The following is a 57,671-nucleotide window of genomic DNA, read 5'->3' as shown; positions in this document are numbered from 1 at the left end:
AGGATGTTTTGTGGTGAAATATCCCGATGCACGATGCCAAGGGCTTGTTGCGTGATTTCGTCAATTTTCGTGTGTGCGTAATGCAGTCCGCGGGCTGATTCAGCTATGATGTAGCAGGCCATTGGCACGGCAAGGCGACGACCACCTTGTTCGATGTTATGGAGGAGCGTACGCACGTCGGCGCCATCGACGAACTCCATGATGATGGCCGAGGCTCCTTCGATTTCTTCGAAGCCCTCGACGCGGACTATGTTTGCGTGCTGCAGACGCTTGCAGATGTGCGCCTCATCGCGAAACATCTGTGTGAACTCTTGGTCGCTGGCGTAGTGTTGGAGGATTCTTTTGATCGCGACTAGACGCTGGAACCCATCTTCGCCGACTTGTTTGCCGAGATAAATCTCGGCCATACCGCCGCGGGCGATTTTGTTAGCTAGGATGTAGCGAGATGTGCCGCTCATGCCATTCCGATTAAGAGTCTCGTTAGGATTCTCTAGATTCCGACTCAGGGTTACAGACCCTCGTCGGGCCTATCGGCAAATCTGACCCAAATCTGAGGACGTCTCGCGCCGGGTAGACCTGGTCGTGGCCTGTCGCTTCGGATCTAAATGCCTGACAATACTGGACATGTGATGTATCTTAGGGAGTTAACTTGACCGAGCTGGGATCGGCTGTTAGATTTCTGTGTTTTGTATAAAAAATTTAGGTGGTTAAGCTTTAATGGCAGAAGTAGCAGGCGGCTTGTTTATCGCGGTAGAAGGGGGCGAAGGTGTTGGCAAATCATCTTTCGTTAAGACTCTTGCCGTACGCTTGCGGGCTCAGGGCCACGATTTGGTGACGAGTCGGGAGCCTGGGGGCACGCCGGTTGCGGACGCACTTCGTGCTTTGTTCGCGCATCCGCCCCAAGGTGAGCGCCTCAGCATCGTCACAGAGGCTTTGATGGTCTCAGCAGGACGCTCGCAGCATTGTGATCAAGTGATCAGACCTGCACTCGCTGCTGGTCAATGGGTGCTTTGTGACCGCTATGCTGACTCCACGCGCGTGTATCAGGGAGAGATGGGCGGGCTTTCTCCGGCTGTGACCGAGGAGCTCATTGCTATCTCAACGCGAGGGCTGCGTCCCCATGTGACCTTTGTACTCGATTGCCCAGTGGATGTTTCGTTGCAGCGCCTCCAGGGGCGTTCGGGTAGCGGCCATGTAGACGCGGTGGGGCGTTACGACGCTGTTGCTGCAGTCGATCATGAGCGGCGGCGTGCGGCTTATCTTGCCATTCTCAAGGCCAACCCTGGGTCCCACGTCCTGATTGATGCATCTGCTTCGACCGAGGCCATGGTGACGGCAGCGTTGCACCACTTGGAGGTGCGCGTTGGCCAGACCTAAACAAGCGAGCGCAAGACGTCGCGCGCAGGACGATGACCTGGAGGCAGTAGCCGCGTCCGAAAATGGTGCAGAGACGATACCAGATTGGCGTCTCTTAGTTGGCTACGACGGTGAGCTGGACAAGTGGCGCGCTTTGATGGCGCGGGATGCGTTCCCATCGCCAATACTCTTGGTTGGACGGGAGGGTATAGGCAAACGCTCGTTGCTACTAGCTTTAGCGGCGATGCACCTCTGTGCTACGGGTACGGGTTGCGGGACCTGCAAATCCTGTCAGATGGTGTTGCAAGGAAGTCACCCCGAGGTGCTGTGGCTCGATGCGGCGGCGCATGGAGCGTTCCTGCTCGAGGATGCGCGCGCTCTGCAAGATCATTTAGAGCTAAGTCCGGGGCTTGGTTATAAATATCGCATCGTTTGTATTGTCGATGCTGATAGGCTCTCCGAGGCTGCGGCCAATCGTCTTTTGAAGATTATGGAAGAGCCGCCACCCCAGGCGCGCCTTTTTTTCAGCACTGGGCGCGTGGGCGCCATGTTGGCGACGGTGTTGTCGCGGCTAGTGAGGTGGCATGTACCACCTCCGGCACAGGCGCAGTCTCTCAGTTGGTTGCGTGAGCGCGGTCGGAGCCTAGATATGGTGTTGCCCGATGATGAGGCGCTCCTTGAGTTACTGCGCCATGCCGGTCTAGCGCCTGGTCTGGCCTGGCGGCGGTTGCAGGACGGCGCCAGTGGCGGTGCGGCTAACCTTGGCGCAATCCCCACGCATCTTAGCGCCGGTGAGCTGGTGGGATGGGCGGAGGCGGTGACGCGCCGTGCCGGGCGGTCTGCCGCCGCTTTAGTTGAGGAATGGGATCTCGCGATCAATGCCCAATATCACGATATGATTAGGAAGGGTGATTATCCGATCGGCGGTCTTCGGGAACGTTACGAGTGTCGTGAGATGCTGCGCCGTGCGCGCCGCCTAGCGCGAGGAGCTCGGGTACCGCTTAATGCACAACTTCTAGCTGAAGCGTTGCTTTTAACGCAGCGTTCTTGAGAGTGAGCGATCATGGACGGTATTAATATTGTAGGTGTTCAGTTTAGACGAGCCGGGCGGATTTACGAATTTGCTGCGGGCGAGACCGATCTACGCATTGGCGATGATGTGGTGGTGGAAACGGATCGTGGGCCGAGTCTAGCCAAAGTGGCTACTGTGCGGTTTGCTTACAACGCTGACAGCGGACGTGATCTCAAAACCATCACGCGTTTAGCAACGCGACGTGATCTTGATGAAACGCGTAAACTCACGGCCGACGACGCAGTCAAATTTGCTCGCAGTCGCGCTGAAACTCTGGGCCTGAAAATGACGGTGCTGCAGAGTGAGGTGCAGTTTGGCGGTAATAAGGTCATCATCTACTTTGCCGCCCCAGGGCGCGTTGATTTTCGTGAGTTAGTCAAAGAACTAGCCTCAGGTCTCAAGGCCCGCGTGGAACTAAAACAAGTAGGCTCACGCGACGAGGCTAAGTTGGTGGGCGGCATCGGGATCTGCGGTCGTGAATTTTGCTGCTCGAGCTTTCTGCGTGAGTTTGTCCCAGTTTCGATCAAGATGGCGAAGAACCAAAATCTGGCCCTCAACCCCAATAAGGTATCCGGTGGCTGTGGTCGCCTCCTTTGTTGTCTGGCCTACGAGAACGAGCTGTACAGTGAGCTGCGGCGTAAGTTGCCACCGCGCGGGACGCGTGTCCGCTCACTTGAGGACGGTCAGGTGGGCCAGGTGTTGAAGGGTGACGTCCTAAACCAAATTATTGTGATCGAAACAAGCGAGGGACGCCTCATCACTGTCCCTGTGGCCCAGACTGAGATGCTTGAGGCCGGTGCGGCTGATCAGAGTGAAGACGGATCCGAGGCCGAGGCTTGGGGTGAGGATATAGACTTTGCCGCCTTGGCTGCTCTTACTGATGACGGGGAAGCTGGCGCGGGTGGCGGCCGACCGCAGCGAAAACCGCGCGACGGTGGCGATCGGCAACGCCATGATCAGAGGCAGCAACGACCTGGCGGCGGCGGCGGAGGCCGACGGAACAAATGAGAGGACGGGAGCACATGGCGCGGCAGTTACCGCGTGCCAGATGTCTGGTCTTGGCCTGGGTCCTCCTCATGAGTTCTGGGGCGGGGGCGGCGCAATTGTGTCCGACGCTCAACCAAGTAGGCCTAGCTAAACTGGCGCGTGAGCGTGGTCCCCTAAAATTAGTTTTCTTCGCCTCATGGTGTGGCGAGTGTCTGACGCATCTGCGGCAAGCTCAGGATAAGAATACCCTCTTGATCGCGGCCTTTGATGAGAAGAAGGCGGCCGAGCGCGTCATCGCCAAGCTAGCGCCGCGTAGTGAGTGCTATTTTGATGACGGACTGGCAGCCGCGTTCAAAATTGACGGTGTCCCGGCCACTGTTGATTATCGCGGCTGAAGTTGGCTCATCCTGTCTATCGTTCGCTAGCGAACTAGCGCACCGGGACATCATAGTAGTTTTTAGGGTGAGGTTCGGCTTTCAAGCTAAAGTGCCACCATTCCTTGTCGTAGTTAACAAAACCCACACGCTCCAACGCCGCGCTTAATAAAGCGCGAGCGGCACGTTGCGACGGCGTCAAGCCTGCCGCTGCCGTGTGCGAAGACGGATCAAAAAAGTCGAATGGTGTTCCGGCATCTAAATCTACGATACCGATATCTACAGTGCTGCCGCGACTGTGACCGGATTTCGTAGCAATATAGCCATCGCCAAAAAGATGGTCCTTAGGAACTTTGGGATAATGCGTCTCTTTAGTCACGGTATCGGCAGAATCAGCGGCCCAGTTGACAAAAGCGGTGACGGCGCGCTGTGGTCGATAACAGTCGTAAACCTGGAGCTGAAGGTGGAACTTCGATAACCAGTCTTGAGCCTCTCTCAGCGCCCGTGCCGCTGGTCGCGTCAGCAAGCATTTATTGGCCTCGTAACCGGGGACTGGTCGTCCTGTGAAATTGTCAGATCCGGCGTACTTCATGTCGATTTTGACGGCGGGAGCAATGTCTGCCAGCGAGACAAAATCACTGGGCGCTGCTTCTCGCGCCGCCGGAGCGCTGTAGACATTGTGACTGCTGATGAACAGCGCGGTCAGAGACCAAACTAGGTAGCGGACTAACCGCGCGAGATTTAGTTTTTCAGAGAAAAGAGCGTTGCCCATTCAATAACCCGCATAGGAGGTATGATTTTGCAGTAAAAAGCGCCGGCAAATAGCTTGAATCTGATGTCATCAGCAGTGTGGAGTTCCGCCGTATCAAGCACCCAGCCCCCATCGTCGCTCGCTGTGAACGCAAACTTGCTACCGACCCATCCCTGTCCCGTCGCTTGACGATGACTGCGTATCAAGAACGGTCCGTATTTGACCTCGTCTGTATCGTCGCTACTAAGCGCCGTTAACTGCCACGTTGCCGGGTCACCAAACTTAGCGGCAACCCTTGAGCGTTGATCCAGGTCCGTGATTGATTGGAGCGCATTAGCAATAACGGCTTGGTTCAACTCCGCACAATTTTTGTCAGGAGCGCTGATGTTATTGGCAGTTTCACGAGCTAGCATCGAGCCTGTGCGCATCTTGCATAAGAGTGAGCGCGGTGCAATGGATTGATCCTTGGACAAATCGACTGGATTCATGCCGTCGTCGATCAATACTGGCAGATGGAGCTCGAAGCCCTGATTAATCTTTTTAACTTTAGATTTATCGAGGATGAACAAAGCGTCTGACCAGCCGTGGCGATAAATTTTTGATTCCATTTTGATCTCGTCCCAAGCCGTAGGATCGAGGTTCACCGCCTGTTTTTGCGTTTGGGCACATAGATTTTCAAGCTCTAACTCAGAACGGACGTAAGGATTGAGTAGTTCAGAAGTTGCTGCGACTGCTTGGTCTAGCGACTGACGCGCCGTCGCTCCGTCCACGTCCGACAACTTAGCCTGGTCAGCAATGAAATTGGTAATCAGAGCAGCAATTTTCTGGTGTGCATCGCTGAGACTTATACTGACGGGGAAAATGTCACCACTGTGTTCCTCACCATCGGCAAATTGCATATGATTCATGCCGCGCACGACGACGATCGGTTTTTGGCGCGCAATGGTTGCTTCTTTAGTTACCTGACTTGCGACACTGATGAAGTCACGCGCGATGTAATTCACTCCCGTCAGCCCGTCGAGCTCGGCACCGATCGTCAATATCGGTTTCGGGTAAGTAGCAATGCTGTCGCTGCTGCCCAAAGTTCGTGGCAAATAGCTCGCCAACATGATGAGGCCACCTAAGTTCATCGATACCGGAGCCTCCTGAACGGCGATACCTCCGTGGGAGTGTCCCGCGGCGAAGACGTGGCTCCTCGGGTCACTGACTCCGTGGGCGGTCAGAAGACTGATGGCCGCCTCGATCTTGGCGTGGGTAAACATCGGTGCCGCGATGTCACCGACAAAGTGCGGCACCAGGACGGCGATCTTGCCATGAGACGTAGAGGCGATGGTTTCGGCCAATTTGACGTACTGCTGCGGCTTGACGAAGGCGCCCCCAATCAGCACTAGGGCAGCTTCGGGCTGCGGGCCGCTAATCACGATCTGGTCACTCGAGTGAGTGGTCACGATGGCAGGACCAGTGGGATTTGTGGCAGCCAGGGAAGTAGCCGGTTGCAGCGAGGCTAGGTAGCAAAAGAAGGATAAAAGCGCAGATAATCGCATGGGGGCCCCCGCAGCACGCAAGTCGTACCTATAATTTTGCACACATTGTTTCTCTTACTGTTTTCGTGTTTTTTTAATTCTTATTCAAGCAAATAAAAAGTCTACGTAGATACTAATCCCCATCAACCTCTCAGATCTGATCCCCGATTGCCGATGATGAGGACGAGGGGGAAGTGGCATGCGCCGCTATCTGCAACTTATCTTAAAGGTCGTCTTCGGGACTGTGGTCCTGACGGCGTCAGCCGCGTTTGCAGATGATCAGACAGCCACCGCGGTGGTCATACCCCGCACAGGAGAGTTTGAACTTAATGTGTTTCCGGTTTTAGAGGAACTAAGGGAAACCGAAGGGTCCAAGCCAACGGTGCAGTCCGTCATCAATTCGCAATTTGCCGCCCAATTTCAGCCCGTCCAAGTGGACGGAGTTTTCATGAACGACGGTGATAAGTGGTTTCGTTTTCGCGTGCAAAATGAGCGCGATCAAGCGGTGCCCGCGGTGTGCAAAATGAGCGCGTTCAAGCGGTGCCCGCGGTGCTGATGACACGCTACTTCTTTGGCTCGATTAAAATCGTGCACGTTCACCCCACCCTTGGTCATCCGCTTTACAGAGAGGCTGGTTATTTAAGCAAAGCCCGGTCTCACAAATCGCAGCTGTTTCACGCTGAGCCCTTATCTTTTCCGCCAGGAGAGTCCGTCGTTTATTTGGCGCTGGATGCAGCCAAGCATCCTAGCAACCTGCATTTTCAATTGAGATCAGAGGCTAATTTTGACGAGTTCAATCATGGTTTCATCGCGCTGACAGCGGCTTTTTTCGCCCTGGCTCTCACGCTGGTGGTGATCAACGCCGCCCTGATGTTTAACATGCGCTCTGTAACCATGGTCTACTTTTTGGTGATGTCCCTCGGGCTTATGGTCCTGCAGATCTGTTTAAGCGGTGCGCTGAATTTTACCGGATTCCTGCCATTTGCTGCTAATGTACGGCTATGGTTTATAGCGGTCGCCATCACCGTTGTTGGGTCTGGGATGTTCGTTCTCAACTTTTTTGGTTTAGGGGCCCAGCGTTACCGACCACTGCTGTACCTGCATCTTTTGAATTCAGCAACGATTCTGTCTGCAGCCATATTCAGCTCATTCACTTGGCCACATTCGCTTACAGTCACGGGACTTAGTTTAGCGGTACTGCTCCTTGTAATGGTGCTTGCAGTCGGCATCGGTTTTACAGTGAATTTACGTCGCACCTTAATTTTTATGTTCTGCACACTGCCCATTACCGTCTTCGGTCTAGTAGAGTTTCTCAACTTTTTCATGCACGGAAGCGCGCCCGACTCGGTCAGCTATTTTTGGGGTAGCTCGCTGTCATCTCTGATCATTATGATGCTATTTGCCGCGGGCGAGCTCCTTGGAACGGAGCGTCGGACGCGCGCCCTAGCGGCCAGTCTGCAGTCAGTATTCCCACCGTTCCAGGTGCAGCGGATCGTTTCCGAGGGGCTTCAGCTCGACCAGGGTCCGCAGGAGCGGTACGTGACCGTGATGTTTATCGACATAGTCGGTTACAGTATCGCTGCCCGCACCCGTGCGCAGATGCAGACCTTCCATTTTCTGAAGGAAACGCTTGGTTTCATCAGTAAGATTGTTCACCGTCACGGTGGTATCATCGATAAGAGCCTCGGTGATGGGTCACTGTGTTTCTTTGGCTACAACTTTGCGGGCAAGGAGTCTTCCGGGCATGAACGCACTGCCGTACGTTGCGCCCTAGAGATTCAGCGCCGCATGGTAGAGCGGATAAACGCTCTACCTGCGGATAGTAACGATGTGTTCCCTCTGCGCATCGGCATCAATACTGCCCTCATTTGTATCGGCAATATGGGAGACGAGCAGCGTTTTGATTTCACCCTTCATGGCGACGGGGTCAACATGGCCCAGCGTTTTGAGTCAGCATGCGAACCGTTTAAGGTGACGATCGGCAAATCAACTTACGAAGCTCTAGACGAGAAAACGCGCACTTATGAACGGTTCTATCAGCGCTTTGTGCCGATTAAGAATGCGGCGGCATTAGTCGAAGCCTACGAGGTTAATCCATTTGAAAAGGATTCCCTGGCACTCGATCAGGCGCGTGGCCGTTATTGGAAATCGATAGGTGTCCAGCGTGTAGACCATCGTTACGTACCTAAGACGGCGACCATGCTTGTGAAGACCACCTACGGTGATATGATTCTGCAAAACTTCTCGCGCAATGGATTTTGTGTCAGATCACGCATATTCCTCGGTAAGGGGGCGGATCTGATTCTAGATATTACTGACCACATCAGCGACCCAACTCTGGCGTTTCTAGGAGTGATCACCGTACAAGTCCGCTGGGGGGTGCCGACCTCAGATGATCATTTTATCTTGGGCACTCTGGTTAACGGCTTGAGCGAGCAACATCGCGAGCTGGTGTTTGATCACTTAGTTCTTGCCGCAGAGAGGCAGCTCGCGGTGAATGCTTATGTGTAGGTATCTTAGTCCACCAGCTTAAACACATGAATGCGGTTGGCGTCATAGGCCGGAGCAAACAGGTGAGCGTGGCCGTCGCCGTCTCTGGCCCCTAGGGTCATTTGGCCGACCGTTGATCCGACGTCGAGCACGACGTGCGCTGTGTAACGCCAATCATCGCTGTCGTTGCTTACTGGACTTAGCCAATGCACTTTGCCGGAACCGTCACCGGCGACAAAAATGTCGGGCTTGCCGTTGGTGTGTTGCCACGTGATGGCAGAACCCGGAGAGGCAGCGCCCTGACCTTTAACGACCGTCTCGATACCCGTAAGCAGCGTATGCCGCTTCCATGCGCCGTTGCGCCAATCGCGTGGCAGCTCGTAGCCAAATACCGAGGCAGAGGCGTCACCTTGATGATTGGTAGCTAGCAAGTCGAGGACACCATCATTATTGAGATCGCTGAGAGATAAATCAAACGCGGCACCAATCGTATCATCGACAATTCGGTGCTCCCAACCAGTTCTGACGAGCCAATGCAGCGACAGACGCTTATTAAAAAATTCCGTGGCTATAATCGTCAGTGCACCCTGGTGCTCCGTCACGACGAAGTTGACGTCTGGACCTGAAGCGATCAGATGTTCGGTCCAGTAGGTGGTGTCATCGCCTTGTGGTTTTTCCAGCCAGATCAATTCGCCGTCGTGGCCGCCAAACCAACCTAGTTTGGCGCGCGCGGTGATGATGTCCATCTGCCCGTCTTGATTGACGTCATAGAATACGGTTTGGTGGTAGAAATACTCAGACTTAGGCTTGACGATGCGCGTAGCTAAGCCGGTTTTTTGATCGACGATAGATACGGTACCAGTCTTATAACCTGGTATGAGGAAGCCCGATCCGACGATCAGTTTACCCGGTCCGAACAGAGTGGCATCGGCCGTTTTCACATGGTTTGGCCATGATACTTTGGAGCTGGTTGGCGCCACTTCATGGCTGAGGATATCGAGCCATCCTGGTTCCTTTGGATTAAGTGGTAGCGCAAAAATTCTGCCGATTCCAAACGGCGCAAAACTTGATACGACCAGGCGCTCATCGCCGCTGTCTGTGGGGAGGACGCTTAGAAACGCCGGTTTATGGATGCCGAAACTACCCACAGGCTCAACCGTTGCAGCGTGAGTTGCCTGGGCAAACGGCAAACTAACTAAAAATCCCAATGGGAATACGATGCGGCGCTGCCGCTTGTTACCAAGCCACATAAATGCTCCACTATGACGATCAGATGATAGTTGGGCGCAGAGTAGCTCGATTATTTTTCGGTGTCACGACTTAAGTGAGGCGCCACCATGGAGGTAAGGCATCACCGAGCGTCGGTTCCAGAACTTGGCCGAGTTTAGGGGTGATCACTCTGACGTCGTACTGAGGGGCCAAAGCCACCAAGGTTTCAGCGGGTTCGTGCCATGCGTGCATAGCCAGGCTAAACGTACTCCAATGCACAGGTAGTAGTAGGCCGCCGCCGAGCATGGTCACGGCTTTTAAAGCGTTCTCCGGACCGAGGTGAATGTCGCCCCATAGTTCGTGAAAGGCGCCTATTTCGAGCATAATCAGGTCAAAGGGACCGAGCCTCGATCCAATGACGCGGTACTGCTCGGTCAGTCCGGTGTCGCCGCTAAAGAAGACGTTGTGACGGTCGGTACGCACAGCCCAACCGGCCCAGCTGGTGACATTGCGATCTCCAAGGCTCCGACCGGAAAAATGTTGGGCGGGGGTTGCGGTGAGAGTGAGGCGTCCACCAGCTACCGTGTGACTCTCCCACCAATCGAGCTCGGTGATGCGCCCCTGCGGAATACCCCAGGCTTCGAGCCGCGCCCCCACACCGAGAGCCGTGACAAAAGGCACCGCGGTTTTGGCTAGGGCCATTACACTGGCATAACACAGATGATCATAGTGATCGTGCGAGATGATGACCATATACACTTGCATAACACAGATGATCATAGTGATCGTGCGAGATGATCACCATATCGAGCGGAGGCAGGGATTCAAGCGTAACTGGTGGCGGATGAAATCGTTTGGGGCCCGCAAACTGCACCGGCGATGCGCGTTCACCAAACACAGGGTCAGTCAAGATGCGGAGGCCGTCGAGCTCGAGTAGTACCGTGCTGTGACCCAGCCAGGTGACACGCATGCTGGAATTTGGGCGATGGAGCCACTGGGGTAAGGGGTTTTCTACCGGGAGTGTTCGTTTGGGGATACGTTCGTTACCGCCGCGTACAAATTCTCCCAGTAATGGCAGGGGGCTCCCCTTAAGACGCGGGTACGCATGGCCTATGTTGCGAAAGCGTCCTTCGGCAAAACGTCCCGAGGCTAACGCTCGCTCGAGTCGAAGACCCGTGAGTAACTGTGACTTGTTGGCTTTGCTCATCCGGCTCTCGTGATCCTAGATTGCGTCTGAGGGTACACGAGAGGGATCGGCATGTTGGCACGATTACTTGATGCGGCAACTGTAGGTGGTTTTTGCTAAGGCAAAAAAACACCTCGCAAACCACCAATGATCGCTGAGTTGCCTCGGCGCTTACTTAGTCAGTAACAAGTTCCGCGGTGCGTCATCAGCGTTGCGTCCGTAGCTGGTCACCTTCAGTCTGGCGCCTTCCAAAAACGACTCGTCCGACTGCTCATAGGCGAGCGCATACTTGGCCAGTGCCTCGAGCACAATGGCGACCGTATAGGCGTCCGAGCGCCATTGCGCCAGCTTCCAATTGGAGGCCGAGAAGAAGACGCCAGAGTCCCACTTGCGCGCTTTGTCCCTGGGATTTGGGAAGAGGAAGCGGTCGTTGTCACGATTAAACGTGGTGCCAAATTTAATTTGCGCGCGCTGTTGATGAGCCGTCAAGTACGCAGCCGCTTTAGCGATCGCTCTTTGGTAATCACTGAGCACGCCAGCCTCAGTCGCAAGAGACTCACCGATATTCAAGAGGCTCGCGAGTGCCAGACCCGTGGCGAGGTCATAAGTCGGATCTGCGCCACCGGAGAAGGCGCCTGCATGTTTAGGATTCGTTGCAGCTAGGTCACGTTGCTCACGCAGGAGATCGAAGAGTAGGCGGCGCATGGCCTCCTTCATCGCTGGTGTGCGGACGCCACCGTCGCGGTAGGCTCGCGTGAGCGAGTAGGGGAAGATCATCCGCTGCGGGTAATAAAGGCCGCACTCGGGCCAGCTGTGTTGCTCGACAGCTCTGGCCATTAGCACGCTGACATCGTTGGCTGCGGCTGATGCCGCCAGTCCCTGGAGACCAAGAGCTAACAGGGCGTTGGCATTAACAACACAGTCGACATTGTTGACACCGAGCGGAATAACGCCCGTCTCAGGTGTCATAAAGCGCTCCTCGCGCGGAATATTTTCCTCTTTAAGCCAGGTGAGAAATCCTGCGGAATCCTTGCCCTTCCACGTGTCACGGCCGTCTTCCATGGCGCGGCCCAGGTCGCGCCACTTAAGTAGTTCTTCGGTCAGCGCTGCTGATGGCCGCGCATCACCGTCAAATGCCGCTGCTAATTCCAAAGTCGCTGCAGCCAGTGCCGTGTCGTCAGCGTCAGCCGGGATGTTGGCAAGTGCGTCCACGCCGTAAGGATTGATCGCCGGATTGAAGAGATCAGTCGACCAGGAGGCGTAGTTGTCACCGCTAGGTTTGCGGTGTGAAGGGAAAACGTTTTGTAGACTGCCAGCTTTCATCGGAATATTGAGCGGCCCGACGCGGTCCTTGTCGCTGCTTGATCCTGCTAAGTGCGGCCAGAAGGTAAAAGCATCGCCAGCTTGATAGGTGCGGATGCTAGCCACAGCTTGGCGGCGCACATCGGTGACCGTCCTCTGACCTTCGGGTAGTCCCGACTCGTCAAAGAGATAGAGCGGGTAGGTAATCGCCGTGGTCATAAACATGTTGGAGTCTTGAATCTGAATGATCGACTCGTTCTCGCCGTTATGCGGGCTTAAGACATCGGGGAAAATGTGGATGAAGTTAGCCCACTCGCCCTTGCGGTTGTTGGTAAACGGCAGGGGTAGGGGCAAGGCCTGTCCGGTCCCTGGAACAAGCGGTAAACAGCCATCACCCGAGCAGGCGTCAAAGCGCGGGTCGTGCAGGCCGCGACGCTGCCTGATCTGCGTGTCGTCTAGGAACAGGAGGGCGCCCATGATGGCCGTCTTGAGGGCGTCGTCGCCGAGGCGCGCCTCAGTGGTTGCCGGCAGATCTTGGGCCTCAACGGCTGCGCCCTGGGTCGGTAACAACGCGGTGGCGCTCAGGATCAGGGTTGCAAGCAACGGAAATCGCAGTTGATTAGTCTTACGGCCCACGGCAGTCCTCGCGCTTAGGATGTTTTCACAATGAGCTAAATAGCGCGAGCTGGGGCGATGGTCAAACAAAGAGGCAGAAAAAGCCGCTAAAATGGCACTCCGCCCGAGAACCTTGCGGCTCTGGGCGGAGAGTTATTCACAGTAAGGAGATGTCGTGCTTAGGTTTTAGGGCGGAAGTCACCCTCGAGCTTAGCTTTAGGCTTAGTCGGGGGTTGTACGGTATTTTGCGCCGTGGGGATGACTTCGTAGCCTTTAGGATCGGTCGTCGTGATCTCGTAGACACCGGAAGTTGCGTTTTGTTTGAAACACTGCTTCGTGATGGCGGGGCCTTGGTTATCGTTACCATTCGTGTAACGGCTGTCCTTGTCAGTGGAGGTGTTGTCATTGCGGAACGGGTGGTACCACTTGACCGGCTTCAGCTCGTTAGCAGCGACAGGATCCTTTAAGTATTTGCGTATACTGATGTCGCCCGTGGCTCCAGACACACCGCATCCGCTGAGCGATCCATCCGTACCAGCGGTGATGTTAAAGAGGAAACCGCGCGCGGCCTCGTTGAAATTGCCACCTGGATTTTGCCAATATGATAGATTGCCGGCATTTGTATCAGGGTCAATGTCAAAGGCTAGGTAGCGCACAGCGCCGAGCTCCCCATTTTGAGCGTTGTCAGCGACTGCAGTCAGGTTGACGAGTCCATTAGCGTCAAAGGGCGTGACCGTCTTAACGATGGCAGCACGGCGTACTTCAAAGCGCATCCGCTTTTTGCCGGCGTCATCTTGCTCGCGACTGTAGTTGATACTGAGTAGGGCATTCTTGTTGCTGTCACCGTTGGCGCCGCCGCCTTGACCGGCATCTTTCGCGCCCATTCCCGAGTCGCCCGGACGGAGAATGGACAGGGTGCCGCTACTAGAGTCGTTGGCGCCTGGAGAGTGGACCAAATGTACTTCAAACGATTTGCCGTCCGGAGCTGTGGTGGTGATATCGCTGCGATAGACGGGGTTGCCGCCGACATCGGCCAAGCGGGTGATCTTAGCGGTGCTGCCAGTGAGTCCTGCGCCGCCCTTATCGAACGATGCGGTAAGATCCAGTGACTCGCCTACTGCTGGCATCTGGGTGTCTTTGCCGTCTTTTTTAGCCTGGCAGATCATGCCGCTCACCATGGCGAGAGCTCTATCGACTTGCTGCACGGAGTCTTCGACTTCCGAGCGTGCAAAGGCGACCATACAAGCCTCGGCGTTGGTGGCGCTTACTTTACCAGTAGTGGTGCCAAAGTTCTCAGGTGGGTTCGCTCTTTGGAATGGGTTCATGTCATTGTCGAACTGGTAACACGTAATCCTGGCCCCAGGTTTCGCAGGTTTAAATTGCGCCGGGTTGAAACAGTCTCCTTCGCCCTTCATGCGCTTGCCCTGATCGACCACTTTGTCTTTAAAGTTCTTCTTGGCATTGGGATCGTCCACTTCTTCTGCCAAGTTCAAGGCCGCCGCTGTGGTGGTCTGAGGGAAAATAGAGAGGGCTAAGGTAGAAGGATAGGCTGCCGCCAGCGGACTTACACCAGCCTCGGTCGTAGTGCCACCGGTGGAATCGGTACCGCTGCTGTCGTCGTTGCTGCTCGACTTTTTGCCGCAGCCAGCGACGAGTGCGGTGACCGCTGCTGCAGCCGCCGCGTGTTTCACTACCTTACGAGTTTTCATGAGACCTCCAGTACGCGTGGATAAATGGGGGACGAATGACTTGCGTCACGCGACCTATCGGAGGTCTGGAATGGAGCTTTACTTTGGCCATGCGGTCAGTGCCACGGGTGGCGATTTTGCTCCTTAAATTCGGGTGGTTAAGATTTTACCAACCAGGCTGCGGCGCAGGTCTGCCAGATGGCCCGCATGGCCACGCTACCGAGTATGAGCTCGTGACGCTTCATGCTAATGTCCTCCTAGTTTGCGTTGCGAGCATTTTATAACGATGTGGCCCTGGGGACCCATCCCACTTAAGTCTAGTTGCGAGCTTTATGGTTACTAAACATAGTCCTGCTAAAGAACCCATTTGGATCAGTCACCGTGGCTTAAAAACAAGAGCCGTTGAGAACACGCTGCAGGCCTTTCGTGACGCTGTAGCTGCGGGCTTCACGCACGTGGAGACCGATCTCCGCAGCACTGCTGACGGTCAGATCGTGCTGGCTCATGATGCTGATCTCGCCCGGCTAACGGGCAGCGCAACCAACATCGAGAGTTCTCCTGCAGCGCTGCTAAAAAAGATACGACTGACCGATGGTCAGGGACTGCTGTTTTTCGACGCATTTATGGCGGCATTTGGGCATCTTAGTATCACTTTCGACATTAAGCCCGAGCAAGGGGAACGGACCTTAGCCCTGCTTGCTCGCTGGCTTGCTGATCGCCCCGACGCAGGCGAGCTGCTCAGGCGCTGCCGCTTTCTTTTTTGGCGCGACGAACAGCAAGCCTTTTGGCTGGCTAAGTTTCCGCGTGCGGTCGCCCTTGCTGGTCAGTCAGCATGTCTTAAAGCCGGACTTGCCATGGCCTTTCGACTCCCGATCCCGCACGCGGTGACGTCCGGTGTTACCTATGCCCTGCTCCACAGCTTTAAAGGACTGCGGACGATGCGCGCGCCTGTGGTGGCGAGGTATCATCGCCGTGGGGCGCGCGTCCTGGCATACCTACCGAAGAATCGCGACGAGGTAGCCGCCGCCCTTGCTGCGGGCGTGGATGAAATCCTGACCGATGACGGTATTTTGGCTCCGTGACGGGCCTAATCGGCGCGCAAGTCACTACAGTGAATCTCGTCCGATCCGAGTGGGATCGCGCGGAGCATCATGGAGACCGTCGATTTTGCTATGATCTCGGTAAAGTCAGAGTTGCGCACGACGTAGCGCACATCCTGAAAACCCGGCCACGGATGATCTAGGTTGCCGGTCAAAATCTGCAGTCCCATCCGCGTCATCCCTAGGTGCGCGAGCGACGGCACCGAGGCAAAACTCTGGAAACTGTGTAGCTCGGGCGATGTGATGAGTTCGCCGACAGTGATGGTACTGCCAGTCACCTCGGCCTTAGGCTCAGACCAGTGACTGACCCTATAGGCCGCACCGCTCACGATGACGCGCTTGACGTTACCGTCCCCGTCTCGATCTAGCGATACAGTGCAGGGTAAGCCGTAGGCGTTGGTGTAAACATTAGTACCGGACCATGACTCACCGCGTGCAGGCAGCGACCTGGCTAAGGTCGCCAGGACTAGCGATGAAAAAAATCCATAAATGAAAGCCTTGCAAAACGAGTGTGTGAACATAAGCAACCTCCTACCTCTAATCGAAGCCAAGCAAGCTTCGTGCCAGATAGTGGAGGTCAAAGTTGGTGCCCAGGCTCAGAGGCCGAGACTTGCTCGGTCGAAAACAACGGGGACGCTAGCAGCACCCTGGTTGCTCCGCTGACAGGCCCAAACATGGGCGTCATCAAGGCTGAATCGTCCGACGATTCTTCTGTCGCTGCCTAGTTTAGTCATGAGCCGTGATCCTTTAGCGAGCGGGACGGCGGCGCTGAGTGGTGTCCTCAGTCGCCACACGGGATGCCCACCAAAGCTGACGAGTAACGTGTCGTCATGCCAAGCGACCGCGGTGGCACCAGGATCGAGGCCACCAAATCTGCCGCTGATTTGTCCCTCGGTGCTATCAAGTTGCAAGAGGCCACGGAATTGCAGATTCGGGCGTACCGGATTAATTTGATAATTGTCGACGAGGGCAAATACCTGGTCGCCACTGACCACGAGGTCCTGTGCCATATTTTTCACTTTTTCCCCGGCATTGATAGCGATCATCGACCTCAACTCGAGTGTTGCAGGATCGAGGATGGTGACACCCAGGGTGCCGTGAGCCACGAGCAGCGCGTCGCCGTGACGTGCAAGAGCTCGCGGCATCTCGTGGGCCAGGAGTTCGCGCGACGGCTTTACCGCCTGGGTAGCGACACGGTTGGTGACGGCGCCAGTGGCTAGATCCACACGGACGATGTCCGCATCGACCAGCGCAACGATGTGGTCGTCAACGCGCACAGCGTCCCGCACCGCGTGGTCAATTTTAAGTACGGAACTGTGTCCGCTAGGATCGATGACGGAGAGGCCGTCGTCACGTCCCACCAGGAGCGTGGTGTCTGAGAGGCGCACAAAGTGACGGCAGGCGTCGAGCTGCAAGAAGGTTTCTGTTTGGGTTGTAGCCAAACCTTTGAGCGGAAGTGTCAGAGCTGCAACCGCAGCGCACAGAGTTAAAAGGGGGCGGTTCATAACCAAGAGGTCTCCAAGTCTAGTCTAGAGTGGTATGGCGGCATCGGAGAGTGATTTTAAAAAGTCCTCGAGTGCCGTTAATTCGTTGCTGTCGAGCGCTAGCTTGCTGGCTGCATTATATTCCTGCAACAGTCCGGCAAGGGTCGCTCGTGAACCATCATGCAGGTATGGCGCCGTTTCGGCAACATTACGTAGCGATGGGACCCGAAATAGGTTCCAGTCGTCTGGTTGCAAGGTAAACTCGGCTAAACCCAGAGGCTGATCAGATCTGCGTTGTTGATTATTCAGCCCATTGCGGCGGAAAATATTGGATCCCCACGCCTTGCTCTTGGCATCAAAAGTTTGACCATTGAATAAAGGCCCGCTGTGACAGCCCACGCATCCAGCCTTGCCTTCAAAGAGCTGTAGTCCCGTCTTTTGCCGGTCACTCAGCGCATGTCCCTCGCCGGCAAGATAGCGGTCGTACGGACTTGCGAAGGGAGCTAAACTGCTGACGTAGGTAGCGAGCGCTTTCAGGACGACGGTCCTAGTGCCGGCTTCCGATCCAAGGGCTGACGCAGCAGCGGCGCGCAGTCGCGCTCGTTCTTCACTGGCAAAGACGGCTCGCCAGATAGCCTCCTCGCGCGGGCCGATGTGCAGTTCCGGCGGATTTTCGCCAAATAGCGGGACCAGTAACTGCTGCTCTAAGGAGTCGAGGACGGGGTTGACCCAGGTCAACTTGGTAAACTTGCCGGTGTAGAGTATGGACGGACTGTTGCGTGGTAGCGTGATACCTGTGACACCAAAGGGCAGGCTACGACGATCGGTATAGGCATAGTGCGGTTCGTGACAACTTTGGCATGACATACTCCCATCAAGCGACAGCCGAGGGTCAGAAAAGAGCTGGCGCCCCAGCTCGCGTAGCTCGGGAGGCTCTTGGCTCCTCTGACTCTGACCATCTTTGTGCTGGTGATATCCGCATGCGGTGAGCGTCAGAAGAGTTACGAGTTTGTAGGTTAATCCTAGCCAACGAAGGGTCATCTCACCAACTCTCACCACTTGTTATTCAAGTTCCAGGCTTAACGATTAGTTTTGCCGATCCAGCATGGCAAATATTACAGGCAAAGGAAATCTTCGGTGATCCCATGTCCTGTAGCTTCCGGTCGTCTAGATCAAAGATCGACACGAATAGTCCTGCTGCTGGCACCGTGACCTTATCGGTGGAGTAGAAGTTACCGAGGGCGTCTGCACTGACCGAGGTGACGAGCTGGGTTCTCGCCTTGTCGCTAAACAGTTTAATCGTCGCCCCGTCCACCCAGGGCGTGCTGGCATTTTTGTTGAGACTGCCAGCAATGACAAAGAGTCCTTTGCCGGGACCTTTATCTTGGTGGCAACTCATGCAGTTTTGGCCATGATTGTGGCTTTTGCTGCCACCTGAGACGCTGATGTTGGGGACATTGAGCGTCGCGGTGTCGCGAGCGTAGCAACTGTCGCCTATGTTACACGCTGCAACATCCTTACTACTGGCTTGCTCCTTGCCGCAGGACCAAAGGACTGTCCCGATCAATAATGTACCTAGCCATCCACAGTATGACTTCATCTAGAATACCTCCATCATAGATTGACTACAGTGAATGCCGTGGCGGCAGGACCCGCATCTTTAGATGAAAATACTAAGCCTAATTTTTCGAAAATCGGCGGGCATTCCTGGTCGCCCGGGAAGGCCATGCAGCCTTTGACGAAATCACCCGCCTGTGTGTTGGGTGCGGCGTCGAGATCGCTTCCTGTGAGTAGCGTTTTCACGTCAAGTTTGATGGCTTGCGTGGCAGAATCAAATGCGGCAAAGCTCATGATGGGTTCATAGTCGTAGGCGCAGGTGAATCCTGCCTCAACGGTCCCCGTGCAGTTGGTCGCTCCCATGTGGATATAGAAGTTGTCTTGGCCGGATGTTTTAAAATCAAATCGGGAATATTTGTAGCCGCCCTTCCAAGTCCACCACATGCCAGTCTCGTTAAAGGGGGCGGTCTCCGTGGCAGCATTGAGATGGTTGAGTTTAGGAGGTAGGCCAAACTGGAAACTAAGTCCCGTATAGGTGCCGATCGGGACGGTGCCACCTATAGCTGTATTAGTAGATGTGCCGCTGCTATCGCAAAGTCCCGTGCCGTTAGTGAAATCCAGTAATGCCACGTTGTCACGTTGCCATTTGCCATCTTGAGTCAAGGTCAGAGCGACTTTGGTGCCGTCGGCTTTTAGGAGCTGCGGGTTATAAACATAAAAGCGAAAGTCACGAACCTCAATGGTCGATCCTGTGGTGCCAACACCGGCGTAGCTCTGACCGCAGTTAAGTGGGGCGTCGCCGACGGTTGCCTTAAAATTGATGGTGACAGGTTGCGTCGCAGCAACCGTGGCATCGGTGGCTTTGGTGTCTTTTTTGCCGCAGCTGAGTAGGGCTATGGCTCCAGATAGCGCGCACAGAAACGGCGTAGTTCCAAACAGTTGGCGCGGCATGCAAATCTCTCCTTTTACAATGGAATAGGGATGATTAGCTTTTTAGGGCATGCATATAGGCGACGGTGAACGTATTGCTACGGGCGGTGTTTTTGTTTACGCCAAAAGCAGCCTGCTGCGACAGCGTGAAACGAACAAGTTGAGACGTGCTGGGATAATAATCTTGAGTCACAAAAATCGAATGATTAATTTGGCCTGAGTTGGATACCGTGGTGTCGCCGACGCGTAGCTCGCGCGTTTGTTCGCGATTAGCCCCTACTAAAGTTTTCACCATCGATGTCCACTGATAGCCTGTGGTCAATGTCGTGCGGGCGATGAGTCCAGGGTGATACTCGATGCCATCGTAGCTGCGTGACAGGGGTTGAGCGACAGTTTGCGCTAAACCGAATTTTGTTGCGTATTGACCGAACCATAAATCGACGCCGGCTCTGGCATCGGAAAAGCCAGTACCGAAGACGTCGAGCAGATCCCTTGTGTTCTGTGCATCATGCACCGACCTGGCGTGGGACTGTTTGAATCCAGCGATGAGTTGCACCTGGGGGACCAAGGGTTCAGTCAAGTCCGGCATGACGAGGGTGTAGCGCGTGACAACTAGGGGGTCGCCCACGCCCGATACCGCATCGTGCTCACCCACATTGCGGAAGGTGGGCACCGTGACCGTGGCAAAGGACCTTATAGAGAAGCTGTGGCCATAGGCGACCGTCAGATTCTCGCGCTCCAGGGGGCCACCAGCGGTGGCCAGACCGCCATTGGCGTTGATGTTGCGAAATCCCGCCGTCCGGCCTAGAGCTAGGAACGTTTTATCGCGTTCGTTAGGGTAGAGGATCAGTGGATCATCGCCACCACTGCCGCACGACGCGCAGCCGAATGCCGCCTCACTAAGGACGGGGGCGAGCCACATGAGGGTTGACGCCATCAGCACCGTAGCTCCCTGTCTACCCATCGGGAGCATCAGGGCACGCTCACGGCGATAGTGGCGCTGTCGCTTTGTCCGTCGACTGTAGCAGCGAGTTGAATCTCCCAGTCACCGCCCATGCTAAAGAAGATGCCAGTCACTAAAAACTCGTGAGAGGTTCCCGCCACAGCGGTGATCCGCTGATCGGCCGTCGACGTCCCATGACCCATGGACGGCATCCATGGCGTGAACTTGATACCGCTGACGGACTGGGCCGGTGCTCCGGCGCTACCTAGGAACGTGAGCCGGGCGCTCACGGCGGTCCGGGCGGCTAGGGGAGACTGCCAATCTAGCTTGGCTGTGTAGTGCTGCAGTGTCGACGAGCCGTTAGCCGCGCTGGCCGTTGCGGTCTGGGACTGCGGTCCGCAGTGTACGGTTTGTAAGCCAAAAAATGTAATTAAAACCAGGCTTTTAAGGTTCATGTCTAGGGTCCCGTGACGATTATTTTGGGTGACGGTGCGCATGCCTTGCAGACAGCACTTGCATAGTCTACTTAGGCAAGTCTAGGATTTAGGACGCTGCAGCGCTATGCAGCATATTGTTGCACCGTCGTGGTCGAGCATGCCTATTCGTCCCAAGTTTACATCAATAATCCTGGCATTAGCGGGAGATAGCAGCATCGAGGATGGTACCAAGGCGCGCTGGTTGCTGCGCCTCAGGTGGGCAGCGGTGGCCGCGATGATCGCCGGTCTTGCCGGTTTCCGCCACTACGGTCTCATTGCTGGGGAGGACATCGCGAGCTACGTGGCAGCGGTGACATTGCTCATTGCGGCCAATGTGTTCCTGTCGCTGGGTGGCCTCTACCAGCGTTTGCCGTTACTCCTGCAGATGCTGCTCGATCTGGCGGTGCTCGGGTTTACTCTAGGCATGACGCAGGGGTGTGCCAATCCTATGAGTGCCCTGATCTATATGCATGCCGTGCTTGGTCCGCTCCTGCTCCGCGGGCGCCAAGGCCTCATCTATCTCATGGCCATCGGCCTCGCAGTTAGCTACTACTGTCTAAACTCGCAGCCCGTATTCCATGGACTGCACGGGCGGCCCCTGCCGCATGCCGTGAGCCTGGTGGCTCAACTTTTAGTTGTGATCGTCATCTGGTCGCTCACCCTATCGCTATCGACTCGTCTGCGTACTTTGAGATCCAGCCTGGAGCTCGCGCGCGCGCAGTGCCAGCGAGCAGATCACCTCCGCGCCCTAGGTGCTATGGCAGCAAGTTTTACGCACGAATTTGCCACCCCACTCAATACGGCAAAGATGCGGCTGGAGCGGCAGAAGCGGCGCGCAGGCTCAACTGCTGACGCGAGCCCTCACTCATCCGGATCCGGAGATGTCGATGCCGCCTTGGCCGCCATAGAGCAGTGTGAGGCCGTCATGCGCAGTATGTTTGGGGCCGAGTTGCAAGCGGGTCACGTGCGGTTTGAAGAACTCAAGGTTGCTGACTTCGTCCTTAAAGTTTGTGACTCCTGGTCCCAGCAACATCCAGACGTCGTGGTGAGGACTCATGTCGACACTGCGGCCGCAGCTGTCACCTGCAGCTTGCCATCGCTAGCTTTGGCCCGGTCGCTGATGGATTTGCTAGACAACGCGCGCGAGGCTTCAGGTGACCAGAATGTAGCAATCGAAATGACAGTCACGTCTCGTGACGGCATGGTGACGATTGCCGTGAGTGACCGCGGCGCCGGTGTGCCGCACTTGCTGCGTGAGCGGCTGGGGGAAGCGTTTGTTTCCTCCCGACCTGATGGCACTGGTCTTGGCTTATACACGGCACGGTCACTGGCCGAAGCCCTGGGTGGATCGCTCGATGTGGCCGATCGCGCTCGAGGTGGGACGGTCGTGAGTTTGCATCTGCAACTTGACCGCGGGAGTATGGCGTGATGACTCTGCAGCCGCGACTACTGATTGCCGAAGACGATCGCAATTTTGCCGAAACGTTGATGCTAGAGTTTAGTGACCGTGGCTATGACGTGGATATCGTTCATTCGATGGCTGCCTTTAACGCGCATAAGTGGGCGCATCTAGACTACGCTATTGTCGATATGCGCCTGGGCACTGATCACGGCATCGATCTCGTTGAGGTGCTTCATCAACGGTATCCCATGTGTCAAATCGTGATGCTCACTGGCTACGGTAGTATCGCTACGGCTATCAAAGCCGTGAAGCTGGGCGCCACCAACTATCTGACCAAGCCTGCAAGCGTCGCACAAATCGAAGCGGCTCTGCGCGGTGGCGACTTCGTGCAGTCTGCTCAACCACCGGAACCTCAAGCGCCGTCCCTGGCGCGGCACGAGCGTGAATATATTGAGTCTGTGCTCAGTGAATGCAACGGCAATATTTCGCAAGCTGCTCGTGTTTTGGGCCTACATCGCCAGAGCTTGCAACGTAAACTGCGTAAGTTTAGTCCGCCTTAATGCGATCTAACCACGACCTCAGCGGATATCCCGATATGCTGCAAGATAGGCCTCAGGCAAGCGTCCAGCCAGCTCCGGACTGCCGTCGATGATCGTGCTGATGTCCTGCCGCATCATGTCCATGACTTCGGGCAGGGCTTTGTAAAAGCCCGTGATGGCACCTGGACTAAAGTCTTTGACAAAGGGTGGATGCATATACCAGGCCATGGCGTCGTAGGCCTTTTGCGGTAAAAACCGGTCAACCCTCACAGCGTCAGTTAAACTTAGGGATGCTTCGTCAGGGTAGGGCACTAGGTCTAAGGCGGGGAATTTGCCCTCGGGCAGTACGCCGCTATCGTAGGCGGCAAAAAACTCATCCAGCGAAATCTCTACCGCCTCGGTGACTAGTTGTACGGCGCGACTGTCACCGGCATTTTTGTAAAATAGTTGCGCATCGCAGCGTGCAAACCACTCGTCACCACGAGCATTGCGCACGGCCAGGCCGTGCTCGCCGGACTCACGGATTTCGCCGTCACGATCGTGGAGAATTTTACTAAATGCGGCAGCGGTGCGCCTTGAGTATCCGTGACTCTCGGCCCAAGCTAAAGTTTGCCGCCGTGGGTTGCGGATGTGGCCAGAGGCAAAGCCATCGGTCAGGAAATGATCGGCAAAAGCGGCTTGAAATAGAGCCTCGCGCAATGCTGCGTCGGCAGCACCATCACCCTGTTGGCGCAGATCATGAGCGTGCTTGGCAAGGGCCAAGGCTTGATCGTGTTCAGCTACGTAACGCTTGATGTTGTAGAAGCCGAAATGATCTTCGTTGTGTTCGGCAAGATTGATGTAATTGCGGTAGTTGAGGGCGAAGCCTTTGGAAAAGTCGGGGTACTCAGTATCGTTGTGACCATCCATTAGGTTTTGGGCAGCTTGGACTTCTTGCTGGAAGAGCTTGCGAGTGGCGTCAATGTTGTTGCGGAACAATTGATACCAGGGCTCGCGCGTTTCACGGAAAATTTCGGAGGCAGTCTCGTAAAAATCTGCGCTAAAAGCGATCAACTCGCCGTAGCTATAGCGCTCGATGCCATCGGCCCGGGCAAAGCTGGGTTGGCAGTCACGACGCTTGCCGCAGGCGCTCAAGTAGCCGCGATCCCCTATGATAACGTGTTCGCCGGCGCCAAATTTAAGCGCGGATGTTGCACGTTGGCCTTCGCCGCAGCCCCATAGAGCGGCCAAAGAAGCGACAAGCACAGCACTACGAATCATCATGTTCCCTCAGTCTTACATTTATGACTGGGAATATGATGCGTAGTTGGATTTCTCTTGTCTAGCGTTCAACTATTAATAGTTTGTGTACTAACGGCACTCTTATTAAGCCTGTGTAAAGCTGCGATTAAGGACGTCTTGGCGCTTAGGTGATGCCCCCAATGTCTCGAGATTTTTAGCAGCAAGTTGGCCACACGCCGCAGAAACTTCGAGTCCCTTACTGTAGCGAACGGGTGCCGGGATGGAACGCTCTGCCAAGTATACTTGAAAGGCTCTGATGTCCTCATCGCTTGGCCGCTGGTAGGGGAGGCCAGGATGTGCATTAAATGGAATAAGGTTTACCTTAGCGCGCATGCCGTGCAGGAATTTAACGAGTTCTTTGGCTTCGCGTGTGCCGCAATTTTTGTCTTTAATCAGGATGTATTCGATGGTGATCTTGTCACCGGTCATGCGCTGATAATCGAGCAGAGCAGCTTTGAGTTCGGCTAGAGGATAGCGCCTGTTGATGGGCATCAATTCGGTGCGTAGCTCGTCACGCGCACCGTGCAGGGAGATCGCCAGCGCCGCTTGCACATCGCGCGCTAGCGTGCGGATCTGTGGTGCCAGTCCTGAAGTGGACACGGTCACGTTACGCACGCTGAGACCAAAGGCGTCTTTGCCCGTCAGCCTATTAACCGCGGCAACGACGTTGTCGTAGTTGTCGAGTGGTTCGCCCATACCCATAAAGACAACGTGCGAAATGCGTCGCCCCTCAAGCTGGACAATTTGCTCGGCAATAGCGAACTGAGCCAGTATCTCGGCTGTACTGAGGTGGCGCACGAAGCCAAGTCTACCGGTTTGGCAGAAACTACAAGCTAGGCGGCAACCCACTTGGCTCGACACACATAGGCTGGTACGCCCCTCGTAGCGAAGAATTACGGCCTCGATGAGTCCGCGCTCGCTCTTAAGCAGCAGCTTGCTGGCACCGTCTGCACTATCGAGACGGCTAACGATTTCGGGTAGTTCCCATACGAGTTCGGACTCGAGTTGGGAGCGTAGCGCCTGCGGCAGATTCGTCATGCTACTGAGGGCAAAGGTCCTTTTGCCATATAGCCACTGGGTCAGTTGCTGGGCACGGAATTTAGGCTGCCCCCAACCAGTCAGCAAGTCTTGCAGGGCCGATGGTGATAAACTAAGGGCATGTAAGGGCCCTGTACTAGCAGGTTTAGGGTCTGGGCTGACGTTTTCCATAAAATCCGCTGCTTAATATCATTATAAGGCGCCCTTTATAATGAAATGTACTATCGATGTCAAATTAGGCGTCAACTGTGGGGAGTCGATCTGATGTCCGAGCGTAACGCTTCCGCCACGACTGGTCAGACTGGTACCCAGACGTCGATCTTTGATGTGGCTGCCCGTGATATTGCAAGGTTACGGGCTGTGATCAGCGTTGTCTCGCGGCATGGTTTTGGCGAGGTGATTCAGCGTTCCCCGCTCAGCAAGTTTGTCATCGGCAAAATTCAAGATAGCGAGGGTGGTGGGGCCTCCAGAACTGCACCGCCTGCGGTGAGGCTGCGCCGCCTGTTCGAAGACTTGGGTCCCACGTACATAAAATTCGGGCAAATCCTCTCCATGCGGCCTGACCTTTTGCCAAGGGCCTACGTTGAAGCACTCGAAGAGCTGCAGGATCAAGCTCCCGTGGTGCCGACCGCGGACATCAAGGCAACAATTGCCCGCGGTCTTGGACGTCCGGTGGAGGAGCTTTACGCCAGCTTTGACGATGTGCCCCTAGCCACCGCGTCGATCGGTCAGACGCATCGTGCCCGCACTCATGACGGAAAAGATGTGGTCGTCAAAGTCCAGCGGCCAGGCATCGAACAAGTGATGCGTGGGGATTTGGATCTCCTGTACATGCTGGCAAAGCTTTTGGAAGTAGGGATCGAGGAGCTGCAACTGATCCGTCCGGCCGACACGGTGGCGCAATTTGAAAAGGCGCTCATCCACGAGCTCGACTTTACCGAGGAGCTTCGGCATCTCCAGACGGCGCGTAGCTATTTACTGCCAGACCGAGCTATCACCGTGCCTGAGCCTTTTCCCGAGCTGTCGTGCCGTACTGTGCTGACGATGGAATTTTTTGCCGGACAGTCACTGCGCAAATTATCAGCCAATTCTGAATTAGCTAAGCACGCCGTTACGGAGCTCCTGCACGCAGCGCTGCATCAGGTCTTGATTGACGGATTTTTTCACGGCGATCCGCATATGGGTAACATCTTGATCAATGACCAGAAGCAGCTTTGTCTCATTGATTACGGTCTGGTAGGGCGTTTAAGTCCTGAGCAACAGCGAGAGATAGTGTCCCTGCTGATCGCTCTCTCGACTAAAGACGCCTCCGCCATTGCCTATATCTTGCTCCGCATGGGCGCGCCGCAAGAACGCGTCAATATCGCAGCTTTTAAAGCTGAGATCAAAGTCGTCATGGACCGTGTGCTCGTGGCGAATTCTCTGGCTGCGATTGAGACGGACGAGTTAGCGGCGAGCATCCTGGAGGCCGCGCAGCGTTTCAAGATCGGACTGGCACCCGAGTACGCTATTTTGGTCAAAGCTGCGACCACGGTCGAGGGCGTGGTGCGGACGCTCTACCCAGATATCGCTATCATGGAGATTGCTACCCCAATTCTAAAGCGCCTCGTTTCGCAGCGCTTTACCCCTGAGCAGCTCATGTCTGACTCGTTTAGTGGTCTCATGGGGCTATCGTCCATGTTCCGCCAACTGCCTAGTCAGTTTGAGCAGATCATGCACGATGCCGAGACGGGCAATATCCGCGTGCGCGCTATTTCCCCCGGTTTGGATCTCATCGCACCCATGCTGCATCAGCTTGCGGGGCGTCTCACTCTCACGGTATTCGCAGCTACCATGACGATTGCCAGCGTGATGCTAATCGCATTTGCTGATCCTCAGCGGGTCAGCGGCTTTGTTGCGGGTCTATTCATCGCGGCGACAGTCTTTAGCTGGGGGTGGTTATCCCTTTGGCATATGTTCGGAAGTGGCAAGCGCCTGCGGCTCTCGAAGATCATGCAGTTCGTGCGGCGTTAAAACTGCTGCTCTAAAAAGCAGGCGACGATCTTTAGAAAATTGACACGAGTCTGGATCCCAGCGCCATGGGATTCGCTTACTCTTATTTAGATGGCTGCGCCGAAAAACACTGAGGAAAATCAGGACTAAAGCAGAAAAACACTAAAGTTTTTCGCTCGATTTGCCGATAAACGGTAAAACCGGAGTAGAGGACCAATTAAAATGAGTACATGCGTATCTCATGCACCGCTATATTTTCTATTAACCGCCTTTTTTGCGGCTGGTGCTGTCGCCTGCGGCACAAGTAAGGCGCCAAAGAAGTCGACGTCAGAGGCGACCGAAGATGAGGAAGTGGGCGACGAGGATCCGAAAAAAGAGACAAAAACGCAACCGAAGACGGAAATAGCGGCCAAGCCCGCCCTTAACGTCGCGAACGATCCCTGTAAGCCGGCCACGGCCACGGCAAATGATTCGGGGACAACAGCCACGACCACCATAAAACTAGTCGACGATCAGGATGCTCTGGCACTTGCCGATCCTTGGCAACCGACTGTCGGTACCACCAACGGTGCGGGCAGTACGACAACGACAACTACGACAGCGTCCGCTGGAGTGACCAACCCATCGGCAACGACGACCGTGGCTCCTGTGCCGGGCTGTCCCGGTCAGACCACAGCGGTTAACCCCACAAGCATCGGTGGCGGTATCACGACTAGCACCGGGGCGACGGCCCAGACGGGATTACCGACAACATCGACTCAGCCAACTAACGGCACCAACAGACGTGGTGGGCTGCCGGCCGGGCTGTGTACGCTTCCGATCTTGCCGGACTTTCTTAAGTCGTCGTTATGTAGCAAGTAAACTCTTGGTGCGCATCTGCTGGCTTAGTAAGCCCAGTACATGCCCGACCCCAGCGGTGACTTTTTACCCTCAAAACCAATAGCTACGGTCCGACCGAAGAAAAATGGCAGACCCCAGTCGATGACGTTGGCAAGACCATCGGTACCGCGGGCGCCAAGGGTGGCGAAGACCATGTTGTCGGAGTTTAAGAGTGAGGCCGCATTAGCGATCTGAAATTTTACTTCGCCTGTAGGCTTGCCGCCTGAGCCCATCGTGGTCGCGTAAAAGTTCTGGGCGCTCGCGGGGCAAACGAAAGCTTGTTTTTCATCGCAAAGCGGCAGGACGTCGATTTTAGGTAAAACCAAATGGTTCGTGCCGCTATCGATAAAGCTACTGACTGGTCGGCTGCTATACGGCGTAAACATGGCAGCATAGAGCCCCGGATAACGCACGGGGTAAGCCGTGAGCCCCCCCGGCGCATTATTTTCCTGCGTGCCGATGCCGAGAATCATCACGCCGCTTGCTGAAGTTGCACCGCCCTCACCGATGGCCGGTAGTTTAATCAAAACACCGTTATTGTCTTGCGGCAACGAAGCAACGGGATTCTTGAGGCCTTGATCGTAGACGATCTGCGTGCATTTACCGTCTTTGCAGGCGTAAAACGGGCTATCGACCACGGAATTGACTGCCGGATAGTCTTGCTTGAATAAACCGACGCCAAAGATGCCGTTGAATCCCGTTTGGGCTGGTGACACATCGGGCACGCTCTGCTCAATGCTGCATGGACCCGGCATTTGCGCATAGGCTGAGTTGATCAGCTGCATGGGCAATTTGATCGTGGGTTCTTCAGCAAGTTTGATGTCGGCTTCGACTATAGGCCCCCACTGGCTTGATTGATCGGCAAAACCGATACATTCCGCAATCTCGCCTTGCTCCACCCTAATCGGTGGCAATTTTAGAGTGACGACCGATGCGAACAACCGAATGCCGACGCTCCCGGTATCTAGGAGCAAATTTTTGATCGTCTGGCAGTTGCTAGTTCCTGGCTCGCATATAGTAACGCTGACGCAGGCTTGATTGGGAGCCTGTTTAGGGCCGCAAAGTTCGCCGTTGACCGTTATGGGTATGATGTTTTTCCCGGTGGGTGTCTCGCCAGCTACGGCGGGGGCGACGGGATATACGTCATTGCTACCGCGAAGGCGCGGTTGACCGCGCTTGCCTAATCGTCCCTGGTAACCGCCCGGAGTTTTACAGGCGCCTAGCGTGATGAGACCGACTGTAAACAAGGCGATTTTAGTTTTCATGAATTTCCAGGGCCTTTGCAGCTAGCGACGATACCGTATTTGCCGCTGCCATTTCAACGCGCACAAAATGACTCTTTGCAGCGTTGCGTGTTGTCGGTCCTATGGCTACTGCAACCAGTTTACTTGAGAGTTGGTTGTCTTTTGGATGAAATACTGCGGCAAAACCCGCGACAGCCGAGGGGCTGGCAAAGGCGATCACGCCGCACCATTGCTGGGTGGCCTCTTTGGTAGCCGCAGGCGTCCATGCCTGACCCGCTTGGTTGCACGCGATGGCACGTGTCCGGTAAACACTGTAGCTTGCGACCTGGAATCCAAGTTTACGCAGGGACTCAGCCATAGGCCATGCCGGGGCTTCGGCGCCTGGGATGCACACATGGGCCGCGGGAGGTAGATGGGAAGCGAGCCAAAGGGATAACTCCTCGGCTGTGCGCACGGGAACTTTGACCGCCTGAATACCACTAGCCCGCAGTGCCTCAACGGTGGCGTCGCCATGGGAGTAAACAACTTTTGCCACCCGGACGATCGTGGCCAATTGAGGGATGGCCATGCTGAGGACGGCTGCGTTTACACTGGTAAACACCACATGCGTGGCTGGCTTGACGGTCTCCGTCAATGTGATGGCTTGAATTGAAATGCAGGGCACATGGAGCACAACGTCGCTTGCAGCTACCAAAGCGGTTAGGCTGCGGTCCGCCGCCCAATCTGCGAGAGACCGCGTCCAAATCAGTGATTTGCCACCCCTCACCACGGCGCCAGTCCGGCTAATTCTGATGGGACGGGCAAACCAAGTTCAGTCAAAACCTTGGCTGCGCCGCTAGCGGCAAGTTTACGCAGCAGGGTGTCACAGAAAGCTTTCGCATCAAATTTGCCTGGTCCAGGGTAGGGTGCTGACACCTGCGCCTCAGCAATATCCGTCCGGCTCGAAAAAATGGCCGCCTGCGCCACCAAATGGGGTGATGCCGCTTTGTCACTGCGGACATAACAACCGAAGGGCAGCGTACAATCGCCGCCAAGGCGCCCAAGGATATCCCGCTCGATGGAGATAGCGAGCCGCGTCTCTTTACACCCGAGTTCGGCGCCAAGCCATGCTGCCAGTGGATCACCGGCCCTGGTTTCAAGGGCCAATGCCCCCTGACCTGGCGCCGGGATAAACCACTCCGGCGACAGGCGCGAATGCGGTACGTCGCCAAGTCCGAGTCGCTCCAGCGAGGCCTCGGCCAAAATGATGGCATCCCACTCGCCTGCTTCCAGGCGCTTCAGGCGCGTATCGACATTGCCACGAATACCAACACAGGTCAGGGCAGGGGCAATGCGCTCCATGATATTCTGGCGCCGGAGGCTACCGGTACCGACGGTGAGTGCGCCAAGGGACCAAAGATCCGCCGCACTAAGGCTCTGGCGTGGTTTGATGCGCGCAGCCACGTCTTTACGGTAAATGATGACATCAGTCGCTGCGTGCCGCGGCAAAATGGCGGCAAGCTGAAAAGGCTCGCCCATGTTGACCGGCATGTCCTTGAGGCTATGTACCGCGAGGTCTGCCTGGCCGGCGAGTAGGGCCTCTTCTAACTCCTTGATGAAGAGACCTTTGCCCCCCATTTCGTGGAGGAAGCGATCTTGTACGCGGTCAGCCGTGGTTTTTAAAATCAGCTTTTCGCTTTTGACGCCACGCTTGGCAAGCAGTGCCGCGATGTGATCAGCTTGCCAAAGAGCCAGGGCGCTGCCGCGCGTGGCGATGGTGATATGAGATTTGGGAGCGGGGGTCGTGCTCATTGTGAGTCCTTGTCCTTTGTTTTCTCGGCTCTAGGCTCGGCTCTATGTTCGGCTGTATCGGGAAACAGCGCGAGTATGCTCTGCGCCAGTTGTTCGGCTTCAAACCCTGGCGGCGGGCTGGTGATTTGTCTGGCAGCATCGGCGGTGATTTTGCTAGCTATGGCGTCGAATAACGCTTTGAGGCTCTCGCGTTGTTTAGCGTTGAGGTCGCGAAAGTGTTCTTTGGCCAGAGTTTTGCCAGCCTCACGGTCGATCAGCTCACCGACGTAGTTGCGGAAAGCCGCGAGCACGGGTTTAACGGACCACGTCTTCTGCCAGTTTTTAAACTGATCGACACCGCGGTGGACGAGATCTTCGGCTTCTTCAGCGGCTTTGCGGCGCTCTTCGAAATTGGCTGCCGATACTTGCTGCAAATCGTCTATGTCGAATAGATAGACATCGTCTAGATCACCACAGTCCGGATCGATATCCCTGGGCATAGCGATATCGAGCAATATCAGAGGACGGCCGCGCCGCGCCGATTTTGCCCGCTCCACGGTCATCGCATCGAGGACGATGCCGGGAGCTGCTGTAGAGCTGATAACGATATCGGCGCTGGTGAGCAGGCCCGGAATTTCCTCCATGCCGAAGGCCTCGCCAGTGCCGAGCTCCGTCACTAAGTCGCGCGCCCGCTCCACCGTGCGGTTGGCGATGAATATATTACGCGGATTATAGTTGGTGACGTACTTGGCCGCGACGCGCGACATTTCCCCCGCACCGATTAAGAGAAAGGAATGGTCGCCGAGCTTGCCGAACACCTTGCCCGCTAGCTCCAGAGCCGCATGACTGATGCTCACGGTCTTCTTGCCGATGGCCGTTTGGGTTCTGATCTTTTTGGCGGTAGCAAGAGCTTCTTGTCCCAGCCTTTGTAGCGTCGGTCCAATGGTGCCTGACGTAGCTGCCACCGTCATCGCGTCCTTGAACTGCCCGGTTATTTGCGTCTCGCCCAAGACCAGGGAGTCTAGACTCGACGCCACGCGGTACAAATGACGGACCGCGTCGCTCTCGGTGTGCAGATAGAGCGCACGTTGAATATCCTCGTCGCTGATCTTGTCGCGTACCACACCGTGTTGATGATGGAGATCCAAAAATGCCTGATAAAGCAGCGCATTCAAGTTAGCCGTTGGCGGGGCGATGCCGATCAACTCAAAACGGTTACAAGTTGAGAGCGCCACGAGCTCGCGGAATTGGTGCCGCTCGCGCAAGGCTGGCAGCAATGCTGCCAAAGGCTCTGGCGCAATATAGAGGAGCTCACGCAACTCGACCGGGGCCGAGACGTGATTGGCGCCAAGGAGAAAGAGTACTGGCTCAGTCCGACTCAAAGCTATTGGCCTCCCGGTCTGAAAAAACCGATGCCAAAATAACTAAGGGCCATAAGGACGAAACCGACTAGGCACATCTCGGCGACGCGTCGCGACGGCCAACCGAAGACGTTCTGCGCCAGTAGAATCGTTAAGTACCAAAGCCAAACCACCGTAGCCCAAAGGACCTTGGCGCTGAGCATGAGCTCGGCCGGGGGGGCGAAGAGCTGGGTGTACACCGCCCCACTGACCAAGCCAGCGGTAATCAACCCGTAACCCGCCCAAAGACAGACGCGCAGCATGCCGTCGATGCGATCGATCGCCGGCAGATTTTGCGGGATCTGGCTCAGCCGTTTCTTTTTGAGCAACTTTTGCTGCCAGAGATAAAAGATCGACACGGCGCCAGCAAGTATCCCGAAGGCCTGTCCGAGGACAGCCATGCTGACATGAAACAGCAGGAGAATCTTGCCCGCTCCGTCGTCGTCCATGGCGCTAGGACGTCCCGGCGTTATGAAGAACTGCACCAGGAGGATCAGCGTGGCTAGAGGTGCCACAAAGGCCCCGATGAGCCTGAGCTTAAACTTGGTGTGACCCACTATGGCCATCCAGCTGATGGCGACTGCGAGGAGTAGGCCACTCAAGGCAGTCGCTTCCGTGGTCGCCAGCTGCAGGACTAAGCTGGTGGTGCCGGCCAAAGCTGCTAGGAGCAAGGCTACTAGAGCGGCGCTACCGGATGAATTACGGCTCCGATTTTTGCCGACTTCAATCAGATAGAGTAGTGCCGCTAGGGCAAGGCTAATCAAGGCTATGTTGCTGGCAATATGAGCTGCTGTCACTGGAGGTCTGGCTCCTGCCTTGGACCGTCACCCCGGGCGGCTGGCCCGACCAGAATCTCATGGCGCTGGGACCCAGGTAGTGCGATGATCAGTAATGTGCAAATCTTAGGTTACGCTGTTTTTACCAAAGCCGGAAGACCAAATGCCTAAAGATTCAGAGTCCCAAGTACCCAAGCTCCCCGCTGACTGGAGTCCCTCATCCTGGCGCCGCCGTCCGATTCAGCAGCAGCCCACTTATCAGGACCAAGACGCGCTTGCGCACAGCCTAAGTACGATCGCCTCCTATCCGCCTTTGGTGTTCGTCGGTGAGGTCGAGAATTTGCGGCGGCAGTTGGCCGAAGCCGCTCATGGGCGACGTTTTATTCTGCAGGGTGGCGACTGCGCCGAACGCTTCCAAGACTGCAATCCCGAGGCTATCACCAGCAAGCTGAAGATCCTTTTGCAAATGTCCGTAGTCCTGAGCTACGGCGCGCGCCAGCCTGTGATCCGCATAGGGCGCATTGCGGGGCAGTATGCCAAGCCGCGCTCCGCCGACACTGAGACTGTCGACGGGGTCAGCATGCCGGTGTTTCGTGGTGACAACATCAACTCGTTCGAGCCTGACCCCGAGGGGCGACGGCCGGATCCCAAGCGTCTCACGCAGAGTTACTACGCGGCCTCGATGACACTTAATTACGTACGCGCGATGATCACCGGTGGTTTTGCCGACTTGCACCATCCGGAAAATTGGAATCTCAGCTTCGTTTCGAAGAGTAGTCATCGCCAGCGCTACGAGCAGGTTGTGGCCAACATCCGCGATGCCGTAGCGTTCATGGAATCGTTTGGTGGGGTGCGCGAAGAGACCCTGGGCAGTGTGGATTTTTTCACCTCGCACGAGGGACTGCTCCTTGGCTTTGAAGAGGCGATGACGCGTTACGTCCCGCATCTGGGCAGGCACTATAATCTCGGCGCCCATATGCTCTGGATTGGTGATCGGACCCGGTCACTGGACGGAGCTCATATTGAATATTGTCGCGGTATCGCCAATCCTATCGGGATCAAATGGGGGCCCTCCGCCGACCCTGCTGACATGGTCAAAATCATCAAAGCCCTCGACCCAGGCAACGAGCCCGGCCGCATCACCATCATCACGCGCTTCGGCGCGAGTCAGGTCGATAAATGCCTGCCAGCCGCGATTGCAGCTGTGCGTGAGGCTGGACTCAACGTGCTGTGGAGCTCAGATCCTATGCATGGCAACGTCATCAAGACCAAGAACGGGATCAAAACGCGCGATTTCGATGCCATCTTGACTGAGCTGAAGGCGTGCTTTCAAGGGCACAAGAAGTACGGCAGTCGCCTGGGTGGGGTTCACTTTGAACTCACGGGCGAAGATGTGACGGAATGTACCGGCGGTGCCGAGGGCATAGGCGAGGGTGACTTAAGTCGCAACTACGAGACTTTTTGCGACCCGCGCCTTAATTACAGCCAAAGCTTGGAGATGGCTTTTGTCATCGCCAACATTATGCAAGTCGACCATGGCTAATCACTAATTGGCATTGACAGAGCCGACACTGATCTCACTCCCGGAGCGGCTCGCGCAAAAGCCTTGCCCGCTGGTTGAAGCGCCCGCACTAATTTTAGCGGCCCAGTCGGCGCTGGGTTTGAGCGTGGGGTTACTGCCTGAGGTGTCGCCGACAAGGTTCCAGGTTTGTGTGATCTTGGACCCGTTGGTATTCAGCTGGAGCGACCAGGAATTGGTGGTGGCGTTGCCGCGATTTTCGATGACGATGTCGGCACAGTAGCCGTCCTGCCAACTAGACTTCACTTTAATGGTCGCAACCAGATTGCCGGAACCACCGCTGACTGACGGCGTCGGTGCGGTGCTCGCTCCGCGCACCTTGCACGATCCGCCGTTGGGGCCGCCGAGATCAGGCTGCCAACCAAAGCCGCCGCCTGTGTTGCTACCGTTGGTACAGAAGGGATAAAACTTGCCGTCCGAGGCAACTTCGCCATCGACATTTTCCGATGCCTTAGTAGACGATTGCGTAACGATACCCACTGGGGTCGCGTCGTCGACGCGCTGATAGTAAACACTGATGTTGTCGTCACGCTGATGCATGCGCTCCCAGGCCGCTTGCGCAATATCGAAAGCCGGGCCACCTTGGCACGCTCCGCCTACATTAGATTTATGATTTTTAGGACAGGCATCTGTGATCATGAGTACGATTTCAGGAGCATCGGCGCGGCAGTTATCGCCGCATTTAATTTTGACCTTACGGCCGCAGATCTTTTTATCCTGCATAATCCGCGTACATTCGGGGATCCCCGTAGCGGGGTTGGCGGGACACTCCTCACCGTCCCATATCTCTGGGTCACCAAAGGTATCGCTCGGGGCGATATACCATTCGTTCACGCCTTGAAGGCCCATGCAGGCGAAGTTGCCTGGTCCAGGACCGTTGCGCCAATCTTTGTTACCACCGAAATAGGTGGTCTTAACCAGTCTATCGGCGTAGCCCTTCGGCTTGGAGCCGCCATGCGCGTTGGCTAGTTCACTGCTGTGTGACCGCTGTTTAGGCATGCAGCCGACCACGGTGGTTGCGAGTAGGGCTAATGACATTATAATCATCGACGTGTGTTTCATGTTGAGATTCCACGAGGCTAAAAAATCATTCAGTGGCGCCTGAGCATTAATCGTGCCATGCCTTATTGTAGCAAAATATCGATTAGTTTAGGATGCTTAGTCATTACGGCATGCGCGATATTGTGTTTATAAACTAGACACAGTTGATCAGCGGACGCTCGCTTTTCAAAAATTTCAGCGCGCGAGAAAGCGGCCACCAGCCTTGAAGGCCATCGCAGCAAAAACTGGTGCTGCGGCCACATCGAACGAGTAATGCACATGCTGCGCAAGTAGCATGCCCGCCACGGCTACGGCAATAACGCGAACGGCTAGGCGCCACGGTGGACCGAAGTAAAAAGATAGGAGCCAGATAGCCGACACATGGCCGGAAAAGAAGAGATCTTTAGTGACGATCTGGTCAAAAATCAGAACATCATTCACCGGGTCGTTCAGCAAAATCATGGACTGGGGCGGTTCCAGCGGTACCAGCCAGATAGCCGCGATGCGCATGAGTTCGAGTAGGGAATAGCTTACGGTTACATGGGTTAGGCGCGGTATGTCGCGTGCTAGCGCCGCGACACAGACGATCACGGTGCCCCAGGTGAGGGCAAAAAGCGGCAGACTTAGAGACACGGGCTGCCACAACTGGAGCAGCGGGTCAGGGAATACATGACCCTGGCGCCTTTGGAACGCGCCCATGGACTTACTGAAAACCAAAACGGTTAGGCTAAAAAACAGGAGCGCCGTCAGCAGCCTGGGTAGCGGCCTACGCAGATCCAGCAAAAGACTTTGACGATACGCCATCTTGCCTGCCATCCGGTGGTTACCATTAACCGCTGTATCGGCAATTGTGATTACTGGCTTGAGAAAATCATTAAAATCCCAGGCTTTATTTTAAACAATTATCCATAACTATTAGAAAGTTGCACGGTTGGTCTTGACAAAAGGTAGAAATCGGCAATCTGCCTGTGCTACACTGCGCCTGCATTCGCTGCTGACGTCGTCTGCCAGTCCGCACAAAGGTCCAATCAAATATGCACCATACGAGCTACGACTCTGTCATGACCAAGCCGGTATTTTTTGCTGCTAACCGCAAGCGTGGGCGCATTTTAGGAGCCACCGTAGGCGGGATTCTTGGCCTGATGGCTGGTCTATTGGTCTGTTCGGTTTTATCTTTAGTCCAAGCGCCCAAAACGGCTGTACCGCCGACTGTTGCGGTGGCAGCTCCGGTGATCAGTGGCCCTCTTAAAGTCGCCGGCTCCAAGGGCGCTAAGCTCGCGCCTAAACAGCTGGCCCTGCTCATTGAGGGTGGGCCCAACGACGAGACAACTCCGCATGTGCTCGATATCCTGGCCCGCTTCAAGGTACCAGCCACGTTTGTACCCAAGGGCCACCAGGCGCTGACCGAGTCCGACCTAGTCCGGCGGATTTTCGCCGAGGGGCATGAAATCGGCCAGTCGCGCCGACCCGCGACGATCAAGGCTGCCAATCTAGCCGATTATCTAGACGCTAAATCCACCTTACGGATTGTCGAAGCGGTGACCGGCCACAGTACCAGGTTGCAAGTCGACACGGCTAACGCGCCGATGAGCCAGCTGCAGCTGCAGCCGGTAGTGGGCGCAGCCGATCCGAATGGCGAATATATCGTTGCCACCGGCGAGAGCCGGCGCATGACGCTCGATAGACTCGGACTCGACCGCTCTTGTGTCGAGGTGCAGGCAGCCAAGGGTGGTTTTGTCCTCGTGCTGACAGAGCGTGCTGGTGAGCAGCTCGCAACTATTCTGCCCCAGTTGATCAGTGACATGCGTGGGCGCGGCTACTCTTTCACGACACTGTCCGGCTTGCTGGGTAAACACCGAGAAGACGTAATGCCAGTCGTCAGCTCATGGCTCGACCGTCTTTATGCTAAAGGTAATCGTTTGGTGCTCAAGATGGTGAGCATTGGTAGCAGTGGCGACACCTGGCACGACATCCTAGAATGGACCTTCGCCGTGGGTGCGTTTTTGGCGATGGTACGGACCGTCTTTATGGTGTCGTTTGCGCTGTTGCAGCATCGTCGCAACAAGCGGACTGAGGCACTGGTTGGTGACAAGCAGCAGGATTGGGGTAAGGTCAGCGTGATGATCCCGGCCTACAATGAGGTGTTGGCGATCACCAATGTTATCTCGCACGTTCTCGCCAGCAAGTATCGCAATCTCGAAATCATCATGATTGACGATGGGTCTACCGACGATACTTTTGCTGTCGCCAGTGCGGCATACGGCAATCATCCGCAAGTGCGTCTACTGCGCAAGCCCAATGGCGGCAAGGCCTCGGCCCTCAATTACGGCCTGCGCTTTGCGACGGGTGACTTTATCGTCAGTATCGATGGGGACACGCTCATGCAGCCGGACACAATAGGCGAGCTGCTGTTCAAATTTGTCGATCCACGCGTCGCGGCTGTCGCTGGATGTGTCAAGGTAGCCAACCCGCGCAATCTCCTGACGCGGTGGCAAGAAGTTGAGTACATGATCGGTCAGAACCTGGACCGCCAAGCGCTCGAATACGTCAACGGGATGAACACGGTCCCCGGTGCCCTCGGTGCCTTCAGGCGCGAAATCATCAAAGAGGTCGGTGGCTACCAGCCTGATACTCTGGCCGAGGACACAGACATTACGATCCGCATTCTCCGTCGCGGCTACCATGTAGCCTACGCCCCCAAAGCCATTGCCTGGACCGAAGCGCCGGAGACGATCAAGCAGCTTTTACGCCAGAGATTTAGGTGGTCCTACGGTGCGTTGCAAACGGTGTGGAAGCATCGTGGCGCACTTTTAGACTGGAAATGTCCTGGCTTTGCTTGGTTCACGCTACCTCAGGTCTTGATCTTTCAGCTCCTCCTGCCATTTCTGGTGCCGCTTGCCGATATCGTCTTGATTGCCAGCATCGCCGGTGGCGCGGGCTGGGACGTCGTGCTTTACGGCCTCATGTTCTTGGCCATAGATTGCGCGGCCGCTGGGGTTGCCCTGGTGCTGGCTGGGGAGGGAAAACGTCTACCTTACTTAAGCGGCATGTTAGTGACGCAAAAGTTTGGTTACCGGTACTTTGTCTTCGTACCACTATTCAAAGCTTTTGTAGCCGCCATGCACGGACGTGCAGTGGGCTGGGGGCATCTGCAACGCCTCGGGCGCGTTAGTCAAGCTGCGCCAGCTAGCTAAACATGACCGATTTAGGTCGTCGGTGTCGTTACCGCCTTATTGTTTGAAGGGGCGGTAGATGGCACTAGCCGCTAGGTCCAGGAAACTCCAATTCGCTGCAGCCGCCGCTTCGCCCAGTTTGAGTGCGGCCGACGGCGGGTTGGTCGCATCAGCTCTAGGAGTGGGTTTCGGTACTGCAGTACCGAAGGTGCCACTCGCTACGTTATTGGCACCGTAGCTAGCATTCCATGTTGGTTGCTCATAGGGAGCAGTGTAGACCATGCTACCTTTCCATCCATTGATGAGAAACAGCATGCGCCCCCCAGCATAGTAGGGACCTTCGGCAGGAGAGTTGATCGCGAGGTCCTGATCGACGATCTGAATGTATTGGTTATCGGGATAGGCTGCAGGCACCCAGTAGTCCACGGTCGACGAAATCCACTGGCAGCCCTTACTGGTTTGTTTGTTGTCGCCAGTGGCGGTGTAAAGGCATCCCATGGCGCCATCGCCGTCTTTGGTTGTGGTTGTTGGTTTTTCAGCTGCTTCGCCTTCTGTCAGAGTCAGCGCTGCAGGGGCCGCTGCGACACCTGGAACCGGAATTTGTCCATCGCCTATGCGCGCGATGTTGACCGTGCGGGTCACCAAACTCGTGCTGTTACCTTTGATGAGCGTGGCGTTAATCATCACGGAGAGATTGAAGATCTCTGACAGACATTCAGCCGGTTTGGCATAGGCCTGCGCGTTGGCCACTGAAGCGCCGTCAAAGCGCTTTAAATCAGCACCGGGGCAGATGCCCTCGTGGAGGAAATTGAGCGTGGCCTTAGTAATCTTCAGCGATGCAAAGTCCGGATCAGCCTGAAAGCAGCTCACGAGATTTGCCTCAAAAAACTTGGCAGAAAATTTGTCTTGTTTCACCGTATATTTCTGCTGAGCCATGATCTGGCCCAGGCATCCTTGTGCTTTAACGCTACCAATTGAGGTGCGGTAAAAGTACGAATGCAGGCTGACTATGGACACGATGTCAGAACTGCTGGTTGACCGGTAGTTGCCTGGACCACGTAAGACTTGTGCGGGGATGAAGCCCTGCAGTGCGGCTGCAGTCGGCGCCTCCTCACCCGTGTCGGTTTCATCAGGGCCGGTTTGCTCGCTGTAGGCGGTCACGCCGCTACTGACTTCGGGACCACCCTTCTTTTTGTTCTTATCGCAGTGGGCTGCGGATGTGGCAGCCACGATGATGACTAGTGCGCGCGCGAGCATTTTCATGGACTTACCTCTAATCCATTAAATCGATGCGTGCTTATCGGCGCATTAGCCGAAAAACTTTAGATGTTTAGTGATTTGTGTAGATAATTTCAAATGCTGAGGGCGCTGGGATAGCCAACGCGACAATTTTCGAATCCGAAGCTCTGCCTCCCCGATAAATAGTGGCGTCAGCCGTCGGCTAAATATCTAAAAAAACTATGTTTATGCCGCGATTGAAAAAAGTCCTCAACTTTTCTCCTAAGGTGCCGAAGGGGTCTATGTAGATTCCGGATTGCCCATGGCGGTCCTATCCGGCTACGGAGGTCAACATGGACTCGATTATGACATTAAAATCGCGAGGTTTAGCGTGTGCCCTGCTAGCTGTGGCACTCGCAACTACGACGGCCTGTCGGTCCAAAATGGACGTCAAAACGGTGGGTTCAACCCTCTCGTCACGGATGAAGAGCGCCAAGTTACCGACTGACACACCGGGTGGTATGAAGCTGCAGGGACTGAAGAAGTTCTTCCAGACCCGAGAGACGATCACGGTGGAAATTGAGAAGGAAGTGATCGAGGGTGCGCCTAAGTTTCTACTCCTCAACGTGACTAAGTCTGGCGACGATGACGGCAAGGCGGTTCAATTGGTGACTGAAGAGGTCCCAGGTGATGGGCTGGGCTTGGTTGACCGCGGCACCCACTCGCTCTTGGCCACGGACGACGGTAAGGTCCGCGTGTCGTTTTACCCGACCAACCCCGCTTGGAAGGAAAAGTTCTTTTACGGGCTGAATAAGATTAAAGTCATAGCCGATGACTTGACGGATCCGCGAATGGCGAGTCTGGAGTTTACGCTGCAGGACTTTGACATCATGGACTTCAGCGTGATGTCGTTCCCCAAAGGAGACGAAGTGGTGAAGCTCGACGACGGGAGTACCTTTGAGGGGTGGCTTAACGTCGTGGGTCCTGCCCAGGCGGTGCACCCGGACGGCACCAGCGCATTGACCGCTGGTATGTTTGATATCGTGAACGGATTCTAAACGGGAATGCTCTACGAGCTCTAAGATCCATGAAAAAAGCCGCGGTGGTAAGTGTCATAAGTGCCACCGCGGCTTTCTCGTGTAGAGAAGTAACTCAGGCCCCGAATTTAGGGCTCTTCTTGGCTGGGCACCAGTGCACGTTTGGGTTGATAGTGCAAGTGATCTGGCAGATCGCTCCGATGAATGGGCATTTACCGTCAGCGCCCTTGTCATTCACGACGCGCAGGGAGATCGACGTGCTTGCCTCGCCGCGAGAGTCGGTAACCTTGACGATGGCGTCGCCGAGGGCTTTCGCCTCCAGAGTACCGTCTTCTTTGACCGCCAAGATATCCGGAGTATCCGAACTATAGGTGTAGATGCCGCTACCGCCAAACGCGGCAAACTTGCCCTTATCGCCAAGCGTAAACGTATGAGCCGTCGGCACCAGAGTTAGGCTGTGGTTGTGCAGTGCATCGGCTGCCGCGGCAGCGTTAATGCGGCAATTACATGCCGATTCGATTTTCACCTTTTCGCCAGTAGTCTGGAGCAACGCTTTGGCTTCGGCCGGTCCAAGGGTGCCGTCGTATTGAGACTTAAGTAGGGCGACAAGTCCCGCAACCAATGGCGTGGCCATCGAGGTCCCGGAGAGCGAGCCATGCTGGTCACCAGGTAAGGTGCTGATGATGTCATCGCCAGGTGCCGCGAGCGCAACTTTGGTGCGGCCGTAGTTGGACCAGTAGGGCTTGCCGTCACCGGAGTTAGATGCGGCTACAGCAATCACGTTAGGTAGGCGTGCGTTGCTAGGAAAAGAATTGGTGCGGTCGTTGTTAGCGCCCTCGTTACCAGCAGCGGCGACAAAGACGATGCCGGCATCGTTAAGACGACCGATAGCTTCGATCAATGGTTGTGCCTGGCTCTCGCTGACGCTGGCGCCCCAGCTAGCGCTGACGACGTCCACCTTCTTGGCAACGGCATAGTCGATAGCTCTGATGGCATTAAGCAAGTCGCCCTGGCCGTTTTCATCAAGAAAACGCAGCGGCATGATGGAGACGTGCGGCGTGATGCCGATGGTGCCGCCCTCGATGCCGCGGGCGCCGATGATGCCTGAGCAATGAGTACCGTGACCAGGGTTGCCACCGATCCCAACGATATCCTGCGGGTCATCGTTGTTTTCGATGAAGTTGTAGCCAGGCACCATATTGTCTTTAAGATTGCTGTGCGTGTAGTCGGCGCCAGTGTCTATTACGGCAACCGTCACTTGGCGTGACCCCTTGCCAATAGACCACGCGCCGGCGGCGTTGACCTTATCTAGCGCCCATTGGCGCTGGGCATCAGTGATGCCGCTTCGTTCACCGATGGTGCCAATGCTATGGAGTTTAAAATCCTCGACGACATACTCAACATCAGGACGCGCGAGTAATCTTGTTATTGTTTTGGCCTCGTCGGCTAAACTCTCGGTCGTGCCTAGATCGACCTTGATGAGCCCCGCGCGCGCATAGCTATCCTTGACTTCGCCACCCTCAAAAAAGGCGAAACTAGCGGCTGTGCTAGCACTAGTATCCGACTTAAACTTGACGATGTAGTCCTTGGCATAGGCCTGTGTGGCACTGAATACTGTGGCGACTACAAATGCGATCCGTGAACCGAGGTATCTAGTCACTAGTGGCCTCCTTGCCAAAAATTAGATACTGAAGCGGCAACCTTAGGTGTCACCGCTGATTCGACTCCGAAACCGAGGAATTGTTGGAATTTGATAAAAAAAGATATGACTCAGAATATCTGAGTGTGAAAATTATGTAAATAAATTCTTATTACCTAAGAGGCGGCAGCGTCTTGGACCTAGCGCGCAAACCCCTGGCGTAGGGTTCCGCGGTAATGGACGCATGGCAGCACTGCAGTCCCTGGTAGTAAGAGCGTACCGGGAGAAAGGACGGCATTGCAGCCGGTCTGGGCTTTGTCACCCATGATGGCACCAAACTTTTGCAGCTCGCTACTGACCCACTGATCGGTAACGGGATCCTTAACTTTGATCACGGACCGCCGCAAGGGCAGATTGGCCAGCTTGGTACCTGCTCCCAAGTTGGTGTCGCGCCCGAGAATGCTGTCGCCTACGTAAGCGAAATGGCCAGCCTTAGCGTGATCGAAAAAGATGGATCCCTTAACCTCGGTCGTGTGCCCGACGACAGCCTTGGCACCTATGTAAACTTGCCCTCGAATGTAAGCTCCGTGGCGCACTTCCGCTCCCGGTCCTATGTAGCACGGACCCTGAATAAAGGCCGTGGGCTCGACGACGGCACCCTCGTCGATATAGACGCGACCTTGCACGTAGGCCCCAGGACTGACGTTGCCGTGAATCTTTGGTTCTGTACCAACACCGAGATCGTCGAGTAACTGCTCAACCCAGACGCCTAGGGCCTTGCCAACATAGGCGAAGGCATTAGTTTCGAGGAGACGGCTGCCGTGCGTGCAAGCCGCCAAATCGACAAATGATGAGAGCGCAATTTGGCCAGTCGTCATACGTGTAAGGTGCCTCAATCGGAATCCACTGCCTAAAGCCTCGGCAAAAAATGCCGAAGGGTGACATAGGGAACGGTGCGACTTTTGCCTGCCGGAGGAGCAGGCCGGTACGGCAATCTATACCAGGAAGGTGAAGAAAGCCATCTACTCGGGAAGGGCTCTGCATGTTTGATGCAAACCGATTTAAAAAGTCAGTAAAGGAGTGGATGCGCGCGCATCCAGACGGGACGGAAGCTGATCTTGCCGATTACTGTGAAGAGCTAATTCCTCCTGCACAGTTTACCGCCAATCAGTGGCTCGTCGAGCAAACGGTGAGCTGGTACCGTTACGTCCTCGCGCAGCGACGTCGTGAATACGATGGCACAGACTTTGAGGATGAAGAGGCGAGCGTCTAACGCTCAGTCAGTCCGCCATGTAAAAGTTTGCCCCCCAAGCAACTGCTTTGCCAGGGACGTACCGTCCTTTTCAGGTCTTCTGCTTAAAGCTTCGACTGAAGGCTACTTTCCGCCTCTCAGGTCCTCAGATGCGGCTGCGTCAGCACGCGAATCCTTTGAAACTCATGCTCGTCAATGAAGTCCAAAGCATCCATATCCTCAAAGCCCAAATCGTTGAGCCAGTCTACATTTTGCATTTCGGGCAGGGGTGACGCGACCTCCAACCCATCGTCGGTCTCGTAGAACTCGTAGGCTTCGAAGATCAGGCCGGATTTGGACATGCGGTAATAATGATAGCCATCGCCATTGACGACTGCCCCGTCACGAGAATCGCCGGTCCAATATTCCCTAACAAAAATAACGTCTTGAGTGGTTTCCATTGTACACCTCGCAGAGCCCACAGTTGCGAGTCCCATTCACGGCTATACCCACTTATCGGTACAAAGCGGCAACAGTTTAAACGGCTCTCGATTATTGTCAGGGATTTATTTTAACTATCCGAAATAAATAAATAAAACGCATAGTCCGGCGCAACCTCAGTAGAGCCATTTGCCAAAACGACTAAACCTGAACACTGGCAACGTAGCCTCACGCGGCGTGTAGACGCTCCAGATCACAAACAGAGCCTTGCCACGGACGTAATCCAGGGGAACCTGGCCCCAGACCCGAGAGTCGGTCGAATTGTCGCGGTTGTCACCGATGCAGAACACCGACCCCTCAGGCACCTTATAAGGTGCCATGGCAGGTGACGGCCAGTTGCTGTGATTGAAGTGACGCGCTTGCGCGACGTTTTGCATCACGTAGTGCTCGGTGCCGAAGAGGTTCTCCTTGTAGAGGAGTTTGATGTCTTTTTGGTCGTCGATATCGTCGAGCACGGCGCGGTCGTCAATGACCCCGGTGCGTGCCTGCGGCTCATCGTTGACATAGAGAATGTCATCTACAATTTTGACCTCGTCGCCTCCCACTGCGACCACACGCTTGACGTAATCGACATCCGGATCGCGAGGGTATTTGAAGACGATGATGTCGCCCCGTTTTGGCGTACCCCAATGGCCCAAAGTGATCTCGGTAAAGGGGACCTTGAGGTTATAGGCAAGCTTGAAAGCGAGCAGGCGGTCGCCCACCTTGATGGTCGGCTCCATCGAAGCGGTCGGCACATGGTAGGGCGATGCTATCGACCAGCGTAGCGCCAGAATGACTACCAGGAGGACACCTAAGCTGCGTAAATTGTCAAAACTGAAAAAACCCGGCTTAGCGCTGAGATGTTGCGGTAGGGGGGTGGCGTCACTACCTGGGCTAAGCTCCTGGACATTACTTGGCGTGGTCGACATCGGCTGTTGCGGCTCCGCTGACAGTGTTTAAGAAGTCTTTTGATATACCACAGTTGCTACGATGTCACCCGCGAATTCCTGGGCCTCAAGCCGACCCAGGCTCCTGCCGATAGGCAGATGATAGGAGGCATCTGTGCGGCGATTGATATGCAAACTCTGCACCCTGGTCGGCGGCTGGATTGGCGCTGGGCCAGACGTTGGTATGGCTTACACCGCTAATAAAGTCTGGTTTGAATTCCTAGCCACCGGCCGCTACCGCGTTAACGTCGTCTACACCGTTCCCGAACTCAAGGAGCTCAGGGAGTCCCACGTCGAGTTCGTCAAGAAGTCTGAAGCCGAGGCACTCTACTGGGACCTGGTCAAAGGTGCAGATTTTTTCCCGCCCCAGGCCACCGAGCGGCGCTTTAGTCAGCAGCCGCTCAGTCCCGAGCCGTGGTAGCGATGAAATGGGTACAATATGGGTACAGTTTAGATTTTGGCAGCCGTGCCCAAGGCCACATCGGACACCGTAGCGCCCACGCGGCTGATAACATCGCTGGCCAAAGTGGCGGCAATACGGCCAGCGACATCCAGCGACTTGCCGGATGTGAAGCCGTACAGGAAACCAGCCGCAAACATGTCACCGGCGGCCGTCGTGTCAACCACCTGGGTGGGCACGGGGTGTATGCGATGTTGCTCACGGCCCTTCTGGACGAGAGCGCCGTCGGCTCCCAGTTTGACGACGGCGATAGCACCAGTCGCTGCAATGCGCTCAGCTGCGTCCTCTGCCGAAGTACCGTAAAGTAGTTTGGCCTCCTCCCGATTGGCGAAAACAATGTCAGCGTGGTCCTTGATCACGCTCACAAAGGCGTCGCGGCTGCGCTCCACGGCAAAGGGGTCAGCAACGTCAAAAGAGACCAGGGTGTCATGTGTCTTAGCGGTAGCAATAGCCTGCGTGATAGCTGTCTTTTGGTCATCAGTGTCCCACTGGTAGCCGCAGAAGTGGAGGACGCGTGCGTGCTCGATCTCCTTGTGTGGGACTTCGGCGTGACCGTAAAGACGGCTCGCCCCAAGGTGCGTGTTCATCGTGCGCTCACCATCGGGCGTAATCAGAATGACGCAGGAGCCCGTTGGCTCCCCGCTCTTGCCGAGGTGCGCCTTGATGCCGAGTTGATGCATGCGAGCCGAAATCTTTTCGCCAAAGCTATCGGGACCAACCATGCCGGCAAAGGCGGTGCGCTTTTCAAGCTGAGCCAGAGTGCGGATCGCATTCATGGCTGACCCACCAAGCTCGACGGCATGAGGACGATCTTTAAAGTGGTGCAGAACCTCGGCCTGACGCGGACCGTCAACCAGATGCATGACGCCCTTACGGAGGCCCAACTCGACCAGGTCAGCGTCATCGACATGAATCAAAATGTCCACAAGTGCATTACAAATACCGACCACGTCCAGATTTTTCATGGCGCTCACTCCGCATAAAAAGCCATTTGAGCCGGTTAATGTACCGAGCAATGCCCTACTTGTCACCGGCGAGTTGTTAGACGGCCCGTGGTAAGGTCGCGGATGGCGGCGTGCTCAACCTTTTTTCGCGGTCCAGGAGCAGTAGCATACCAGCACCAGCAATGGGCAGATTGGGATTACCAGCGGCAACGCCCATGATCTCGATTTGATTGGCGCCGTGATTCGTCAGCGTTGCGAGTGGTAGCTGGTAGGCCCGTATTTCGGCCGCGATGGCTGGTAAATTGATGTCCCCGGCGCCTGTGAATTCGCAGGTAAGACTCATCAAGATGACGGCCCCGTCACAGCCGAATGTGGCCTCGCTGACCTCAAGATCCAGAATAGGTAGGCGCGTCAGCGCCTGATGCGTGAGTAGCTCGATGAGACGGCGGCCGTTGCCAGTGAGAGCTAGGCTCTCGTGGAAACTCCGGCCCACCTCGGCCAGTTCCGTCCCGTGCTTGGGCTGCCACTGAGTGACGGCGTGGCCCCACCCAAGGAGATTTTCCGGTCGCATCGTCGGAGGCCAGGACCATATGTGCGGCAGAGCGCGGCGCACGATGATCGACTCGAAAAAGTCGGCAAGCCTACATTCGGCCTGCAGTTCAGCCTGCGTCCCAGGGATGGTGTTGGCGCTGCCAACCGACCCAACCGGACCGATCCTATAGACTCTGGCTAACGACGAGAGCGTCCTAAGCTGATCGTCAGTTAACGGTATCGATAGATCGTGCAGAACAATATGCTCAGACTTTTCGTCGGGGCTTGCACTGAGCTTAACGAGTAATTCATCGACGGAATTAATGACGTCGGCTTTGGCCCCAACGGGAGCCGAAAAACCGCGCAGACGCCTGAGACTGACCTCCTTAGAGGTCGTCAGAAGCTTTATTTCTAAATTTCTGCGCAGTGAAAGTTGCAAAGTCGCGTGCTCTCCCATCGTCCCGGCGGTTCTCCCGGGTCGTCGTCTTTGCATCGGTGGGTTGGGGAAAAATGTTAGTTATAGCCTAGGGATACTCCCCGGATCCAAGAGGCGGTGCCGGCCTAGTTGGCTATCATCACTGGAGGTGGTTACGCGTTTTTGCTCATTTGCAAAAAGCGCTCACCGTAATTCCAGGCCGAATATAGTGAGATTAGGAGGCCAATCCAGAGTGATACCATCCCGATCTCGCGGAACGGGATACCCCAGAGCGGTTGATTGATCATCAGGCAGAAGATGGCCCACAGGAGCACCAGAGTCTTCAGTTTGCCAAACTCGCTAACCTCAATGCGCATGTGCTTTTCCAGCGCCATGAGACGGATGCCATTGACGCCAATATCGCGGCATACAAGAAGCCCAGCGAGTAGGGCTGGCACGGCGCCAGAGTTGGCCAACAACACCAAACTAGCCGCAACCAGCATCTTGTCAGCAATGGGATCTAGCAGGGCACCAAGTGGCGTGACATTACTGTACTTTCGCGCTAAATAGCCATCAAGCAGGTCGGTAGTTGCCGCCAGAGCAAAAAGCACGGCGCAGGGAATGTGCAGCGTATTGGTCAGCGGATAGAGCCCCAGCAGCAACGGAATCACCAGGATTCTAGCGATCGTCAGCTTGTTTGGCAGGTGCTTAAGCCATTGACCAGTAGCAGAAATAGTCGACATATCAACCTTTGTAATCAGGTAACGCTAGACCAATTTGGCTGTGCTGCGTACGAATGTCAACCAACTGCTGCTGGGTCCGGCTATAGTCCGACCACTATTGTGGACGGTGAATCTTGAACGAGGCTAGTGAGGTACCGTGGAAAGCTTTACAGAGAATCTGATCATCGGTTCGGGCATCGCTGGTCTGACGCTTGCTCTCAAGTTGGCGCGGCAGCAGCGTGTCACCGTGATTGCTAAGGGCGGTCTGACGGAGAGTAACACCTGGTGGGCGCAAGGCGGCATAGCAAGCGTTCTCGATGAGTCGGACTCATTCGAGCGCCACATCGACGATACTCTGGTCGCAGGAGCCGGTCTGTGCCGCCGCGATGTGGTCGCACTGGTCGTCAACTCGGGTCCGCGTCTAATCCGGGAACTCATTAATTGGGGGGTCCCATTCTCAGCCGATGATGGTGGGGTCGGGCAATATCACTTGACACAAGAGGGCGGACACTCGCACCGCCGCGTGATTCACGTCGACGATTCTACGGGTAGGGGCGTCCTAGCGACCATGATCGAGAGGGCAAAAGCCGAGCCGAATATCACCATCATCGAAAACGCCATGGCTGTCGACCTGCTGACCACCGACAAGTACGCACCTGATTTTGCGCAAAATCGTTGTCTAGGCGCCTACGTCCTCGACCGCGGCAATCAGGAAATTGCGACGATTCGCAGCCGCAACACCTTTCTCTGCACAGGTGGACACGGCAAAGTGTACCTCTACACGTCCAACCCGGACGCCGCGACAGGTGATGGCCTAGCCATGGGGTGGAGGGCTGGCTGTAGGGTAGCCAATTTAGAATTCATGCAATTTCATCCGACCTGCCTTTATCATCCCCAAGCCAAGAACTTCTTGATCTCGGAGGCGGTGCGCGGAGAGGGCGGCAAGTTAAAAAATCGGCGTGGCATCGAATTCATGCGCGACTATCACCCGCTGGCCGAGCTAGCGCCTCGCGACATCGTGGCGCGTGCCATCGACAGCGAGCTAAAGCAGACGGGCGAAACGAACGTCTACCTCGATGTTCGTCATTTGGGCGAAGCCTTTATTCTGCGGCACTTCCCGACGATTCATGCCACTTGTAAAAAATTCGGCATCGACATGGTGACCGACATGATCCCGGTGGTTCCGGCCGCGCATTATAGCTGCGGCGGCATTGTCACCGACAGTTACGGACGCACAGGGGTTACGGGACTCTATGCGCTCGGGGAGACGGCCTGCACGGGGCTGCACGGCGCCAATCGTCTGGCTTCGAATAGCCTACTCGAGGCCTTGGTGTTCGCCGATCGCGTGGCCGAGGATGTACTAGGTCAGACTTACGATCCGACCGTGAGTGAGTTGACGTCGATTCATGTGCCAGCCTGGCATCCCCAGGGCACAGCGCCGGCGGATGAACTGGTGGTGCTCTCCCATGTGTGGGACGAAATCAGACGCCTGATGTGGCACTACGTTGGTATTGTCCGCAGCGATAAGCGGCTTAAAAGAGCGCTCAGTCGCATCAATGCCCTGCGCGACGAGCTCGACACCTACTACTGGGACTACCGTGTCACAGATGCCCTGCTAGAGGTCCGCAACCTGGCGCTGGTAGCGGCCTTGACGATCCGCTGTGCGATCGCGCGGAAGGAGTCGCGCGGCATTCATTTCAATATCGACTGCCCAGAACCCAGAGATCTCGAGTGGTGCAAGGACACGGTGATGAGGTGATTTTTTGCACTTTACCCTTCCTATGTGGATCGCCTCGGGTCATCATAAAAGGGGAGGGCTAGGGTCACCATGGTGAGCTTTTGGCGGAGTTTAAGGCGACCTAGGCAGCAAGGCTACAAGTTGGCCAAGCTCGTAGACTCGCGCCAACTGGAGCGCTGTGACCTGGGTGGGGTTCATATCGTCTGTGATATCGATAAAACCTACCTGGAAACGGAATTCGAGAGCGTCATCAGGATGGCGCGGATCGCCTTCGAGGACGCCACTGACAAAGTGACGGTAACAGGAGCCTCAGAGGTCTTGCAGTTAGCTAGATGGGGGCAATACGATGCGCCGCTCCCAGAGGCCGGGGGATTTCCGCGTTGCCTCCATTTTGTGTCCTCATCGCCGCCGCAACTTAGGTCAGTCCTGACTGAGAAGATGATGCTCGATGGACTGGACTGGAGCTCGGACACCTTTAAGGACCAAGCTTACAATTTGATGATGGGGCGGATGGACCTTTTGCGGCAGCATGTCGCTTATAAGTCTCTCGCCATCTTAAATCTGTTAGCTGGTGCCGGACCAGGCGCGCAATTCGTGCTCATTGGCGACAACGCGGAGCAAGATGCCTACATCTACTCTGGCATCAAACTACTTGCCGACGGGCAATTGAGTCCTTCGGGCTACCGTCGCTACTTGGAGCACGCCGGCGTCGAACCGGAGGTGGCAGCTGATCTGGCGCAAGGTCTGCCTTTAAAAAATGGCGCAAAAGTCGTCGCCGTTTTGATTAGAAATGTGCCCGGCTATCAGCTACCGGAATCTGCGCCGCTAAGTGGCATCGTGCAGCAATTTGACAACTTTTATCAAGCCGCCTTGCTCCTCATGCAAATTGGCATCGTTCCCGAAGAATGCCTCTGGCAACTCACACGCCATTTTCACAACCAGCACGGGATGACCCAGTCACAGCTGATTGTCATGTTAAAGGCACTGGTCGACAAAGTTGGGGCTGACTGTGCACTCGGTGTGGCGGGTACGCAGGCCATCGAGCGTTTACATGCTGATGAGGCCGTGCGGCCGGAGTTGGCGGAAACCTTCGCTCACAGTCTAAACTGCGACGGCGGTGCCTTAAGTCTCCAATCGGAGTCAGCGCTTATCCAATGTGCCAAGCGGTGGCAAGAGGCCCTAAGCGCGGCACGGTAACGGCGTGGCTCGCCTTGTCAACGCAAATTATTGAGTAGGTTGAGTGCTTGAGTTGAATTGATGTTACTCTGCGCAAGCATGGCTGTACTGGCTTGCAGTCTGATGCGTGACTCAGTCAAGGCCGCTGCCTGTTCTGCATAGTCGACGTCAGCAATGGATGATTTCGCGGCCGCAATGTTCTCTTGGTAAACATCGATAAAATCCACGGCCCGGTTGAGTCGGGTCTGAATAGAGCCGAAAAGAGCACGATGCGAGGCCAGACGATTCAAGGCCTCGTCGTAAACTGTGGCAAATTGATCGCTATCCTCCGGCTCCAACATTTCCTGCGCGTCGTCCAGGCTGACACCGTCTTCGTCGACGCCGCCAAGGATGTCAGCCGCTGATCTAAGACCAAGTCCCGAAGTAGTTGCTACGATTGATTTTAATTCGTTAAACTCAATGACGTTTAGATCAGTGCCCTTATCGCCCTGATTGCCAGAGCGACTCGGATCACCTACCCGTAGTACAAGTCGTTCAGGGACTTTATCCGAAATCCCGTTGAGTAGTGGAATACCATTAAACTCGGTGGTCTCAGCGATCCGGTTGATCTCGTCGTGGAGTGCCTGATACTCAATAAAAAGGAAGGCGCGATCGCGGTCGCTGAGCGTCGTACTGGCTGCCGAGATATTTATTTCCTTGAGGCGCTGAATAACATTACTGACTTCAGACAAGCTCGCCTCGCCCGTTTGGATCAGGTTGATCGCCGTGTTAACGTTTCGCTTGGCGGCCGAAAGTCCGCGTAACTTAAATTCGAGGCCTTCAGCTAGGGCGCGTTCAGACGGTCTGGGTTCGTTCGAGGTAAAGATCGTTCCTGAGCTCAGACGCTCAAATGCGTCAGACACATCGCGTTGCGCGTCACTGAGGTGACGCTCAAGGCGCAGCTCTAACGAACGATCTTTAATGTTGAACGACAATTCAAACCTCGTTACTGATCGTCAACGTTGGCTTCAGCTTATCCAAATGCAGGGTCGGCTCGTTACGAATAATATGAAAGGCCTGTTTAGGCGTTACCGCCGGCTCATCGCTGGTCAAGACTTCTCCCAAGGCACGCAGGCTGCTCGCTTTCGGAGTGGCGCTCCGCGCCGCAACTGTGGCGCCCTCAATAAGGCTTTCGCAGTGCGCAAGCGAGTGATACTGACGTGATAAGATCCGCGACACGCGGTCCATACTCGCCGCTGCATGACGAATTTCGCTACCGATTTTGGCACTGGTTTCCGTGCAGACCTGCTGCGTCTTCGATAGAGTGTCCGTATTAGCATTGATGGTGACACATTCTTTTTGCGTGGTTGCTAAAGTGTCTACCAATTGCTCGAGTTCGCGTTCGATGATGGTGACGTCGTCGATCATTCTCGTGACAATGCCGCTACTCCCCGTGTGAGCACTGCCGAGGTTCTGCAGCGAATGAACGGCGTCGCCCACAGTCATGTGACCGCTGCTGAGCCGGCCCGACGCCTCGACAGCCTCTGACTGGATGGTCATGAGTAGAGATGTAATGGTCCGCGTAGCGGCACTGGCGCGTACCGCTAGTTTCCGAACTTCGTCTGCCACGACAGCGAAGCCTTGGCCTTCCTCTCCGGCACGCGCCGCTTCAATTGATGCATTGAGTGCCAGGAGATTCGTTTGCTCGGCGATATCGTCGATAACGCCAATGATGCTGACGATTTCTTTGGCACGATCGGAGAGACTCGTGACTAACGAAGCGGCATTCTTGACCTCGCTGCGACAATTCGTTAGCGCTTGGTCAGTCTCTTTAATCAGGTCGTCTGTTGACCGCGAGCGATCTTCGAGGTCTCTTATGTGCATGGAAACGACGTCAATCCTACCGGCTAGAGCGGCCTCTAGTTTGAGCGTATCCTTGAAGGAGAGCATCATCGACGAAGTAGCCTTGCGCAGACTGCGCACGGTCTCGAGGCCACGGTCCTGCAGCTGCCGGATATGCCAGAGTTGCGTGCCGATGGCATACCATTCCCCGCGGGCTGATGCTGTCTGGTTCGCATAATCTTGGCACTGCTGTTTGACGCCGCATAACCGCCGATTAGCTTCCAGGAGTGCATTGGCGGCATCACACAGAGCTGGACTGGTAGCAGTTTCGGGAGTGTAGTTGTCACCAGCGCTCGGATCAAAAAGCCGCACATCATCGACCGTCGAGTCCAAGGTCGTCTTTTCTAGACTCTTCTGGCTATTTGTTGCATGGCTTTGCCGCGCTCGCTGGGCGTCTGACTTTAATCGGTGGCGCGACGTCCAGATCAGAAACTGCGAGAGCACCGTAGCAAGAAGGATCAAGCCATTAATCCCGATCAGCACCTGGACGACCAGGCGCGGAACTAAGACCGTGACGTTTAGATAGTTGAGAAATTCGTCGACTGTCGTGCGCACCGATTCGCTCGTGGCGAGTGTAAAGTTTTGTGGCAGTGCTGCCAGGCGCTCCGCCAAGGAACGGAACTCGCTAGAGCGACCAAGTCCTAACCAGTCGATACTGGCGACGTCGGCCAATAGACAGAGGCATCCGGCCGCCAATAGGGATGTGGTGATCCCCGTGGCGGTAAGGGCGGCGGTTGGGACTACGGACTGCTTGTCCCCCTGCCTGTGACCTACGTCCATGCGATTTCCTCCGAGGTGAGAATGCTCCCCCCGGCGTATCGGTTCCCCAGTGATCAACTTAAGATGCTGTAACTCCAGCTTATTTTTCTTAAACAACGAACGCTTTACTAAAGCGCTGCGTATTCAGTTGTTTAGCGCGCAGGTCGGCATGGACGCGAGGCCAGGCTTTATGGTAAGGCCGGCGCTATGCGCATCTTGCTTCTTACCCCACCAATGACCCAACTCAATACCCCGTACCCAGCGACGGCCTACTTGACCGGCTTTCTGCGTGCACGAGGGTACGAGACTCATCAAGCGGATCCAGCCCTGGCATTAGTGCTCAGACTGTTCTCGCGCGACGGGCTTACTAGGGTGGCCGAACTCGCCCGGGCACGCCTCAGCTCCGGATCAAAATCTGGCGGCAAGAAACGGTCGAAGCCTGCGGAGCTTTCGGAGCCTTCGGTAGCGGTGCGCCATTTCTTAGACAACCTTCCCGATTACTTGCGGACCGTTGAGCCAGTCGTGCGGTTTCTCCAAGGGGGCGATCCCACCCTAGCCATGCGCATAGCGGGTGGTGACTTCTTGCCCGAGGGGCCGCGTATGCAGGCGGCCTTAGCGCAGTTCGCCCCTGGTGACGGTGCCTACGGAGACGGACATGCAGATGCTCTCGCTTGGGCCTTTGGTGCACTTGGCGTCCAAGATCGCGCTAAGCATCTGGCGACGCTTTATCTCGACGACCTGGCCGATGTCATCCATGATGGTGTGGACGAGCATTTCACCTTGTCTCGCTACGGAGAGAAGCTAGCCGCCAGTGTGCCAACTTTTGACCCTCTAGCGGCAGCTCTGACAGCAGCTCCGACGCTAGTTGATGAGTTGTTGCGTGAGATTACGGTAGAGTTATTTCAACAGCACAAGCCGACTGTGGTCGGTCTCACCGTCCCGTTCCCCGGCAACGTCTACGGTGGTCTCCGCATTGCTGAGACCCTACGCCAACTGGATCCATCCATTCAGATCATCATGGGCGGTGGGTACGTTAACACGGAACTGCGCTCCCTGTCCGATCCGAGAATCTTTGATTACGTCGACTTCATAACCCTCGATGATGGTGAGCGTCCGCTACTTTGTCTGCTCGATCATCTGGAGGGAAAGAGAGGCCAAGTACAACTGCTGCGGACCTATGTGAGAGAGCAGGGGCGGGTCGTACTTAAATCATCGCCCATGGAACATGATATTCCGCTGCGCGATACTGGTACCCCCACCTACGACGGGCTACCTGTTGATCGCTATTTGTCACTGCTCGAGATGCTAAATCCGATGCATCGGGTGTGGTCAGACGGGCGCTGGAATAAAATAACCCTGGCCCATGGGTGCTACTGGAAAGCCTGTAATTTTTGCGATACGAGTCTCGATTATATCGGTGTTTATGAAGAACAATCGGCTGAGCTTATTGCTGACCGCATGGTCTCTCTGATCGAGGAGACGGGTCAATCCGGATTTCATTTTGTCGACGAAGCGGCGCCTCCCAAAACATTGCTCGCGCTCTCGGAACGGTTGCTAGCCCGCGACATTACTTGTACGTGGTGGGGCAATGTCCGGTTTGAAAAAACGTTTGCGCAGCCCCAAGTAGCAGCAAAGCTCCGGGCAGCTGGGTGCGTTGCCGTCAGTGGTGGCCTTGAAGTTGCGTCGGATCGTTTGCTAAAACTCATGAATAAAGGCGTGACGGTCGAGCAAGTGGCCCGGGTCACCCATGCCCTGGCCCAGTCCGGGATTTTAGTGCATGCCTATTTGATGTACGGCTTTCCAACGCAAACAGTTGCGGAGACCGTCGATGCTCTCGAGAGGGTCCGTCAACTATTCGCTGCGGGTTGTCTAACTTCAGCATTTTGGCACCGCTTCTCGGTAACAGCGCATAGCCCCATCGGACGCGATCCAGAAAAATTCGGCATCAATCTCCTACCCATGCCGCATGTCACCTTCGCTCACAATGATCTCGACTTCCACGATCCAACCGGAGTCGATCACGATGCACTAGGCATCGCCCTGCGCAAGGCCGTCTACAACTTTATGCACGGGGTAGGGTTGGACGAGGATGTCCGGTTCTGGTTTGATTTTTCCGTTCCGAAGGCTTCAGTCCCACGCAATCTTGTGCGTCGTGCGCTCGCGCCCAAACGCAGTCAGCGAGTATAGACATGAGGCTCTCTCAGGTTAGTCCAGAAAACCATGATCTTCTGAGTAAGGTCAAACACCCGGGCTTCACCCCGGGAGCGCGCGACATCGATCAACTCTGCCTACTCCTCGGAGTGGTGGAGGAGCCCGAGGCGACGTTCGTCGCGCGGGCCCTATTGCGTGCAGGGGCTGCCGCTGTGGCCGCAGTCGTGCGTCACCTAAGTGCAAGCGTGAGGCCGGCAAGATCGAGATTGACGGAGTTGGCTGGCAAACTACTAGCACAGCACGAAGACCCAGTCCTGCGCGCCCTTATCTTCAGCCTGCTCGGTGATAAGGATTTCAAGGCTAAGTTGAATGCGATAGCAGCGCTTGGTCGACTACCTGGACCAGAGAGTGAGGCGGCGTTGCTACGCCTACTTGCCACCCCAGGTCAGCGTGATGAGGTAAAAAAAGCGGTTATCCGCGCACTCGCCAAAGTGGGGCGCGAAGATGCCGCACGCCATATGGAATCTGTCAGTAGCGATGCTTTTCAGGGACTCGCAGCAAAAGCTCAGTTGATCATTCAACGCGAGGTCAAGCGGCAGGAAGGCGGCCGCATACGGGGCGATCTTCAACTACCGAGCGCCGTACCTGTATGGCTGCGGTGTCGTCGCGGTCTAGAAGATTTGCTTGTTGCAGAAGCACGGGAAAAAGGTTGGCTCGATGCGTCTAAGGTAGGTGAGGGTATCGTTCAGATAAGTCACGACGGGAATTTAGATAAACTCTGGGGCTGCCGTATAAGCATTACTTTTAGTTTACCAGTACCGTTTATGACGCCTGATGGATCTTTGGCGGCGCTAGCGACTACGCTGGGAGCCAAACCTGTGATCGCCCTCCTCAGTGCGTTGACAGATGGTCCCGTTCGTTACCGCTTGCAGCTGCCTCAGTTAAGCAATGCAGCCAAGTGGCAGGCCGTTAAGATGCTGTCCGATGCTGTTCCAGAGTTAGTGAACGATCCCCGTAGCAGCTTGTGGGAGATTGGTCAGTGTCAGGTAGGAGGCCGCTGGTTTCTCGATCTGCGACCTAAGGCGCTAGCGGACCCACGCTTTAGCTACCGCCTGAGTGACGTCCCGGCAGCATCACACCCATCCATTGCTGCCGCTTTGGCACGCCTCGCGGCGGTCGGAC

General features: G+C 55.6%; 52 protein-coding genes and 1 pseudogene (1 of these 53 running past the window's edge). 20 read left to right on the top strand and 33 right to left on the bottom strand.

The window, feature by feature from the left end:
• Positions 1-458: the 5' portion of a serine/threonine protein kinase gene (locus FJ146_10450; protein MBM4252379.1), read on the bottom strand. It extends 1,438 nt beyond the left edge of the window; only the first 458 of its 1,896 coding nucleotides appear in the window; the start codon lies at positions 456-458; its stop codon lies beyond the left edge, outside the window.
• A 259-nt stretch (positions 459-717) separates the two neighbouring features.
• Here FJ146_10450 and tmk point away from each other — a divergent pair, with 259 nt between their 5' ends.
• Genes tmk through FJ146_10430 form a run of 4 tightly spaced genes read left to right on the top strand, consistent with a single transcriptional unit; the run spans position 718 to position 3,810 of the window.
• Positions 718-1,377, top strand: a complete 660-nt coding sequence (gene tmk, locus FJ146_10445; protein ID MBM4252378.1) for a dTMP kinase — start codon at positions 718-720, stop codon at positions 1,375-1,377.
• Positions 1,364-2,407, top strand: coding sequence for a hypothetical protein (locus FJ146_10440; protein MBM4252377.1), 1,044 nt, complete (start codon positions 1,364-1,366; stop codon positions 2,405-2,407). The genes tmk and FJ146_10440 overlap by 14 nt, the downstream gene beginning before the upstream one ends.
• A gap of 12 nt (positions 2,408-2,419) precedes the next feature.
• Positions 2,420-3,436: a hypothetical protein gene (locus FJ146_10435; GenBank protein ID MBM4252376.1), complete on the top strand. Its 1,017-nt coding sequence runs from the start codon at positions 2,420-2,422 to the stop codon at positions 3,434-3,436.
• A gap of 14 nt (positions 3,437-3,450) precedes the next feature.
• Entirely contained in the window at positions 3,451-3,810 is a 360-nt protein-coding gene (locus FJ146_10430; GenBank protein MBM4252375.1) for a hypothetical protein, read from the top strand.
• Positions 3,811-3,844: 34 nt separating this feature from the next.
• On the opposite strand, the gene FJ146_10425 is transcribed toward FJ146_10430, so the two are convergent.
• Both FJ146_10425 and FJ146_10420 read right to left on the bottom strand, forming a co-directional pair.
• Entirely contained in the window at positions 3,845-4,561 is a 717-nt protein-coding gene (locus FJ146_10425; GenBank protein ID MBM4252374.1) for a M15 family metallopeptidase, read from the bottom strand.
• The gene (locus FJ146_10420; GenBank protein ID MBM4252373.1) at positions 4,531-6,084 is read right to left on the bottom strand and encodes a hypothetical protein; all 1,554 of its coding nucleotides are present in this window, start codon (positions 6,082-6,084) and stop codon (positions 4,531-4,533) included. The genes FJ146_10425 and FJ146_10420 overlap by 31 nt, the downstream gene beginning before the upstream one ends.
• 178 nt (positions 6,085-6,262) lie before the next feature.
• Here FJ146_10420 and FJ146_10415 point away from each other — a divergent pair, with 178 nt between their 5' ends.
• Both FJ146_10415 and FJ146_10410 read left to right on the top strand, forming a co-directional pair.
• Entirely contained in the window at positions 6,263-6,619 is a 357-nt protein-coding gene (locus tag FJ146_10415; protein ID MBM4252372.1) for a hypothetical protein, read from the top strand.
• The gene (locus FJ146_10410; GenBank protein ID MBM4252371.1) at positions 6,580-8,574 is read left to right on the top strand and encodes an adenylate/guanylate cyclase domain-containing protein; all 1,995 of its coding nucleotides are present in this window, start codon (positions 6,580-6,582) and stop codon (positions 8,572-8,574) included. The genes FJ146_10415 and FJ146_10410 overlap by 40 nt, the downstream gene beginning before the upstream one ends.
• 5 nt (positions 8,575-8,579) lie before the next feature.
• Here the strand turns inward: FJ146_10410 and FJ146_10405 are convergent, their stop codons facing one another.
• From FJ146_10405 to FJ146_10390, 4 genes and pseudogenes are all read right to left on the bottom strand, one after another.
• Positions 8,580-9,803, bottom strand: a complete 1,224-nt coding sequence (locus FJ146_10405) for a hypothetical protein (GenBank protein MBM4252370.1) — start codon at positions 9,801-9,803, stop codon at positions 8,580-8,582.
• A 70-nt stretch (positions 9,804-9,873) separates the two neighbouring features.
• Positions 9,874-10,969, bottom strand: a pseudogene (locus FJ146_10400) (hypothetical protein).
• A 150-nt stretch (positions 10,970-11,119) separates the two neighbouring features.
• A complete protein-coding gene (locus tag FJ146_10395; GenBank protein ID MBM4252369.1) occupies positions 11,120-12,886 on the bottom strand; it encodes a hypothetical protein in 1,767 nt (588 codons plus the stop codon).
• A gap of 158 nt (positions 12,887-13,044) precedes the next feature.
• A complete protein-coding gene (locus FJ146_10390; GenBank protein ID MBM4252368.1) occupies positions 13,045-14,574 on the bottom strand; it encodes a hypothetical protein in 1,530 nt (509 codons plus the stop codon).
• Positions 14,575-14,885: 311 nt separating this feature from the next.
• On the opposite strand from FJ146_10390, the gene FJ146_10385 reads away from it, so the two are divergent.
• The gene (locus FJ146_10385; GenBank protein ID MBM4252367.1) at positions 14,886-15,635 is read left to right on the top strand and encodes a hypothetical protein; all 750 of its coding nucleotides are present in this window, start codon (positions 14,886-14,888) and stop codon (positions 15,633-15,635) included.
• 5 nt (positions 15,636-15,640) lie between these two features.
• On the opposite strand, the gene FJ146_10380 is transcribed toward FJ146_10385, so the two are convergent.
• The 7 genes from FJ146_10380 to FJ146_10350 form a co-directional block, all read right to left on the bottom strand.
• The gene (locus FJ146_10380) at positions 15,641-16,174 is read right to left on the bottom strand and encodes a hypothetical protein (protein MBM4252366.1); all 534 of its coding nucleotides are present in this window, start codon (positions 16,172-16,174) and stop codon (positions 15,641-15,643) included.
• A gap of 75 nt (positions 16,175-16,249) precedes the next feature.
• The gene (locus tag FJ146_10375) at positions 16,250-17,158 is read right to left on the bottom strand and encodes a hypothetical protein (GenBank protein ID MBM4252365.1); all 909 of its coding nucleotides are present in this window, start codon (positions 17,156-17,158) and stop codon (positions 16,250-16,252) included.
• A gap of 24 nt (positions 17,159-17,182) precedes the next feature.
• Positions 17,183-18,178 (bottom strand): di-heme enzyme, encoded by a 996-nt coding sequence (locus FJ146_10370; protein ID MBM4252364.1) that lies wholly within the window; start codon positions 18,176-18,178, stop codon positions 17,183-17,185.
• A gap of 25 nt (positions 18,179-18,203) precedes the next feature.
• Positions 18,204-18,737: a hypothetical protein gene (locus FJ146_10365; GenBank protein MBM4252363.1), complete on the bottom strand. Its 534-nt coding sequence runs from the start codon at positions 18,735-18,737 to the stop codon at positions 18,204-18,206.
• Between the two features lie 14 nt (positions 18,738-18,751).
• Positions 18,752-19,645, bottom strand: coding sequence for a metallo-mystery pair system four-Cys motif protein (locus FJ146_10360; protein ID MBM4252362.1), 894 nt, complete (start codon positions 19,643-19,645; stop codon positions 18,752-18,754).
• A gap of 34 nt (positions 19,646-19,679) precedes the next feature.
• The gene (locus FJ146_10355; GenBank protein ID MBM4252361.1) at positions 19,680-20,561 is read right to left on the bottom strand and encodes a hypothetical protein; all 882 of its coding nucleotides are present in this window, start codon (positions 20,559-20,561) and stop codon (positions 19,680-19,682) included.
• A gap of 35 nt (positions 20,562-20,596) precedes the next feature.
• On the bottom strand, positions 20,597-21,022 hold the full coding sequence (locus FJ146_10350) for a hypothetical protein (GenBank protein MBM4252360.1): 426 nt from the start codon (positions 21,020-21,022) through the stop codon (positions 20,597-20,599).
• A 106-nt stretch (positions 21,023-21,128) separates the two neighbouring features.
• Between FJ146_10350 and FJ146_10345 the strand changes: the two genes are divergently transcribed.
• Together FJ146_10345 and FJ146_10340 are read left to right on the top strand one after the other, a co-directional pair.
• The gene (locus tag FJ146_10345) at positions 21,129-22,472 is read left to right on the top strand and encodes a HAMP domain-containing histidine kinase (GenBank protein MBM4252359.1); all 1,344 of its coding nucleotides are present in this window, start codon (positions 21,129-21,131) and stop codon (positions 22,470-22,472) included.
• On the top strand, positions 22,469-23,005 hold the full coding sequence (locus FJ146_10340; GenBank protein ID MBM4252358.1) for a response regulator: 537 nt from the start codon (positions 22,469-22,471) through the stop codon (positions 23,003-23,005). Before FJ146_10345 ends, FJ146_10340 begins: the two co-directional genes overlap by 4 nt.
• A gap of 18 nt (positions 23,006-23,023) precedes the next feature.
• Here FJ146_10340 and FJ146_10335 read toward each other — a convergent pair whose 3' ends face one another.
• On the bottom strand, positions 23,024-24,247 hold the full coding sequence (locus tag FJ146_10335; GenBank protein ID MBM4252357.1) for a hypothetical protein: 1,224 nt from the start codon (positions 24,245-24,247) through the stop codon (positions 23,024-23,026).
• A 102-nt stretch (positions 24,248-24,349) separates the two neighbouring features.
• Positions 24,350-25,474, bottom strand: coding sequence for a 23S rRNA (adenine(2503)-C(2))-methyltransferase RlmN (gene rlmN / locus FJ146_10330; GenBank protein MBM4252356.1), 1,125 nt, complete (start codon positions 25,472-25,474; stop codon positions 24,350-24,352).
• 45 nt (positions 25,475-25,519) lie between these two features.
• Here rlmN and FJ146_10325 point away from each other — a divergent pair, with 45 nt between their 5' ends.
• On the top strand, positions 25,520-27,316 hold the full coding sequence (locus FJ146_10325; protein ID MBM4252355.1) for a hypothetical protein: 1,797 nt from the start codon (positions 25,520-25,522) through the stop codon (positions 27,314-27,316).
• Between the two features lie 201 nt (positions 27,317-27,517).
• Positions 27,518-28,156, top strand: a complete 639-nt coding sequence (locus tag FJ146_10320; protein MBM4252354.1) for a hypothetical protein — start codon at positions 27,518-27,520, stop codon at positions 28,154-28,156.
• Positions 28,157-28,179: 23 nt separating this feature from the next.
• Here FJ146_10320 and FJ146_10315 read toward each other — a convergent pair whose 3' ends face one another.
• Genes FJ146_10315 through FJ146_10295 form a run of 5 tightly spaced genes read right to left on the bottom strand, consistent with a single transcriptional unit; the run spans position 28,180 to position 33,385 of the window.
• On the bottom strand, positions 28,180-29,439 hold the full coding sequence (locus FJ146_10315) for a DUF3443 family protein (protein ID MBM4252353.1): 1,260 nt from the start codon (positions 29,437-29,439) through the stop codon (positions 28,180-28,182).
• Positions 29,429-30,211, bottom strand: a complete 783-nt coding sequence (locus FJ146_10310; GenBank protein MBM4252352.1) for a uroporphyrinogen-III synthase — start codon at positions 30,209-30,211, stop codon at positions 29,429-29,431. The genes FJ146_10315 and FJ146_10310 overlap by 11 nt, the downstream gene beginning before the upstream one ends.
• A complete protein-coding gene (gene hemC, locus FJ146_10305; GenBank protein ID MBM4252351.1) occupies positions 30,181-31,209 on the bottom strand; it encodes a hydroxymethylbilane synthase in 1,029 nt (342 codons plus the stop codon). Before hemC ends, FJ146_10310 begins: the two co-directional genes overlap by 31 nt.
• Positions 31,206-32,576, bottom strand: coding sequence for a glutamyl-tRNA reductase (locus FJ146_10300; GenBank protein MBM4252350.1), 1,371 nt, complete (start codon positions 32,574-32,576; stop codon positions 31,206-31,208). Before FJ146_10300 ends, hemC begins: the two co-directional genes overlap by 4 nt.
• The gene (locus FJ146_10295; GenBank protein ID MBM4252349.1) at positions 32,573-33,385 is read right to left on the bottom strand and encodes a hypothetical protein; all 813 of its coding nucleotides are present in this window, start codon (positions 33,383-33,385) and stop codon (positions 32,573-32,575) included. The genes FJ146_10300 and FJ146_10295 overlap by 4 nt, the downstream gene beginning before the upstream one ends.
• A gap of 142 nt (positions 33,386-33,527) precedes the next feature.
• Between FJ146_10295 and FJ146_10290 the strand changes: the two genes are divergently transcribed.
• The gene (locus FJ146_10290) at positions 33,528-34,907 is read left to right on the top strand and encodes a 3-deoxy-7-phosphoheptulonate synthase class II (GenBank protein MBM4252348.1); all 1,380 of its coding nucleotides are present in this window, start codon (positions 33,528-33,530) and stop codon (positions 34,905-34,907) included.
• A gap of 3 nt (positions 34,908-34,910) precedes the next feature.
• Here the strand turns inward: FJ146_10290 and FJ146_10285 are convergent, their stop codons facing one another.
• Complete coding sequence (locus FJ146_10285; GenBank protein MBM4252347.1) at positions 34,911-36,005, bottom strand: hypothetical protein; 1,095 nt, start codon at positions 36,003-36,005, stop codon at positions 34,911-34,913.
• 174 nt (positions 36,006-36,179) lie between these two features.
• The gene (locus tag FJ146_10280; protein ID MBM4252346.1) at positions 36,180-36,800 is read right to left on the bottom strand and encodes a hypothetical protein; all 621 of its coding nucleotides are present in this window, start codon (positions 36,798-36,800) and stop codon (positions 36,180-36,182) included.
• A gap of 218 nt (positions 36,801-37,018) precedes the next feature.
• On the opposite strand from FJ146_10280, the gene FJ146_10275 reads away from it, so the two are divergent.
• Positions 37,019-39,178, top strand: coding sequence for a glycosyltransferase (locus FJ146_10275; GenBank protein MBM4252345.1), 2,160 nt, complete (start codon positions 37,019-37,021; stop codon positions 39,176-39,178).
• Between the two features lie 36 nt (positions 39,179-39,214).
• On the opposite strand, the gene FJ146_10270 is transcribed toward FJ146_10275, so the two are convergent.
• On the bottom strand, positions 39,215-40,420 hold the full coding sequence (locus tag FJ146_10270; GenBank protein MBM4252344.1) for a hypothetical protein: 1,206 nt from the start codon (positions 40,418-40,420) through the stop codon (positions 39,215-39,217).
• Positions 40,421-40,728: 308 nt separating this feature from the next.
• Between FJ146_10270 and FJ146_10265 the strand changes: the two genes are divergently transcribed.
• Positions 40,729-41,433, top strand: coding sequence for a hypothetical protein (locus FJ146_10265; protein ID MBM4252343.1), 705 nt, complete (start codon positions 40,729-40,731; stop codon positions 41,431-41,433).
• A 94-nt stretch (positions 41,434-41,527) separates the two neighbouring features.
• Here the strand turns inward: FJ146_10265 and FJ146_10260 are convergent, their stop codons facing one another.
• Together FJ146_10260 and FJ146_10255 are read right to left on the bottom strand one after the other, a co-directional pair.
• Entirely contained in the window at positions 41,528-43,090 is a 1,563-nt protein-coding gene (locus FJ146_10260; GenBank protein MBM4252342.1) for a protease, read from the bottom strand.
• Between the two features lie 161 nt (positions 43,091-43,251).
• A complete protein-coding gene (locus FJ146_10255; GenBank protein ID MBM4252341.1) occupies positions 43,252-43,929 on the bottom strand; it encodes a glucose-1-phosphate thymidylyltransferase in 678 nt (225 codons plus the stop codon).
• A gap of 164 nt (positions 43,930-44,093) precedes the next feature.
• Between FJ146_10255 and FJ146_10250 the strand changes: the two genes are divergently transcribed.
• Positions 44,094-44,324, top strand: a complete 231-nt coding sequence (locus tag FJ146_10250; GenBank protein ID MBM4252340.1) for a hypothetical protein — start codon at positions 44,094-44,096, stop codon at positions 44,322-44,324.
• A gap of 116 nt (positions 44,325-44,440) precedes the next feature.
• Here the strand turns inward: FJ146_10250 and FJ146_10245 are convergent, their stop codons facing one another.
• Both FJ146_10245 and lepB read right to left on the bottom strand, forming a co-directional pair.
• Complete coding sequence (locus tag FJ146_10245; protein MBM4252339.1) at positions 44,441-44,743, bottom strand: hypothetical protein; 303 nt, start codon at positions 44,741-44,743, stop codon at positions 44,441-44,443.
• 156 nt (positions 44,744-44,899) lie between these two features.
• The gene (gene lepB / locus FJ146_10240; GenBank protein ID MBM4252338.1) at positions 44,900-45,694 is read right to left on the bottom strand and encodes a signal peptidase I; all 795 of its coding nucleotides are present in this window, start codon (positions 45,692-45,694) and stop codon (positions 44,900-44,902) included.
• Between the two features lie 133 nt (positions 45,695-45,827).
• Here lepB and FJ146_10235 point away from each other — a divergent pair, with 133 nt between their 5' ends.
• Entirely contained in the window at positions 45,828-46,133 is a 306-nt protein-coding gene (locus FJ146_10235) for a hypothetical protein (protein MBM4252337.1), read from the top strand.
• A gap of 29 nt (positions 46,134-46,162) precedes the next feature.
• Here FJ146_10235 and FJ146_10230 read toward each other — a convergent pair whose 3' ends face one another.
• The 3 genes from FJ146_10230 to pgsA form a co-directional block, all read right to left on the bottom strand.
• Positions 46,163-47,137, bottom strand: a complete 975-nt coding sequence (locus tag FJ146_10230; protein MBM4252336.1) for an adenosine kinase — start codon at positions 47,135-47,137, stop codon at positions 46,163-46,165.
• A gap of 76 nt (positions 47,138-47,213) precedes the next feature.
• Positions 47,214-48,086, bottom strand: coding sequence for a hypothetical protein (locus FJ146_10225; protein ID MBM4252335.1), 873 nt, complete (start codon positions 48,084-48,086; stop codon positions 47,214-47,216).
• A 149-nt stretch (positions 48,087-48,235) separates the two neighbouring features.
• Entirely contained in the window at positions 48,236-48,805 is a 570-nt protein-coding gene (gene pgsA, locus FJ146_10220) for a CDP-diacylglycerol--glycerol-3-phosphate 3-phosphatidyltransferase (protein MBM4252334.1), read from the bottom strand.
• Positions 48,806-48,941: 136 nt separating this feature from the next.
• Here pgsA and nadB point away from each other — a divergent pair, with 136 nt between their 5' ends.
• A complete protein-coding gene (gene nadB / locus FJ146_10215; GenBank protein MBM4252333.1) occupies positions 48,942-50,543 on the top strand; it encodes an L-aspartate oxidase in 1,602 nt (533 codons plus the stop codon).
• Between the two features lie 69 nt (positions 50,544-50,612).
• Entirely contained in the window at positions 50,613-51,719 is a 1,107-nt protein-coding gene (locus tag FJ146_10210) for a DUF2183 domain-containing protein (GenBank protein ID MBM4252332.1), read from the top strand.
• Positions 51,720-51,736: 17 nt separating this feature from the next.
• Here FJ146_10210 and FJ146_10205 read toward each other — a convergent pair whose 3' ends face one another.
• Both FJ146_10205 and FJ146_10200 read right to left on the bottom strand, forming a co-directional pair.
• Positions 51,737-52,672, bottom strand: coding sequence for a hypothetical protein (locus FJ146_10205; protein MBM4252331.1), 936 nt, complete (start codon positions 52,670-52,672; stop codon positions 51,737-51,739).
• 1 nt (position 52,673) lies between these two features.
• Positions 52,674-54,359 (bottom strand): hypothetical protein, encoded by a 1,686-nt coding sequence (locus FJ146_10200; protein MBM4252330.1) that lies wholly within the window; start codon positions 54,357-54,359, stop codon positions 52,674-52,676.
• Positions 54,360-54,545: 186 nt separating this feature from the next.
• Here FJ146_10200 and FJ146_10195 point away from each other — a divergent pair, with 186 nt between their 5' ends.
• Both FJ146_10195 and FJ146_10190 read left to right on the top strand, forming a co-directional pair.
• The gene (locus tag FJ146_10195; protein MBM4252329.1) at positions 54,546-56,525 is read left to right on the top strand and encodes a radical SAM protein; all 1,980 of its coding nucleotides are present in this window, start codon (positions 54,546-54,548) and stop codon (positions 56,523-56,525) included.
• A 2-nt stretch (positions 56,526-56,527) separates the two neighbouring features.
• Positions 56,528-57,671: hypothetical protein (locus FJ146_10190; protein ID MBM4252328.1), on the top strand; the 1,144-nt coding region annotated here is incomplete at its 3' end.

The sequence above is a fragment of the Deltaproteobacteria bacterium genome, from assembly GCA_016874735.1.
In the GTDB taxonomy this organism is placed as follows: Bacteria; Bdellovibrionota_B; Oligoflexia; order Oligoflexales; family CAIYRB01; genus CAIYRB01.
Note: the sequence above shows the minus strand (reverse complement) of the source record. Positions and strands in the feature narration are given on the sequence as shown.

Bases quoted from the DNA above. Each gene is read 5' to 3' on its own strand.
- tmk (MBM4252378.1), top strand. From the start codon at position 718: ATGGCAGAAGTAGCAGGCGGCTTGTTTATCGCGGTAGAAGGGGGCGAA.
- FJ146_10435 (MBM4252376.1), top strand. From the start codon at position 2,420: ATGGACGGTATTAATATTGTAGGTGTTCAGTTTAGACGAGCCGGGCGG.
- FJ146_10430 (MBM4252375.1), top strand. From the start codon at position 3,451: ATGGCGCGGCAGTTACCGCGTGCCAGATGTCTGGTCTTGGCCTGGGTC.
- FJ146_10425 (MBM4252374.1), bottom strand. From the start codon at position 4,561: ATGGGCAACGCTCTTTTCTCTGAAAAACTAAATCTCGCGCGGTTAGTC.
- FJ146_10420 (MBM4252373.1), bottom strand. From the start codon at position 6,084: ATGCGATTATCTGCGCTTTTATCCTTCTTTTGCTACCTAGCCTCGCTG.
- FJ146_10415 (MBM4252372.1), top strand. From the start codon at position 6,263: ATGCGCCGCTATCTGCAACTTATCTTAAAGGTCGTCTTCGGGACTGTG.
- FJ146_10405 (MBM4252370.1), bottom strand. From the start codon at position 9,803: ATGTGGCTTGGTAACAAGCGGCAGCGCCGCATCGTATTCCCATTGGGA.
- FJ146_10390 (MBM4252368.1), bottom strand. From the start codon at position 14,574: ATGAAAACTCGTAAGGTAGTGAAACACGCGGCGGCTGCAGCAGCGGTC.
- FJ146_10385 (MBM4252367.1), top strand. From the start codon at position 14,886: ATGGTTACTAAACATAGTCCTGCTAAAGAACCCATTTGGATCAGTCAC.
- FJ146_10380 (MBM4252366.1), bottom strand. From the start codon at position 16,174: ATGTTCACACACTCGTTTTGCAAGGCTTTCATTTATGGATTTTTTTCA.
- FJ146_10375 (MBM4252365.1), bottom strand. From the start codon at position 17,158: ATGAACCGCCCCCTTTTAACTCTGTGCGCTGCGGTTGCAGCTCTGACA.
- FJ146_10370 (MBM4252364.1), bottom strand. From the start codon at position 18,178: ATGACCCTTCGTTGGCTAGGATTAACCTACAAACTCGTAACTCTTCTG.
- FJ146_10365 (MBM4252363.1), bottom strand. From the start codon at position 18,737: ATGAAGTCATACTGTGGATGGCTAGGTACATTATTGATCGGGACAGTC.
- FJ146_10360 (MBM4252362.1), bottom strand. From the start codon at position 19,645: ATGCCGCGCCAACTGTTTGGAACTACGCCGTTTCTGTGCGCGCTATCT.
- FJ146_10355 (MBM4252361.1), bottom strand. From the start codon at position 20,561: ATGGCGTCAACCCTCATGTGGCTCGCCCCCGTCCTTAGTGAGGCGGCA.
- FJ146_10350 (MBM4252360.1), bottom strand. From the start codon at position 21,022: ATGAACCTTAAAAGCCTGGTTTTAATTACATTTTTTGGCTTACAAACC.
- FJ146_10345 (MBM4252359.1), top strand. From the start codon at position 21,129: ATGCAGCATATTGTTGCACCGTCGTGGTCGAGCATGCCTATTCGTCCC.
- FJ146_10335 (MBM4252357.1), bottom strand. From the start codon at position 24,247: ATGATGATTCGTAGTGCTGTGCTTGTCGCTTCTTTGGCCGCTCTATGG.
- rlmN (MBM4252356.1), bottom strand. From the start codon at position 25,474: ATGGAAAACGTCAGCCCAGACCCTAAACCTGCTAGTACAGGGCCCTTA.
- FJ146_10325 (MBM4252355.1), top strand. From the start codon at position 25,520: ATGTACTATCGATGTCAAATTAGGCGTCAACTGTGGGGAGTCGATCTG.
- FJ146_10320 (MBM4252354.1), top strand. From the start codon at position 27,518: ATGAGTACATGCGTATCTCATGCACCGCTATATTTTCTATTAACCGCC.
- FJ146_10315 (MBM4252353.1), bottom strand. From the start codon at position 29,439: ATGAAAACTAAAATCGCCTTGTTTACAGTCGGTCTCATCACGCTAGGC.
- hemC (MBM4252351.1), bottom strand. From the start codon at position 31,209: ATGAGCACGACCCCCGCTCCCAAATCTCATATCACCATCGCCACGCGC.
- FJ146_10290 (MBM4252348.1), top strand. From the start codon at position 33,528: ATGCCTAAAGATTCAGAGTCCCAAGTACCCAAGCTCCCCGCTGACTGG.
- FJ146_10285 (MBM4252347.1), bottom strand. From the start codon at position 36,005: ATGAAACACACGTCGATGATTATAATGTCATTAGCCCTACTCGCAACC.
- FJ146_10280 (MBM4252346.1), bottom strand. From the start codon at position 36,800: ATGGCAGGCAAGATGGCGTATCGTCAAAGTCTTTTGCTGGATCTGCGT.
- FJ146_10275 (MBM4252345.1), top strand. From the start codon at position 37,019: ATGCACCATACGAGCTACGACTCTGTCATGACCAAGCCGGTATTTTTT.
- FJ146_10270 (MBM4252344.1), bottom strand. From the start codon at position 40,420: ATGAAAATGCTCGCGCGCGCACTAGTCATCATCGTGGCTGCCACATCC.
- FJ146_10265 (MBM4252343.1), top strand. From the start codon at position 40,729: ATGGACTCGATTATGACATTAAAATCGCGAGGTTTAGCGTGTGCCCTG.
- FJ146_10255 (MBM4252341.1), bottom strand. From the start codon at position 43,929: ATGACGACTGGCCAAATTGCGCTCTCATCATTTGTCGATTTGGCGGCT.
- FJ146_10250 (MBM4252340.1), top strand. From the start codon at position 44,094: ATGTTTGATGCAAACCGATTTAAAAAGTCAGTAAAGGAGTGGATGCGC.
- FJ146_10245 (MBM4252339.1), bottom strand. From the start codon at position 44,743: ATGGAAACCACTCAAGACGTTATTTTTGTTAGGGAATATTGGACCGGC.
- lepB (MBM4252338.1), bottom strand. From the start codon at position 45,694: ATGTCGACCACGCCAAGTAATGTCCAGGAGCTTAGCCCAGGTAGTGAC.
- FJ146_10230 (MBM4252336.1), bottom strand. From the start codon at position 47,137: ATGAAAAATCTGGACGTGGTCGGTATTTGTAATGCACTTGTGGACATT.
- pgsA (MBM4252334.1), bottom strand. From the start codon at position 48,805: ATGTCGACTATTTCTGCTACTGGTCAATGGCTTAAGCACCTGCCAAAC.
- FJ146_10210 (MBM4252332.1), top strand. From the start codon at position 50,613: ATGGTGAGCTTTTGGCGGAGTTTAAGGCGACCTAGGCAGCAAGGCTAC.
- FJ146_10200 (MBM4252330.1), bottom strand. From the start codon at position 54,359: ATGGACGTAGGTCACAGGCAGGGGGACAAGCAGTCCGTAGTCCCAACC.
- FJ146_10195 (MBM4252329.1), top strand. From the start codon at position 54,546: ATGCGCATCTTGCTTCTTACCCCACCAATGACCCAACTCAATACCCCG.